Consider the following 57,671-nt stretch of genomic DNA (forward strand, 5'->3'; position numbering starts at 1 on the left):
GCGCCGCGATCGAAGGTGGACTGCAGCTTCACTGGCACGACCGGTACTGGCCACAAGTAATTCGAGTTGGCTGACCTCGCCGCTGCGCCGGCGGTTCACGGTGTCGAGGTCACTGGTCGCCCGATGCGGGCTGCTGACCCGGCATATCACAGCCAAGCCGCCGATCACGGTGATGGGCCGACCGGTTCGAGCTTGCGTTTCGGGTATCGCGTGGACAAGAGCTGTCATCGAAGCGCCTGCCAGAACGACTACGGGATCACCAGACACGGTGGGCTGTTTCCTCCTGTGGTGTCCACAGTCCCAAGACCTCGCGTCCACGACCAGGGTCCTGCGCCAGATCGAGTGCGACGAAGAGTGGGTGTGCGAGTGGCCAAGGTTCGTGGGCGCGGGTGCTGTTGTCTGCTGGGGTCACGCGGTTACTGCATATGTAACCGATGGGTGCGACTCGGAGAGTGGCCGCACGGTCGGCTCGGCCGTGAGTAACGGGGCCGAGCAGTTTCGCAGCGCGACGAAGGATTCGAGTATCGGGCACGTAGAAGTCCGGCGGGGCCTCGGCGCGAATCGCAACCGGGGCTCCATAGACAGCTGCGGCATGGGAATCGCTCAGCGCCCATCCAGATTCGGCCGTGTCAGTGCTGTTGATCTGGAGCGCATCGTCGACGGTGGCGTCGTCTACCGGTAGTCGAGATACGTCGAGCGTCTCGGGTTCCCACGCGGCTGCGAGTTCCCAGAATAGTTCAGGTGTTTGCGGCAGATTGTTCGCGTCGATCAAACCTGCGTCGCGCAGAGCGGTGATGACAGCCGAGACCGAGCTGGGAGCGCGGTTGAGTCGTTGCGCGAGCTGCCGGACCCGGACAGGAACGTGTGGCTGGATGAGCATCGTGGCGGCGACTTCGATCCCGACCTGTCCCGAAAAGGCGCGGGCTCTCCGCGGACTCCCGACCATAGGCGTGACGTCAGTGTGGATGAGCAGGCCTGGCGCAGCGAGGTGGAGCTGTCCTCGAAGATCGAGCCAGCTCACACCTGCGTCACCGAGGCCGTGCCGTGCCTCATCGGTGATGCGCGCACCGACGACTACCAGTAGAGCTGGATCCTGGCGTGCCTGCGGGTTCGCGGAGTCGATCAGTGTCCGCACATTCTGGGAGGCCACCAGGGATCTGCTTTCACCTGGATGGCGATCTGGGTTCCATCATCGATCTGTAGATATGCATCGGTGCCGGAATCCGATTCGGGGGCAGGCACGATTCGGGCGCCGAGTCCGGCTGAGGCCACCGCGTCGGCGAGTCGAGTGACCGTGTCGGATACGTTTGCCGCGCTCATGCTCTGTTTATAGCAGGTGTTCGGTGTTCGGTACATACCGAACACCGAACAGTCGGCATGTGGTGGCGATCTGGCCGACCTGCAGACCCTCGCGGACGCCGCGAAGCAGGCGCAGGAAATCCTCAACCAGGAGATCCTTCCATCGAACGGATCGGAGTCTCACAACTCGGCGGACAGAACGTCAGGACAGCTCAATCTGCATATGACGTACTCAGTGTGACATCGGGCCCCTCCGATCCGAGCCTGCCAAGGTTTCAGTATCGAGCGCTGGCCTTCGCTCGAGTCTGTGCAGCGCCGGGGGGGGGGAAGTGATCGCTGAGCTTGCGGTCCGCGGTGCGACCCTCATCAAGCAGCCCACCGATATGCCGTGGAGCAGAGGTTCGCGATCGTGTGGGACCCGGCGGACACCGCGTGGAATCTCCCACCGCCGGTACCGCGGTCGTCGAGGCTGATCCTTGCCGACCTTTGCATGGTCCTCATGCTCGAGCGGAAGTCTGGGTGGCCCCGAGCGTTCGCCTTATATATAATCATTCATATAAGAAATGAGAGGGGTCATCATGACAGTAACCAGTGTCGACCTGGATCCGCAGCTCATCGAGCGTGCGCGAGCGCTGACGGGCGAGCGATCGAACCGGGCTGTTCTCGATCTCGCGCTGCGCCGGCTCATCGCTTCGAAGCAGAAGGGCGCGATGATCGACGGTATCGCAGGACTGGCCGACCTCGATAACGAGCTCGGTTCGCCGGTGGTCTCTCCGGGCGAGTCTCGGTCCTCGTGACCGACTACCTGGTCGACAACTCGGTCTGGGCAAGACTGGCCACCGGAGATCCGAATATCACAGCACGGCTGCGGCGCATCGAGCGAGCGCCGGCCGACCTGTTCGTCACGTGCCCGCCGCAGGTGCTCGAATTCTGCCACAGTGCCCGGACGCCCGAGGAGCATGCGCACTACCGAGAGCAGATCTCCCTCGGATTCCCGCTCGAGCATGCACCCGACGAATCGCTCGTGCTCGATATCCAGGCAGCGTTGTGGAATACGGGGCTCGTCCGGGCGGCCGGCTCGCACGATATCCTCATCGCCGGCTACGCCATCGTGAACGACGCGACTGTGCTTGCCGCGGACCACGACTTCGAGCACATCGCAAGGGTGTCCGACCTGCAGTGCGAGTACATCGTGCCTTCGCTATGACGTTGCTTTGTGCCGGAACGTAGTCGATTCCGCTTCAACGTCTGAATCCTGTTCCCAGGGCTATGGAAGCGCCGCGAAGGCTTTTTTGGTGTCGCGGTACCACCCCATCGCCTTCAGTGGATGCCTCCAGCGTCCCTTCATTTCCTCGTGGGCCTGTAGATGCTCATTGTCGCCACCGCGAGTGGCCTCCCGCAGGTGCCGATCCTGTGCCTTGATGATCTCGTCGGCGGTCTCCGCACTCAGCTCGAAGTCGCACGGACCACCCAGTTGACGGCAGGTCATGGTCTTCACAGTGTTCTCCTCCTGATTGTTCTTACTCGTCGTTGCTCGGCAAGCCCTGTAGTACCGGCCGCACCCGGCCGGTGATGACCTATTCCTGCCGGGTCGAGCGTGGTTCCAGTCCCGCCGATTATCGGCACGGTTCGTGTCGATAATCGCATCTTGCGCCACCTCGGGACGCTTGTCAACGGCACGCACCGTGCCGGTACGCTCGGTTGCATGGCCGACTCGTCCACGACACCTCGGCGCCGCGGTGCCGAACGCACCAGAGAGCTGCTCACCGTCACCCTCGATCTGGCGACAGAGGTCGGTTATCGGGGACTCAGCGTCGAAGCCATCGCCGGGCGGGCCGGCGTCGGGAAACACACCATCTATCGGCGCTGGTCATCCATCGCGGAGTTGCTGCTCGACGCGCTGAGCGTCGTATGGGTCAGCGACCTCGACTACCGCACATCCGGGCCGGTCCGGGCGGATCTTCGAGAGCAGTTCGTGCGCTCCAGTCAGGCCCTCTCCACCCCGCCCATCGGCCCCGTCTACCGGGCGGTCATCGCTGAAGCCCAAGCCGACCCCGCGCTCAGAGCGACGTTGCACGAACGTTTTCTCGCCACAGTCGAACAGCGAACCCTCGATCGGATCACCAGAGCTCAGCGCGAAGGCCAGCTGGTCGCCGACGTGAATCTGGAATTTGCCGCCGAGGTACTGTGCGGAACTCTCTACTACCGCTTGCTACTCACGTCCCGACCCGTCGACGAGAAGGCAATCGATGGACTCCTCGACATGTTCATGGCCGCATATGGGGTAGGTGAAGCGCGCTCTTGAGGCCGAGATCGTCAAGTGGCCGGAGCGTTCGCCCTTCGACCGGATTGCGGTCGGCTCTAGCTGCGGAAGTTGCTCGACTGCGGAACTCGGCCGAGTTCCGATTCGATGTCTGCTGAACGGTGACGCGGCGCCGCGTTCGGTGAGTCGCAACTGGCCCGGGATCGGTTCTGCCCGAATTGCACCGGTCCGTATTTCCGGTGGGTGGACGGGACCGGCCACGCAGCGCAGGTGAGCTTCACCTGGTGCCACGACCGTTGACGCGGAGGTGTGGGGTCCCTAAGGTAAGCGCTAACCCCAACGATTACTCCCAGGTCGAACCCGGTAGGTTGGGTAAACGTTTACCTACACATTTCGACGCTGGAAGGGATCATGATGCGGGCTGGCGCGCGGGTGACGCTCAAGACGATCGCCGAATCGCTGGGGGTTTCGGTGAAGACCGTGTCGCGGGCGCTGGCGGGCAAGGATTCGGTCGGTGAAGAGCTGAGAGCACGGATCCGTGCGGAGGCCGACCGGCTCGGCTATGTACCGAACTCGATGGCCAGATCGCTGGTCTCCGGGGCAGCGATGACGGTGGGAATGGTCATCACGCATCCGGCGAACCCGTTCTACGCCTCGCTGATCAGCGCTGTCGAGGAGCGCTGCCGCGCGAACGGCTATTCGCTGCTGCTCATGGTGACCGAGGAAGACCTGGAAACGGAGCGGGAAGCGGCGGAGGCACTGCTGCGGTGGGGAGTGGACGGGGCCGTGGCGACCCCCGTGCAGCAGGGGGCAGAGCATTGGCAGCGGTTGCGCGATTCCGGCGTGCCGATCGTGCTCGTCAACCGAGGGCTGGAGGGCTTCGACTCCGATTTCGTCGGTGTCGACCACGAACGGGGCACCTACGAAGCCGTCTCCCACCTGCTCGGCACCGGCGCCACCAGCATTCATCTCCTCGAAGAGGACGTGCCGTTCTCCTCGGCGGCCGACCGGCGGGCGGGGTTCCACCGGGCGCTCACCGAACACAACATTGCGGTGCAGGACGACACCGTCACTCTGGTGCCGCCGTCGACCGACGAGCGGCGGGCGCTGCCGTGGGATCCGGCCGCTGCCTACCGGTGTGCCCAGCAGTTGGTGAGCAGGCTCGAACCGGGCGCGGCGGTAGTGACGGGCAGCGACTATTTCGCACTCGGTCTGTACCGCGCACTGGCCGAGAAGGGGATAGACGTGCCCGCGCACGTCTCGGTGATCGGGCACGGTGACCTGCCGTTCGCCGCATATCTCCAACCCACGCTGGCCAGTGTCCGCCCCCCGGCCGACGAGATCGGCGCCCGCGCCGCGGAACTGCTGCTCGAACGCATTCAGGGTTCGACCGCCCCGCCCGCGACCATCTACCTCCCGCCGGAGCTGAAGATTCGCGCCTCGGCCGGCGGCGACCGCAACGAACCGAGAGGAAAATAGCGATGCCGAACGTGGAAAAACGCCAGACGACGGTGCATGAACCGGCCCGGGAGATCCCGGTTGTGGCCGATGTCGATGTCCTCGTGGTCGGCGGTGGACCTGCCGGTGTCTGTGCCGCTGTTGCCGCCGCCCGAGCGGGAGCGAGCACCTTCCTGCTCGAGCGGCACGGCTTTCTCGGTGGGATGTGGACCGCCGGCATGGTTCTCACACTCGCCGGTTACAACTCCTGGCTGCGGCCCTACCACCGGTGCGTGGACGGTGTCCCCGCAGAGTGGCTGGCGCGCGCCGCGAAACAGGGCGGTGCGGTCGACGGTGACGGCTGGGTGTTGAACTCCGACCCGGAAGTGATGAAACGGGTCGCCGACGAAATGATCGAAACCGAGGGCATCGGCCTGCTGCTGCACACCTGGGGCGCTCGCCCGATCGTCGAGAACGGTGCTGTACGAGGGGTTTTCGTCGAGAATGTCGACGGCCGGCGCGCCATTCGCGCCGCGGTCACCGTCGACTGCACCGGTAACGGCGATATCGTGGCCGGCGCCGGTGCCGACTGGGTCAAGGGCAACACGTTGCAGCCGATGACCATGCCGTTCCGCGTCGGCGATGTGACACCGGATCCCGGACGCGAGCACGCCGCACCGGTGCGCATCCCCATCGGCCCGGAGGCGACCCTGCTGCAGGAGCCGCTGCTGGGCCGGTATGCCTCCACGCGTCGCGATATCGATCTCGATGTGACCGCCATGCGGGCGGCCCGCTCCCGGGGGGAACTGCCCCCCTTCGGCGGCCCGTGGTTCGGTGGTATGGAGAAAGATGTCGCCTGGGTGAATACCACCCGGGTCATCGGCGATGCCTCCGACGCGGCGGAACTCACCCGCGCCGAGATCACCGGCCGCAAGGACACCGTGGTCATGCTCGACGCGCTGCGCGAGCACAGCCCGGCATTCGCGAACGGGCGGCTGCTGCAAACGAGTACCCAGATCGGTGTGCGCGAGACCCGGCGCCTGCTCGGGACCTATACGCTCACCGGCGACGATATCCGCGCCGATGCCCGGTTCGACGACGGCATCGCGGTCGGCTGCTGGCCGATCGATGTGCATCCGGCCGGGGACGTCGGGGTGCACGCCATGTACGTGCCGCTCCCGTACGAGATTCCGTACCGCAGCCTGCTCCCGCGCACCACCGACGGACTGCTCGTCGCCGGCCGCTGTATCTCGGTGGACCGCGAAGCGCTCGGCTCCGCGCGGGTGGGTGCCACCTGTGCTGCGACAGGGCAGGCCGCAGGTGTGGCCGCGGCGCTCGCGGCGGCCGGCGGGAAACAGCCGCGGCAGCTGGGCGGTACGGAACTCCGGACAGCGATCCAGGAACAAGGCGGCCGCGTGACGTCGCCGGTGCAGTAGAAGATCTCAGGAGAACGCAGTGCGCAGCGACGTAGCGGCCGAAAGCCGGAAAATATCCCCGCAGGCCCGGAAGGTGCTCGTAGCGGCGGGCATCGGTCATTTCATCGAATGGTACGACGTCGGCATCTACGGGCTGCTGGCGACGTTCCTGGCCGCGAATTTCTTCGTCTCCGGAGACCCGACGACGGCGCTACTGGCTACCTTCGCCGTCTCCGCCGTCGGTTTCGTGTTGCGGCCGCTCGGCGGTCTTTTCTTCGGACCGCTCGGTGACCGCATCGGCCGGCAGCGCACGCTGGCCATCGTGGTGCTGCTGACGTCGGGTTCGACGTTCGCGATGGGTGTGCTGCCCACCTACGACAGTGTGGGCATCCTCGCGCCCGTACTGCTCGTGATCGCAAGGATGGTGCAGGGTTTCGGCGCCGGCGGGGAGACCTCCAACGCGGTGGCGCTGCTGTTCGAGTACTCGCCGCGCACCCGCCGGGGATTCATGACGAGCTGGATGGACGGGATCGGGTTCATCGCCACCGTGGCCGGGTCCGCGCTCGCGCTCGCCTTGATCACGGTGCTCGGCGACGATGCGATGACCGGCTGGGGCTGGCGGATCCCGTTCCTGATCGCGCTGCCGCTGGGTCTCGTCGGCCTGTATATCCGGATGAAACTGGAGGATTCGCCGGAGTTCCGGGAGTTGGAAGCCGCGGGCGAAGTCGCGGAATCACCCACCAAGGAGGCGTTCCGTACCGGCTACAAGGCGATGCTGGTGCTGTGCGGGGTGCTGCTGCTCAAGGCGATCGCGCACTGGGCGCTGGTGTCGTTCCTGCCGAGCTTCCTCAGCGGCGACCTCGGATTCAGCACGTCCCAGGCCTTCGCGATCACGACCGTCACCATCGGTGCCACCGCCATCGCCGTACCGATCATGGGTGCCGTCTCCGACCGTATCGGCCGTAAACCGATGCTCGTCGCGGGCAGTGCCGGGTTCGTCGTGCTCAGCTGGCCGGCGTTCTATCTGATGTCGGTGGGCAATGTCGTGCTGGCGATCGTCGCCATGCTGATTCTGGGCCTGCTGATCGCGGTGTTCGACGGTGCATTGAGTGCGATGATGGCCGAGCAGTTCCCCGCGCGGATTCGCAGTGGTGCGATGGCCATTCCGTACAACCTGGTGGTCGCGGCGTTCGGTGGCACGGTTCCCTACGTGGCCACGTGGCTGGTATCCACTACCGGAAGTAAGCTTTCGCCCGCCTTCTACGTGATGCTGCTGTCTGCTGTCACCTTGGGGGTCGCGATAACGTCGATCCGCGAAACCGCCCCGGGCCGGGCTTCGAGCGCGCCCGGCGCGGACCGTCTGCCCGCCACCGCGCACCGCGGTGCCGACACCACCTCGAACGGAATATCGTGACCATGCCTGCGCAGAACCGCCGGGTGCTCGTCCGATCCATCGACGACATCACCCTCGAAGAGGTGCCCGTACCCCGGCCGGGCGATAACGAACTCCTCATTCGCAGCACCGTCGTGGGAGTGTGCGGATCCGATACGCATGCCGCCCTGGGACACCACCCCTTCATCGACCTGCCCTACCGGCCCGGCCACGAGGTGGTCGGCGTGGTCGAGGCCGCCGGTGCGCGGGCCGGCGGCTTCGCTCCGGGCGACCGCGTGATCATCGAGCCGAACCTGTATTGCGGCCGCTGCGCCCAATGCCGTTCCGGCCGCTACAACATCTGCCGGCAGCTGGAGGTGTTCGGCTGTCAGACCCCCGGCGGGATGGCCGAGCTGTTCACGATCGCCGCCGGCCGAGTGCACCGGGTGCCCGACGAGATGTCCGACCTCCAGGCGGCACTCGTCGAACCACTCGCCACACCCGTTCACGCCGTCGCCAAAGCCGGTGATCTCACCGGCCGGACCGTTGCCGTCCTGGGCGCCGGCCCCATCGGACTACTCGTCCTGGCCGCGGCCCGGCACGCCGGTGCCGCCGGAATCGTCGCAACCGACCTGCTGGACACGAAACGAGAGCGGGCCGTGCGGCTCGGCGCCGACGAGGCGCTCCCGGCCGACGCGGCGGACCTGACCGAGCAGGCGCAGGCCGTCCTCGGCGGTCCGGCCGATGTGGTCTTCGACTGTGTGGCCCGCGAACAATCCATGGCCCAGGCCGTCGATCTCGTCGCCAAGGGCGGCCGGATCATCGTCGTCGGCGTCGGCGCCGCCGGGGCTACTCCGATCCGGCTGGATCTGGTGCAGGATCGGGAGATCCGCATCGAAGGTTCCCTCATGTATACCGTCGGCGATTACCGCGCCGCCTTCGACCTGATCACCTCGGGCATCGTCGATGCCGAGGCAATCGTCACCGCCACCTACCCGTTGGAGGAAGCGGGAGCGGCCTTTGCCGCAGCGCTGCGGCCGGAGCACGTCAAGGTGCTGGTCACCGTGGCTGCACCATGATCGTCGTCGCCGGTGAGGCATTGATCGACCTGGTGCCCCAGGTGAGCGGAGACGCCTCGGCACCGCTGTTGCCCGCCCGTGGTGGCGGGCCGTACAACACAGCCATCGGACTCGCTCGTCTCGGCTCCACCGTTTCCTTCTGCTCGCGGATCTCGACCGACGCCTTCGGTGTATCGCTCACCGACCGGCTTGCTGTGGAGCAGGTATCCCTGGACCTGGTGCAGCGCGGACCGGAGCCGACCACGCTGGCCGTCGCGTCCCTCGGCGCGGATGGCTCGGCGGCGTACACCTTCTACTGCGAGGGCACCGCCGACCGGCTGTTCACCCTCCCGGGGCCGTTACCCGCCGAGACCCGGGCGGTATCGTTCGGCACCTGTTCACTGGTGCTCGAACCTGGGGCAAGTGCCTATACGGAGCTGATGCGCCGGGAAGCGCGACTCGGGCGGTTCATCGCACTGGACCCCAACATTCGCGCCGGACTCATCGCGGATCCGGACGCCTATCGGGCCCGCTTCGGCCGGATGTTGCCGTCGGTTTCCCTGCTCAAGCTCAGCGAGGAAGACGCGCAGTGGCTCGGGTACGACCTCGCCGGCTGGCTGGCGGCCGGTCCGGGCGCCGTCGTGGTGACTCGGGGCGATGCGGGCCTGACCGTCCATACGAGAGCGGGCGAGTACTCGGTGCCAGGTGAACCCGTACGTGTCGTCGACACCATCGGTGCCGGCGATTCGGTGAACGCCGCGCTCCTGCATGCCCTTTCCGAACTGGACCTGCTGTCCGCCGGCGCGCTGGCCGGTGTACCCGAGACCACCTGGCGGCAGATACTGGATTTCGCTGCCCGTGCTGCCGCCGTCACCTGCGCGCGTGCGGGTGCCGAACCGCCCTGTGCACACGAACTCTCGGCCGTCGATCTCGGCCGGCCCTCTCGTTCGGTGCCTTGACGGCGGGCGTTGCGTGTTCTGCAGTGGCCCGTGTGCCGAGGTCGATTTCGGTCGGCCACTTGGCCGGTAGGTCGACGAAGGTTCTGCGGAGCGGGTGCGCCGGCGTCGAACTCCGGCTGACACTCGCCGTTCTCCGACCGGCTCGGGGTAGTTCGCCGGCCGCCGTTCGGTTACCGGTAGTCCCGGCCGAGCTTCCCCGTACGGCGGCGCCGCCGGTGACGAACCGCGGTGCGCCGGCTCATTTCTCCGGTACCGCGGCGTCTGCGCCGCGGACTCGGCGTGCCCCGCGCAGAGCCGCGGTCAACAGCTGCTTCGTCGTCGGGTGCTGTGGAGTGCGCAGCACCTGCATGGTGGGTCCCTGTTCGACGATTGCGCCGTCGGCCATGACGAGGACGCGATCGCAGGTGTGCGCGGCGAGCGCGAGATCGTGGGTGATGTGCAGGATCGCTGTACCGTGGTCGCGGGCGAGAGCGCCCATCAGCCGCGATACTTCGGCACGCAGGGGGGCGTCGAGCATGCCGGTCGGCTCGTCGGCGAGGATCACTGCCGGCCGTGTCACGATCGCCCGGGCGAAGGCGGCGCGCTGGCGTTCACCGCCCGACAGTTCGTGTGGGAACCGGCGGGCGTAGCGCTCAGGGGTGAGGCCGACTGCGAGCAAGGCCGACCGGGCGGCTTCCCTCCGGGTCGACCTGTCGCCGATGCGGTGGATCACAAGGGGTTCGGCGACGATATCGAGGATGCGGCGATGCGGCGGCAGGGACGCGTACGGATCCTGCATTACGAGGTGTACCGCGCGGCGGGCTGCGCGGCGGACGGACGCGGCGGCTGCGAGCAGATCGACACGATCGGATCGGTGGCCGCCGCGCGCCGGGATATCGAGCAGTGCCGACCCGGCCGCCGGGACAACGAGCCCGGCAATCGCTTTCGCGATGGTCGATTTACCCGCCCCGGAGCCGCCGACGAGGGCCACGGTCTCGCCGGCCCGGAGTTCGAGGTGCACATCGCGCACGGTGACGGTTTCGCCGTACCGCACCGTCAGCCCGGTTACGCGCAGAACCGGTGCGCGCCGGTGCGGCGGGCGATAATCGTTGCCGGCCGCCTCCGCGGTCCGGATCATTTCGGTCGTCATCGTCACCGGACCTTCTCGAATGCGCTCATATCGGGCATCGCGCCCATCAGGTCGCGGGTGTAGGGATGCTGTGGATCGGCCAGTACGGTGTCGGTATCGCCCTGCTCGACCACCCTGCTCGCGCGCATGACGGCGGCGCGGTCGGCGGTCTGCGCAACGACCGGCAGGTCGTGCGTGACGATCAGTACGGTCAGGCGTAGCCGGGTCCGCAACTCGTCCAGTAGGTCGAGGATCTCCTGCTGGACGAGTATGTCCAGGCCGCTGGTGGGCTCGTCGGCGACCAGCAGATCGGGTGAGTTCGCCAGTGCGATGGCGATAACGACCCGCTGCCGCTGCCCGCCCGAAAGTTCATGAGGGAAAGCCCGGTATCTGTCCGCCGGCAATCCCACCATCCGCAGTAGTTCGCGGGCGCGTTCCTGAGCGCGGTCGCGGGTCATGTCGGTATGGACCAGGACCGCCTCGCGGATCTGGTCGCCGATGCGGTGCACGGGATTGAGTGCCGATTGTGCTTCCTGCGGTACGAGGCCGATACGCGCGCCTAGCAGGGCGCGACGCTCGCGGTGGCCGAGGTCGAGTAGATCGACGCCGTCGAGCCGGATACGTCCCGAAACGACCCGGGCCGCCGCGGGCATGAGCCCCACGATCGCGGCCGCGACGGTCGATTTGCCCGAGCCCGATTCGCCGACCAGACCGAGAACCTGCCCACGGGGTATCACCAGATCGACCTCGGTGCACCCGCCACCCGTGGTCTCGCCTTCGCCGTAGCGCACCGTGAGTCCTTCGACCCGGAGCAGGGCGTCGTCCGCGCCGCCCTCCGGATCAGTGGTGGCCGGCGCGGGGCGGCCGGGCTTGCCGGGCCGGACGATTCGGCGGGTGACTCCGCCCGCCGTGCGCTCCACGGCGCCACCGGCGAGCGCGAAACCCAGCACGGTCAGCCCGATGAGTACCCCCGGTGGTACGACCCACCAGAGCCAGGCGTCGGTGAGGAAGGCGCTGCGGCCGTTGGCGACGCTCAGCATCATGCCCCAGCTCATGGAGGTGATATCGCCGAGACCGAGGAAGGCGAGCGACGCCTCCAGCAGTACCGCGTTCTTGACCGCGAGTACGAGCTGCGGCACGACGAGTACGCCGACAGCCGCAACGATATGCCGGACGAGGACATAGCTGTGGCGGGCGCCCATGGCGCGCAGCGCCTGGATATGGTCGCGCTCTCGTACACTGAGCACCTGGGCGCGCAGCTCGCGGGCCACCGGCGCCCAGAGTGCGATGGAGATGACGAAGATCTGCGTGACGATCCCGGGCCCGGCCAGCACGCCGATCACCAGGGTGAGTGGTACGACGGGCAGCGACAGGACCACGTCGACGATGCGCATGAGCACGGTATCGGTGACCCCGCGCAGGTAGCCGGCTGTGATGCCGACTGCCATACCGATCAGGGTCGCCGCGACGGCGGCGATGAATCCCACCAGGAGCGAGGGGCGCGCGCCGTATACGAGAATGCTGAGCAGGTCGTGGCCGACATCGTCGGCGCCGAGCAGATGCGCTGCCGACGGTGCGGCGAACGGTCGCGTAACCCGTTCACCCGGGTCGTACGGCGCGAGCCAGGGGGCGAAGATCGCGACGGCGCACAAGATGAGCACGATGCCGATACCGATACGGCTCGTGACCGACAGTGATCGCCAACCGGTGCGCAGACGCGTCATGCGGGGACCACCTGTCGTGTGTGCCGGACGCGCGGGTCGAGCAGTGGGTAGAACAGATCGGCGAGGATATTCGCCAGGACCACGCCGATCGTGGCGAGCAGGAACGCGCCCTGCAGCATCGGGTAGTCGCGCGCGGCGACCGCGTCGGCGATGACCTTCCCCAGGCCCGGGTACGAGAACACGGTTTCGACCACGACGGCGCCGGAGACGAGGGCACCGGCGGCCATCGAGGCGTTGGTCGCGATGGGCAGCAGCGCGGTACGCAGGGCATGTCCGGTGGCGACGCGGCGTTCGGGCAGGCCTTTGGCGCGGGCGAGCCGGATGAACGGCTCGCCCAGCACCGTGGTCATCGATGCGCGGGCGAGCAGGTAGTAGGTGCCGATCGAGGTGATGATCATCGTCAGCAGCGGCATGATCAGCCGGCGGCCGGATTCGACCAGCCAGGCGAAGGTTTCGTCGGGCAGCTCCGCCGAAGCGTACGACGGCAGCCAGCCGAGCTGGGCGGAGAAGACGGTGATCAGCAGCATGGCGACCCAGAACCCGGGCATCGAGTCGACGGCCAATACACCGATGAGCGTGCCTTTGTCCTTCCCAGGGCGTCCGGCTTCGCGCCGCCACGCCGACCACGCTCCGAGCAGGGATCCCACGATGATCGCCCCGATGAGACCGAGCCCGACCAGCGTCAGCGACCAGGGCAGCCGTTCCATGAGAACATCGGCCACGGGCCGGTTGTGAACGGTCGAGAGGCCGAGGTCGCCGTGCAGTAGATCGGTCCAGAACCGTCCGTATTGCACAAGAATTGGATCGTCGAGTCCGTACAGGGCGCCGAGTTCGGCGAGGACTTCCGGACTGGGATCACCTTCGCCGGTGAACATGACCAGGGCCGGGTCGCCCGGAGCCAGCCGCGGCAGTGCGAAGTTGAGGGTTACGGCCACCCACAGCACTACGGCGTACTGCCCGAGCCGCGAGAGCCAGGATCTGTCCGGCCTCTTCATCTTCGGTCCTCTCGATGAGCGCAGGCGACCGGCCGCCCTCATCGTGACCGGTCGCCTGATCGTCAGTGCCCGTGCTCTTCCGAGGCGGGGGGCTCGGTGACGTCCGTGGCCGGTGGGGTACCGGTGAGCTCGGTGATCGCCTCGACTGTGCTCGAATGAGCGGCTTCGACAACGTCTTTCGGCAGGAACGACCATTTGTGGACGATGCCGGAACCGGGGCTCTCGGCCCATCCGCCGTATGTATGCGAGACCGCCCAATGCTCTTCGGGGTAGAACAGCGGAACCGTCGTCGGTGCCGCGTTGTGGATCGTCTGTAGCTCCTGCATCACGCGGATGCGGTCCTCATGGGTGGTCTGTGCCAGCCACTCGGCGTATTTCTTGTCCCATTCGTCCCAGGCGATATCCGGCGCCCAGAGGTAGCCCGAGCGATGCGACATGATGAACTGGTCGGGATCGGCGACACCGTGCGCGCCGATGGACCCTACGAGCAGGTCGTAGGTCTTCTGGGCCGACCGTTCCTTCAGTGCCGCGGCGTCCATACCTTCGATCTCGACTCCGATGCCGACTTCGCCGAGGTCTTCGGCGACCAGTTCGGCGGCCCGGACATCCTGGGGTAGGCCCGAATCCACATACATCCGGAGGACGAGTGGTTTGCCGTCGATCTCGCGGATACCGTCACGGTCGGTATCGGTGTAGCCGAGTTCGTCGAATGCGGTGCCGGCGGCCGTGTGGTCGGTCGGCGTGGAGTTACCGGGGTTCGCGAAGGGCGCGTCGGGATGGGGATAGCCCTGGGTCGCGGTCCGCCCCTGGCCGAGCGCCACCACATCGAGCATCTGTTCCTTGTCGACCGCATCCGACAGGGCACGCCGGAACTTCGGCGTATCCAGCGGTTTCCGCAGGAAGTTCATTTTGATCTCGGGAAAGCTCAGTGCCTGCGTCGTCAGCGAGTCGAGGTTGCCCGACTGTTCGAACTGTGCGACGAGTTCGGGGCTGAGTGTGCGGGTGGTCGCATCGATCTCCCCGGACTGCAGCGCAGTGAACGTCGCCGATTGATCGGTGATCACCGGCATCTTGATGGTATCGACCGTGGGTTTTCCGGCGAAGTATTTCTCGTTCGCGGTCAGGGTGTAACCCTCGGTGGGGCTGTAGGCCGTCAACTGGTAAGGGCCGGTGCCGATCGGCAGGTCCTGCACCGTTTTCGCTTCGGCCGGGTCGATATCGGCCCAGATGTGTTTCGCCACGATGGGGAGGTCGGCGAGGGTGACGCGGGCCAGTGAGGGGCAGGCGTCGCGGCATTCGAAACGCACGGTGTCGTCGTCGACCTGCACCACGCGGTCGACGTACGGGGTGTCGTTGACGTGGTGTGTATAGCGGCCGGTGGGTGCGTTGTGCATGTACTGGAACGAGAAGACGACGTCTTGCGGCGTGAACCGCTCGCCGTCCTGCCAGGTGACGTCTGTTCGCAGGTCGGCTTCCCAGATGTCCGGGTCGAGCTGGCGCACCTCGGTGGCGAGCCACGGTTGGGGGTCGTCGACATAGGGCGACGGTGCCAGCAGCTTGTCGTAGACGAGTTCGACGAGTTGGTCGCTCGCCCCGGCAAACAGGTTGATGGGACCGGTGTCCTTGTCGAGCGCGATGGTGAGCTGCTCGGCGGTGGCGGGACCGCTCAGTTCGCCGAACGTCGCGGCTCCGGAGCCGGAGTCCGTGCTGCCGGTGCAGCCACTCAGGGCGATCGCAAGCACGACCGCGGCGCCGGCACCGGTGCGGGCACGGCTCGGACGGTTGATCATGGATCCTCAATTCGGGAGGTCAAGGACGGCCGGGGCGTCGGCGGTGGGGGCGCCGTCACTCTGGCAGTGAGTGGAGGTTAGCCTAACCTCATGTCCATTGTGAAGCTGTTGCGGTTCAGAATTTCGATACCGCCGCCGCGCAAGCGTTGTGGCCGCCCTGTGATGCTAGGTTAGCCTAACCTTGATAGCTCGTGCTGTTCCGTTACCGGTGAAGGAGTCTCGATGCCCCCGGTTCTGCAACTCGTCCAACGTCGCGCCTCACCATCGGAAGACACGACTCACACCGCCGTTCGCGATGTGTACGACCTCGACGGCATCGATCTCGACGCCTACGCCGGCATCATGGTCAGCGGTGCCTGCGATCAGCGTTTTCTCGCCGCGCGCACCGACCGGCTCTCGGCCTGGGTGCGCGCCGGTGGACGGATTCTCGTCAACGGCCATCCGCTGGAGCGGTTCGTCGAGAACATGCCCGAGTACCGCAAGCTCGACTTCCACACGACCCGCGACCTGTGGCTCACCGAGACGGGATCGCACCCGATCTGGGACGGCGTCGACCGCCGCGACACACTCTTCAACACCGGCGTGCCCGGTACGCACTCGTTCGAAGATCTCCAGCGTATCGGCGTCGCGGGGTTCTATGCCCACGCGTATTTCGTCGACCTGCCCGAAGGGGCCGTCGTGATCACCGGGATCGGTCCGGGGCGATTGCCCGTCGACGTGGCCTATCCCCTCGGAACCGGCGAAGTGATCCTGCATCTCGGCAACGACCTGACGGCGTTCTCCCGCCCCGGCACCTCCGCCGCCGATCTCGGCGAGCGCACACTCACCTACCTCGAGGGCGCTGCGGCGCTACAGGAGATGGCCCGATGACCCGCGTCGCCTTCGTCCACACCGGCAGCTTCTTCCACCTCGCGGACCTGCGCGATCCCGCCGTCCGCGCCATGGACCCGGTCGATGTCTACGCGCCGGATCTGGAACCCGGCGGACTCGACGGGTTCGACGCCGTCTACGTCGCGGCCAGACTGCATCCGGGGGTCCTGGCGCGTATCGCGCCGATCCTCGTCGGCTTCCTCGATACACCCGGCGCGCGGATGTACATCGACGGCGAGAACACCGTCGGCGACTGGCTGCCGGGCACCGCCGAAACGCGTCGCGGCACGAACTTCTGGGCCTGGCGGATCGGCGAGGACGTCGGACGCCGCTCGGTCAACCGGGAGCACCCGTTCTGGGACGGGCTCGCCGACGATGCTGTGCACTGGCATTATCACGGTGTACTCACCCACCCCGCGACGGCCGTGCCGCTCGTCCGGCTCGAAGAGCTGGACCGTGCGGAGACCGAGTCCGAAGATCCCTGGGGTACCCCGTACCGGGCCATCCCCGGGCACAGCAACACGCTGATGTACTACGACGCCGGCACTTTCACCGCAGAGGTGGTCGTCAGCACTATGGACGCCTCCTATCACCACGGCTCGGGTTTCATGCCGGGCGCTACGCAGCTGATGTACCGGATGATGCACTGGCTGCGGGGCGCGCACGCCGTACCCCGGGCGATGGTGGAGGCACGCTGAAGCCGGCTCGGTGTGGAAGACGCACAGTGGCGGCGGTTCGATCAACTGCGAGCAGAGGGGGCGGCCCGCGCAGTCCGCGGGCTGTGCCACACCGCGTGGACACCGTTCGGGCCGGCGCCGCGGTCTGTCGCGATGATCAGTGCGGCACAACCGAGACCGGACAGGACGAGGCTCGATCCGAACAGCGCCGGGTAGCCGAGGAGTTCGCCGACTGTTCCCGCCGCGAATCCGGCGACCCCCTGGACGGTGACGACCGCACACGCCAACAGGGTGTAGTCGCTGCCGGCGTGATCACGGTCCGAGGCGTCCATCATGAGGGTGAACACCGCGACGGTCGCGGCGCCGCCGAGAATATGTTCGGCCAGGCTCGCGGTGACGATCAGCCCGAAACCGCCGATGCCCAACGATGCGAGCAGATACAGGACCAGACTCGCGGTCTGGGTGATACCGCCGATCAGCAGCGCGTGGCGGCGGCCGTATCGAAAGCACAGCCAGCCGCCCAGCGCCGCGCCCGCGAGCGCGCCCGCCGACGACAGGACGCCCTTCACCAGGGCTATCTGGCCGAGGGTGAGTCCGGCGTCGGACATGAACGGGCCGACCATTGCCGAGCCCATCGAATCCCCGAATTTGAAACCGCCGATGAGCAGGATGAACGCCAGCATTCCCGGTCGCCGTAGCCGCTGCCACCAGCTGGTTGTCAGCGTGGCCGGCCGGGATGAGGATGCCTTCTGCTCGGGAGGCGTTGCGGACCTGGGTAACCACCACACCGGAATCGTGGTCAGCAGTAGCAGGATCGCCATGGCGGCGAACAGGCTGCGCCAGCCCGCGAGCGCGAACAGCCAGAGCAGCGCACCGCCGCCGACGATCATGCCGATCCGGTAGGCGCCGACCTGGATGCCGTTCCCCAGGCCGCGTTCCCGCGGGCCCAGCAGTTGTACGGCCAGTCCGTCGGTGGCGATGTCCTGGGTCGCCGATACCGCGTTCACCACGGCGATTCCGATGAGCAGCCAGCGCAATGACGAGGACAGGTCCAGACAGGCGAGCCCGAACACGATTGCGGAGCTGGTGAGTTGCAGTGACAGCAGCCATTTCCGCCGGGTGCCGTACCGGTCGACGTAGGGCGCCCACAGGAATTTCAATGCCCACGGCGCGAACAGGACTCCGGTGGCACTGATCTCGATCAGCGAGAATCCGGATTCGCGGAGCACCACCGGAAGCGCCTGCGTGAAGAAGCCGTACGGCAGGCCCTGGGCGAAGTAGAGGCCGGCCAGCAGAACCAGGGTCCCGGCGGAGATCGTGCCGGGTCGAGCGATGGTTCGCATACGGTCATCCTGGCAGACGATCACTCGTCCACAGATCCAGCTCCACCGGCGGCCGGCCGTCGCGCTGATCCTGCCCGAACTGAGCAGCGTAATCCGCCAGTTCCTCCAGCCGGGCCCGGATACGTACCTCCGCCTCCGGTCCGGACGACGCCTCCAGTTCGGTGTGGAGGGTGTGCGACGCTTCGTCACCGAACAGCTCGATGATGCGGGCCAGGCTCGGCCGCAGCTGTTCGGTGATCTCCTGTTCACGCCGGACCGCGATTTCCGAGGGGGTGGCGCCGGTCCGCGCCCTCTCGTCCACCGGAGATCCGCGCAACAGGCGCAGTACTTGCCGCAGCCAGGCTGTCGCCATCAGGTCCGTGCGCTGTGGCGCCAGCCAGATCGTTGTTGTCGGCCAGTCGACGAGGCAACGCCGGAGGTGCGGCCGCCGCCGGTCGTCCTGATCTCCCGGCGAACGCTTCTCGGCCTCATCCACTTCCCGCTCGGTGAGCAGGTGGGTACGCGCCATTGCCTCGTCGAGAATTGTGCGTACTTCCCCGGTCGGCACGTCCAACGTCTCGGCCAGCTCATCGGTGGTGTGGCCGGCGAACGCCAGTACTTCTGCCTGCCAGGCCGTACGACCGGGAAAGTTGTCCGGTCGTGGCTGTAGAGAGGGATCCGCCGTGCCTTCTCGCAGGATTCCGCGGGGAGCGCGTGGCGCTTGCGGCTCGGTGTACTCGCCGCCGGTGTCGTCCAGGCCGCGCCGGAGGGCTTCGACCACCGGAATCATTGCGTCGGGGACCTCGTCGCCGGTCTGCTCGGCAGCGGCGACGAGGTCAGCGACGATGTCCCGGAAGACCTTTTCTTTTTCCCACCGGAACCGATGCATGAGCAACTCGAGCGGTTTGGAGGGCTTCACTATGTCACGGTGCATCAACGCCTGATAGAGCCGGTCGGCCTGGGTTTCCTTATCGGCGAACTGGCGATCCACCCCGGCCTGGCCGATACCGTTGATTGCACCGGCTGCCACGTACGACATATCTCCGATAAAGGATCCGCCCTCGTTGCGGCCGGCGGCCGCCCGGTTCGCCACCGCGCTGCCTTCGGATACCGTCACATCCATTCCGTGGGAGCGAACGAGCATTTCATCGAATGGTGAACTGTGCCATTGCGCGAACCAGGCGGTGAGCAGCGGACGCAATGACTCGTGATCGGCCGGGTCGTACAGAAGGTAACTTCCGACATCGGCGTACTGGTCGGGGTTCGGTTTCAGATAGGTGCCGGCGCCGGGGATGTTCGGCAGTATCTCCACGATCTCCCGGCGCGGCGGCAGCGTACCGGAGCGAGCGGTATTCACCTGGACGACATTGCCGGTGCCGAGCCGGATCACTTCTCGGGCGTAATCATCGTCGGCCACAGCTTCTTCGATCGCCGCCAGAGCGTCGTCCACCTGTTCCCACGGTTGTCTGTCCGCGGTTGCGGCGCGGTCGGCCCAGGTGGTGGCCAGTTCGCGCAGTTGCGGGTGGTCCGGGTTCGCCTCGGCGGTTTGTTGCAGCTGTGCCGCGGTCGCGCGGATGCTGTCGTAGGTGTGGCGCAGCGATCGTTCCCAATCGTCGGTGAAAGTGCGGGCGGTAGGCGCCGGGGAATAGGCGCTCACCCGGTTGTTCAAGATGCGCTGCTCCTCCACCGCGTTGCGGATGACCCCGAGGCCGTCGTTGGTCACCGTGATCCCCGCGTTCGCGAGTTCGCGAACGGCCACCGCGGGATCGCCGGCGAACAAGGCGAGCAGGCCCGGTACGATATCGCCCCCGGCGGCACGTACCAGACCTCGTGTGACCAGGTCCCGTACCGGCATCCCGTGCATCACCCGCTCGCGGGCGAGTAGATCGTCCAGAGTGCGGCGGAGTTTCGCCTCGTCGTTCGTCGACATATGTTGCCGCCACTGCGTCGGAAGCCGGATTTCGATGAGGCGTTCCCGGTATTGTTCCCATCGAATACCCCGGTCCGGCGAAATACCGCGGTGGTAATCAGCACCTCGGAACGACACCAGCGGTACCTCGAGACCCCTGTCCGAGTTCACGGAAAATGCGGCATAAAGAACCAGCCGGCGTCCGTCTCGCAGGGTCGTATGAAGGGTGGCCAGCCGCACATCGTCGGCGCCCCCTGCTACGTCCCGCACCTCGACACCGGATAGCTCGGTCAGCGCAGTCTCGCGGAGTAGCTCGACTCGGACGTCGTCGATCGCCTCGTGTCCTTCGGCCCATTCGCGGACGACACGGCCCACGACGGTCAAGATATTCTCGTCCGAAACACCGCTGTCCGCGGACTCCGAATCCATCGGCAGTCCGAGACCTTCCAAGATCTCTTGCTGCTGCACACGCTGAGTTCTGTTCAGCTCGAGCGAGTTCCCGCCGAGGCCGGAATCCAGCCCGGTCGATGTATCGAAACCCATCCGCTTCTGCATATCGTAGAAGGTGTTCTTGCTGTGATGCAGGCTTGCCAATTCGGCCCAGACGTCGGCGGGAATCGCACCGAACTCACCGCCGGCCCGTCCCAGGATCATGGCGGCAGCCAGCGGTTCGACGCCGAGCATGCTCGCCAAACCGGCGGTGGCCGGCGCATGGAGAACGCCGTTGACGATCGCCGGCTGCTTCGCTCGTGTTCCCACTCCGGGCAGATCCGCATACGCACTGCCGACGGTGGACAGCGAACGGGAGAAATGGTCGAAGAACACCTCTGCCAACTGCGCATCGGTGGCGTAGTACAGGTTGGGCCACAGAACCATCGTGAGGTGGAACTCGTCGAGCCGGCCGGTGTTCCGGAAGTCCATGTAGGTCCTCGGAGTCTTGTCACCGACCGCGAAACTGTAGTAGGCCGTCGACTCCTTCATGAACTGATTGCCTACCAGCGGGAAGTGAAACACACCGTTGTCTTCCGGTAGCGAGGTACCGTGCAACGGCCGCAAATGAACATTCAACCACTTCTTCGCCGCCACATCCTCCGGCACCAGCAGTGGCCAGGTGCCTTCCTCCACTCCCCGCCGGAACATACGCATCAGACGCTCGGCTCGTTGTAGGAGCTCGGCGCTCTGCTGCTCCGACAGCTCCATCGCTTCCCCGGGCGCAGGGTACTGCAACGGCCTACGGCCCAGGGATTTCGCGACCACCCCGAGCATTTCGGCGGTCCGATACTGGTCGGCGACGATCTTTCGCGCGGGCGGTGCTATTCCGCCCGCTGTCGCGGCTTCGTAGAGTTCGGCCAGCACTGCCCGCTGCATCTTTCTGTTGGTGGCCGCGTATCGGGTGATCATCCCGCCGCCGTGGCGGACTGCACTGCCCACCATCATGCCGATGAGCGGCCAGGGCATAAAACCGATATCGAACCCCGCCGCCAATCCCGCGCCCGCAAGGTAGCCGGCGTTCTCCACACCGGCGGTGAGCAACTTGCCGCGCACGATATTTCCGGGCGGCGGCTGCCGTGGCACATAACCCGTGCTGATCAGCCGGCGCATATGTTTGTCGATTTCGTCCCGAATCTGTTCCCGGCCGGCCTTTTCGTCGACGACCAGAACATACTGTTCCTGATGGATCCACCGACCACGGACGATCTCACCGGCGGGTAGATCCGCGGTGCGCAACTGGACAGTGGGTCCCATCGTCCAGAAGACCCGGTTGTAGAGCCACGACCAGGCGAATACGGTGTCCTTCACCGGATGAAGTGCGCGGGCCGGGTCCGGTTCCACCAATCCATCGAGGTCGTGCCAGAGCGCGGTCACCGGTGGCAGATCGGTCCATGAAGTACGCGCCCTGGAGATGGTGCCGAAAGGTGCGGAGATACCGTCCAGGTTCGCCTCGCGCATCCAGTCGGTCGCATAGGCCATCGCCGGGTTCGGATGCTGTGCCGGATCACAGTAACCGTCGAGCCAGTTCACCCACCGTGGTGTGAACCTCGCCAGCCGGAGGTCCTGTCCCGCCCGGAGATAGCGGAGGCGTTCCTCGGCCTCACGGCCCGATACGGTGTTCAGCCGGAGACCGTGGTCCCATCCGACCACCTCACCATCGATGATCTGTCGTGCGGTGCCGCCCACCAGTCCACGGATCCGGGCCTCGGTCTCGGTCAGGTCCGACAACCACCGCTCGGCCGCTGCCGTGTTCTCGCCGCGTGCTGCCACCGGCAGCGAATCGATATGTGCCCGGAACTCTTCTGCCCACCGCAGCTTCACACCGAGCGCGGCCTCGAGTTTGCCGACCAGCCATCTGTTGCGTGCGATCCCATCCGCCAGCAACTCGAGATCCGGAAGATCCGTGGTGAGATCCGGCCATCGCTTCTTTGCGCCGAGGCCGAGAAGACCATGGATCTCGTGCAGGTACTGGTCCGGGGCCGGGCCCTCGGTGTCGTGTTGCGGGATGGGTCGAAGGCGGCCTCCGTCCGCAGTGAAGCCGACCGCGAAAACGGCCTGGATGTCGTGATGGGCCTCGGATATCTCTTGTTCCCAGAGCTCGCGGGTGCGGACTCGGGGTGTGTACTGCGCCGTATCTCGTGTGCCGGAAAGATTCTTCGGTGCGGTCTCGGGCTGTGGAAGATCGGTATCGAAGATGACGGCGACACCATCGGCGGGCGTTGTCGCCATCAAGCTGTGCGCTCGTTCACCGTTGTCGACCACGAAGACCACGGTGTCGACCTCGCTGTCCGGATCTTCGAGGAGGTCGAGTATCTGCGCGATGGCCGAGCCGTCGGCGGCAGCGGCGCCGAGCTCCGAGGCGGGAATCCTGGCGAATGGCGTATGGAAACTGTTTTCCAGTTCTGCCCAGGTGACGGCCAGGTCGTTCGGAACGGTCGCATTGTCGTAGCCGACCGCCCAGGTGGTACGGACGGTTTGTACCAGACACTTGCGTACGTGCTCGGGTACTGAGCTGGTGCTCCGCCGGGCCGGTTCGGGCAGCTTTCCGGTACCGGTTTCGGCAACGACTGGTGCGGTATCGGTATCGACGGGACCCTTCGCCGCCTGTGCTTCCTGCGCGTACGCGCGTAGTGTCTGCTGCCGTTCGGTGGCGGCTCGCACAGTCTCCGATGAGTGGGTGATATCCATGGCCAGCACTTCGCCGGGGAAAGCCTCGATCATGGCCGCCCGCTCGTTCTCGGTCAGCCGGGTATGCCACCATGCGGCGAGGTCGGTACCTGGCGGCTGCACGGCCGGTGTGGTGAGCCATTCGGGCGTCGATTCCGCACCGAGCTTCAGCATCGCCTTCGCCCAGAGCAGACGCCGGTCGATGAGATACGCCTCGACCGATATATCCGTTCCGACCAGCCGGCGGACCGCCGCCGCCAACTCGGTCTCTTCCGGACGGAAGATCAGATCCAGGATGAGCTTGCCGGTTTCGAGCGAGATTCCGTGTTGTGCGACGGCGGGGTCGATATGGCGCGCGAAAACGACCTGTGCGAGAACGTCGCTGAGCAGATACGCCCAGTACTGGCCTAAATAGGTCCCGAACTCGCCTGACTGGGCGAACAGGTGCCGGAACCATTGGGAAGGATAGGGATTCCCGAACTCGCGGAAGTTGAGACCATATTTTTCGAGCGCGTTGTTCTGGATCTGTTCCACGATGTCGGTGGCATTCGTGCCTACCGGGACTTTCGGTACCTGTTCGGGAGTAACCGTGGTCCACGCCAGATCGATGACTACACCGGAGAGTCCGACAATAGTGGGGATGCCCAGGTATGCCTTCAGCGACTCCTCCAGCTTTGCCAGTTCTTCCGTCGGCATCGGCTTGTTCGTCTCGTGATGCCTCGCATACCGGGGGAGTACATCCGGGTGCTTCCATAGCTGCTCGACCACTTTGGCCACGAACTCGAGCCAGCCGAGCACCACGTGACGATCGGCCGGTTCATAGGTGCCTTCGCTCAACAGAAAATGCAAGGCATGTCCGAACTCGTGGAACAGGGACCGCACCTCGTACGGAGACAGCAATGTGGGCTTGCCGTCCGGCGGCTTCTCGACGTTGATGTGCACAGCGATCAGTGGAAGCTGTCCACCCGGTGTGTATTTGGTCCGGAGCGGATCGGTCCATCCGCCACCGTTCTTGCCTTCCCGCCCATAGGGATCGAAATAGAAATGGTTGAGCGAGGTGCCGTGCTTGTCTGTGATCGCGAATACCCGGACATCCTCGTGCCAGACCGGTGGCTTATTCGCTGCGTCGACTTCTTCGATGGTCAGCCCGAACAGGTCTCTCGCGACACTGAACACGCCATCCACGAGTATTCGATCTAGCTCGAAATACTCACGCATGCGCTGAATATCGACTCCGACTCTTTGCTCGATCAGAGTGTTGAGGGCCCGCTGCCGGAGGTGCGGCTCGATCTCGTCTACTCCGATGGCCGCGGCGAGAATCGGAAGATCGATCCTGGCGGCGTGGGCAGCCGGCGAGGCGATATCGGCGACAACCTTCTCGATGGTGTCCACCGAATCGACGATCCCGCCCGACACAATCAAGTCGGCGTGGTGCTTGTGACCGGTCATTCGGGCACGCAGAGCAAAATTTTCGGCTTGGGCGAGTACATTCAGCGAATTGTCGTGCTCACCACCGACGGCCATCATCGCAGTCTTCTCGTAGAGCCCGCGGATCGTTTCCGGGTGTCTCAGAAGCTGCCACGGAAGCCAGATCGAGCTGATCTGGTCAGGTTTGGGTGCGGCATACCCCCCAGCGGCGCCGGCACGCGTGCGGGCGCTGTTGATCTGGTCAGCAGTCAGCCCTGTCAGCTTCCCGGGGTCGTCCACCCGGAAATCGAACTTCTCGAGCGCTTTCTCCTGATTGTCCTTGTACGTTGCCTGCAGATCCGCCACCGTGGCATTGATCGCGGCGAGAACTCTCCTGTCCTGATCGGAGGTCAGATAGGCGCCCGCGCGGGCGAAGGCCCGATACTTCCGCTCCAGATACGCGCGGTCTCGCTCGCCCAGTGGAAGATCACCGCGGTGTTCATGAAGGTAGGCGAAGATCGCGGCCAAGCCAGGAGCGGTGAGGACCCGGCTTGTATGAGCTGCCTTCAGCTCGGCGATCCGGGGCTCCAGTTGCGCGGTGGCGGCGTCCCGAGCCACCGCGGCCTTCTGACTGAACAGCCGCTTCACCTGATCCAGCGGCCGCCCCGATTCGATGAACGGCCGCAGGGCGTCCTCGGCAGGGCCGGCGGAAATGGCTTCGATGGCTTTCCACTGCAGGTCCATCGCGTATTCGAATACGGGCAGGAAGTGCTCCGCTTCCATCCGATCGAGAGCCGGGGTCGCAGTGGGGTTCAGTACCTCCGCATACACCGGATTCGTCGCGGGGTCGAGCCCCTCGATCGAGTCGGAAGCACGACCTGCGTGGCCTTGGCCGTCGCTGCTGGAACGAGCCGCGCCCCCAATCTCTCTGGGGCCGCCGCCGCCGTCCATGTGGAGGGGACCCCATGGGGTGGGGTTGCGGCGCCCAGCGTGTAGCCGGAACGGGTTGTCCAGTGCGTCGTCGGCGTTGGGGAGGGCAGTGCCGGGGCTTTGTGCGATCTGGTGTCCGGCTGGGTGTGTCGGTTTTTCTAGCGCAGCCGCGGCGCTCGGGCCCTGAATGCTCTTTCGGCTGGATGATCCTATTGCGCTCCTGTCATTGGACAGGTCCAGTGCCCGCTGTGGGGCGGGCCGGTCGACGCGGCCGAGCCGGGTGCCGGGGGAGAACATTTCTTCCCCGTCGGTGCCGGGAAGCGTTTCAGGGCGGCCACGCTCGTCGTAGATGATGGCGTGCACGATCGGGTCGAAATCTTCGGCATCCTGCAATTCGGCGAGGCGCCGGTACGCACGCTCGCCCAGGAGCTCGACTTCCTCCGACGTGCCCTCGGGCGTGGGACGCAGTTCGTGCAGCCAGAACCCGTTTTCGTTACGGCGGTCGATCAGGATGGTGAAGACGTGTCCGTCGATATGTTCGGCCCGCGCGTTGGATGGTCGAACCGCGATCAGCGCGAGAGTGGACGAATCGTCGGTATCGGCAATGCGCGTGACGAACTGATCCAGGGTCCCCTCGATCCATTGTCCGCGGGCATACTGGGCGAGTTCTTTCGGATGGAAACCGGTTCGCGCCAGAATTGCTTCGGTATCCGCGTCGGGCATTGTGACCGGAGCCAGGGGGTAAAAGTTATAGATGAACTCCAGCTCGCTGAGCCCGCCTTCCGCGGGTATCGACGAATATGTGGCCGCGGGGGATGATTCGAGGTGTGCGTTCACCTGCGCACCTACGGTTCCGACTCGAACCGCGCGGTCGAGGCCGATGCGCAGCAGTTCGTACGCGACGCCCAATCCCAGCCGGCGCATGCGCACCTCAACGTCAGGAAGTGTTCGGCGCCATTGCTGAAGGTCGGCGACTGGCACGTTGCCTAGATCGTTTACGTGTTCGTAGGCGGGTTCCGGCTCGAGTAAGGGCGTGTTCAGCCAGTCAGCGGCCAAGGCATACAGTTCGGCGGCCGCGTTCTCATCGAAAACGGTGCGCAGTACCGCGTGGAGACTCCTGCGTGCCCACGCCGAGAATTCTTCGGAGTCCGGCAGGTCGTTCATCCGGGCGCTCGGAGCTGCGGTGGGCAGTTCGGTGGTGATCGTTTCGGCGGTCGTCATCCAGTCCGTCAGCCGGCTCGCCCGCGCCGGCTTCGGCAACGCTCGGGTGCTGTCGAGAGCTTTCTCCACCGCCCGGCGTAGCTGGTCGAGGTCGCGGAATGTCGAACGCGAACCGAGTCCGCGTGGTGTGAGGTGCGCGAACTGCCGAGCCATCAGATCGGCCATATCGCCGCTGTGTCCAGGTTCGGATATCACCCATCCAGCGGTGGGGGTCCGGGCCGATTGCTCGCGGAATTCGACGGGGACGACAACCTCACCCAGCCAACCGGCGTCGATGGGGACCAGCTGCCGATCCGGAAGCGGCGTGGTAGCGAGGACTGCCGCCGCATTCGAGATTCCGGCGAACGCCAGCTCGGCAGCGATCACAAGCGGTTCCGGACGCAGGAGAGACCATCTGTCTTGCAGGATATTCGATAGCGATGAATCGAGTGGTCTCAGCCAGTCCGACAGACTCTCCCGCTCGAGAGAGGTACGCCGATTCTTGACGTAGCCGTCCAGCAAGCGCAGGCCGAGAACCTTCCGGAACGCCGTTCGGTATTCCCGTTCCACCTCCTCACGATCGAGGGGAAAGAATTGCACGCCGGACGGGCCGGTGCCGATTTCGGTGTATCGCACACGCCATCCGCTCCACAATGCGGCCGCCAGGGACTTGTCGACGGCGGTTGCAGACTCGAGTGCCCGCATATGCCCCCCGGCTGGGGCGACGACCAAAAGTTCGGGTGCTTCACCCTCTTCCGGGGTGAATCGTGCGACTTGGGGGGTGACACACTTGCCGTCCCGGCGGGCGAGCTCCTGGGTGAGCAGTAGCTCGCCGGCAGGTGCCAGGAATCGGGTCAAGGCACGTTCGTGCCGCACGATTACGGTGTCGAGCCGAGTCAAGGCGTCGACTCGTTCGCCGATTTCGGCACGCTGTGCGAGTAGCGGCTCGGCGAGGGCAATCCGGCCGGCGAGTGTATCCCGATGCAAGCGAGCCAATGACGCGTCGATGCCGAGAATCTCGGTTCTGCCGAGCCGGATGTGCGGGTGAATCACCGCACGCCACGCGGCGGGCGTGTGGTCGTGGGGCAGATCGAGGTCCAGCTGTTCCCATGCGACGGTGCGTTGGCGTGCCAGCTGTTGTATGTATGCCGGCGTCGGCTGGAGCGGCTCACCGGACTGATCGAAGAGGACTGCTTGCCAGGTGGTATCGAATCCAGCGAAGTACTGGGAGAAAGGTACGGCGGTACCGCGGTGCGGATCGACCAGGGTCGGCGTCCGGTCGCGCAGATGTACTTCGAAGTCGACCGTGGCGTGCCGCCGGTGCTCGGTCAGCCGCATCCAGCCTCCGGGCTCCAGCTGTTGCAGTGCGGTGTTCAGTGCTGCACGGTCCGGATATGTGACCGGCTCGCCTGCACGAATATCGGCGGGGCCGAGCGGCCCCGTGGTGCGGTGTTGGATGGATTGTGCAGCCACTACGGCGACGGCGACGGGTTCTCGCATCGTGTGTTCGTATGAGCGGCCGGACACCGCATCGGTGGCCTCGCAGTGAATCGTCCGGACTCCCATTTCACCGGAACTGGTGATCGTCAACTGCATCGACGTTGCCACGGCCACGTCGTCACCGACGTGATACAGCCCGGCCACGCCCGTCAGCCACTCCACTATCTGCTGCCCGGCAGGGCGCGCTGCGCCGGGGCGGTCGATCGCCTCGATGTTCTTCGTGATGAGCTCGGCGATCTTTCCGGGATCTGTACCTGTCGGCACCGCGATCGAGTGACGGATCACCGGTGCGATGGTCTCGTCATAGCTCACCTCGAATTCGCTGATCAACGTCGAAGCTTTTGCGACGAAACGAAGTTCGGGTCCGAATCCGCTGCGCGACGCGCGCCCTCCGATCTCGATCTGCCCTCGTGCATCATCGGGCTGCTTCGCGTCGTCGGCACGCTGGACTTCTGCCATGTGGAGCACCAGGTTCCGGAGCTGGCTGTAGCCCGGCAGGTCCGGAAGACCCGCGAGACCGGCGAGTAGATTGTGGAACGCTCCTGGCTCGGCTCCGCCGTCGGTATCTTCCTTGCGCCACGTCGTTGCGACGATTGCGGTGCCGTCGGCGCCCAGCTCGGCGCGCGCGGACCGGCCGGAGGCAAAGGACATGTGGAACACTCGAGGCTCGTCGGGTCTCGTCTCTTCGACGGTTATGCCGACTTCGGCCGGGGCGCCGTGTACGAGTTCGGATGCGAACCCCCGCATCGCTCTCACCGCGTCGGCCGACGGCCGTTCGTGCCCGCGGGGCACATTGTTTGCGTCGTCGCCTCTGTCGAGTGCTGTCTCGGCCTCGAAAACGTTGTCCTGGGGTGAATTCGGCTCGGTGTCCAGTGCACTGCCGGGGTCGACCCGGGCATTCCCAGCGCCTTTGTGCTGCGCTCCGGCCTCGACTACCGCATCTGGCGCCTTCTGCTGTCGTGTGTCCTCATGTCCGTGGTCTCCGGTTTCACCGATCCGGTCGCGGCCCTGACGCGCGCCGGGGTGTGAGGTCTGCTTCCAGGTATCGGTGCTCCAGGTTGTCCGATCGATCGGGTGGTGCGCGCGAACGAGGTGAGCACCGTGCGGGCCCTCGGTCAGGTAGCTGTTGGCGAAGAAGCGTTTGCCTTCCCGGTTGTGGTGCGCGAGCCGGTAATGGGCCTGTACGCCGCGGTAGAGGTCCGTGCGAGGGGTGCCGTCGTGGTCGCGGACGATGGTTCCGTCGGTGTTGCGTCGGAGTTCGTGGAGCAGGAAGCTGCCGTCGTCGTCGGTGGTAAGGGTGACGACATGTGCATCGACGGTGAAGAGGCTGTCGGTGGTGTTCCGGTTCTGGTCGGTGTAGTCGATCGTGAGAAGTACGAGTGATGTCGGGTCGTCGGGGTTTTCGATCCGGTCGGCGAGGTCGTTGACGGTCGGAATTCCGGCATCGTGGTCTCCGTGTTCGGCATATTCGACGTATGCACTGTTGGCGTACTGAGCGAATTCGCGTGGGTGGAATCCGATTTGACGGATGAGCGCGGAGGTGTCTGCGTCGGGGGCGTCGATCGGGCTGTGGGTGTCGAGGTATTCCTCGGTGGCATCGTCGATGTTCCTTCCGGGGAATTCCCGTTCGAAATGCTGTTTGGCAAAGTGTTTGCGGGCGAATTCCAATTCACTGAGTCCGCATTCGTCGATCCCCGTCGCGCCGAGAACGATATCGAGATCCGCGAGTACCGGATCGCGATCCTCGGTACGCGATAGGTCTGGTCCGGGACGAATTCTCTTGTCGGACCGGGGGCTGTCACGTCCGGTGTCCGGCGGCAGTACGGGCGCCGCCTCGCGCACGGCGTCGGCAGCGGGCGTGGTTGCGGCGGGAACCGGCGCCTCCCGCGCATAGGTGAGTCGTGTCCGCTGCCGCTCGGTGGCGGCGTGCACCGTCTCCTGGGTATGGGCGATACCCATGCCCAGCACTTCACCGGGGAAGGCCGCGACCATTGCTGTCCGCTCGTTCTCGGTCAGCTCGGTGTTCCACCACGAGGCGAGGTCGGTTTCCGGCGGGCGAAGGGCGGGTGTGGTGAGCCATTCGGGGGTGGCCTGCGGATCGAGCTTGACCAGCGCATCCGCCCAGAGCAGACCTTCGGCGATGAGGAACTGTTCGACCGAGGGATCCGATCCGACCAGTTGGCGTACCACGCCGGCCAGATCGGTCTCTTCGGGATGGAAAATCTTCTCCTGCAGTATTTTCCCGGTTTCGCGGGAGATTCCGTGCTGCGCGAGGGCAGGGTCGATGTAGCGGGCGAATACGATCTGGGCGAGTACATCGCTGAGCAGATACGCCGAGTACTGGCCGAAGTAGGTTCCGAACCCGCCCATCTGGCCGAACAGGTGGCGGAACCACTGAGACGGGTAGAGGTTGCCGATCTCGGGGAGGTGGATACCCGCCTCGATGAGCGCATCCTTTTCGAACTGTGCGACGACATCACGAGCATGCGCGCCGACCGGAACCGGCGGGATCTGTTCGGGAGAAAGCGAACTCCATGCCTTGTCGATATAGGCACCTGTCAGGCGGAAAACGGTGGTGGTACCACGGTAGGCCGAGTGCCATTCCGCGAGTTTCGCCACGTCCTCGGCCGGCATCGGTTCCCCGGTCTCGTGATGCACCGCGAACCGGGAAAGCACCTCCGGGTGTTTCCAGAGTTGCTGGAACACCTTGGCCACGAACTCGACCCAGCCGAACACCACATGCCGTTCGGCCGGCTCATAGGTGCCCTCGCCCAGCAATGTATTCAGGGCATGCCCGAACTCGTGGAACAAGGTGCTCACTTCGTGCGGAGTCAGCTTGGTCGGCGCACCGGATACCGGCTGCTCGAGGTTCAGGTGCACACCCGAGAGCGGAGGCTGGTCGTCCTGCGTGTGCTTCAACCGGATCGGATCGGTCCACTCACCACCGTTCTTGCCCTCCCGCGAGTACGGATCGAAGTAGAAGTCGGTGCGGTGGATTCCCTTTTCGTCGGTGACAGCGAACACGCGGACGTCCTCGTGCCAGACGGGGGGCTTTTCGGCCGCGCCGAACTCGGTGACGGTCAGTCCGAACAGTTCTTTCGCCAGCCGGAATACACCGTCCTCGAGAACGCGATCGAGCTCGAAGAACTCTCGCACGCGCTGGGTATCGATGCCGACCCGTTGCTGCATCAGAACCTCGAAAGCCCGCTGCCGGTTCCACGGTTGGATCGTGTCTGCCCCGATGGCCGCCGCGAGAAGTGGGAGCTCGACTCTGGCGGCGGTGGCCGCCGCAGGTGCGATCCGGCCGAGAATCTTGTCGATGGTTTCCACCGAATCGAAGATCCCGCCGGACAGTACATAGTCGGCATGGTTCTCGTGGCCGGTCATCCGGGCCCGCCGGGCCAGGTTCGCCACCTGGTCCAGAACATTCGCCGAATTGTCGTATGCACCGCCGACTGCCAAGGCCGCGACCTCGTCGTAGAGCCGCCGCCCGAGCTCGGGGTTTGTGAAATAGGCGAGATACGGATGCCAGATGGAGCTGGCCCCATTGGGTTTCGGCAGGAGATATCCGCCGGATGTACCGGCTCGCGCTCGCGCACTCTCGATCTGTTCCGGTGTCAGACCGTTCAGCTCGCCGGCGTCGGTCACGCGAAACACGAAGTCTTTTGCCGCGTTCTCCTGGTTGTCCTTGTACACGGTCCGCAGATCGGACACTTTACTGTTGATCTCGGCCAGGGCCCGCCGGTCTCCGTCGGTGGGCAGATACGCCCCCGCGTGCACGAAGGCCTGGTATTTACGCTCCAGATAGCTGCGGTCGCGTTCCTTCAGATCGAGATCGTTACGGTTTTCGTGAAGGTAGGCGAAGATCTTCGCCAGGCCTGGATCGCCGAGCACCCGGCTCTTATGGGCGGCCTTCAACTCGGCGATTGCCGGTTCCAGCCGGGCCGTCGCGGTATCGCGGTCCACCGCGGCCTTCTCGCTGAACAGTTGATTCACCGCGCCCAATAACCGCCCCGAATCGATGAACGGGTGCAGGGTATTCTTCACGGTCCACGTGGACTGATTCGCGACAATGGTGTCGATGGCCACCGACTGAACGCGCATCGCGTGTACGAACGCCGGCAGGAAGTGCTCGGCCTCGAACCGATCGAAAGCCGGCGATGTAGTGGGACTCAGTAGTGCGGCGATCACCGGATTGGTGGCAGAATCGATACTGCCGGGCGGGTGGTTATCGGGGTTGTCGCTACTGGGTTCGTACGCCATCGGGCTGCCGGAATCAGGCTCGGCGCCCGGGCGTTCGTTCTCCCGGCCCGCCGATTCCGGTCGTGGTGTCCGATCGAGTGACACCAGAGTCGTTTCGGTATCGCTCGCAGTGTCCGAAGGCCGGTCGACCGGTGCCTGACCGGCCTTGGCGCGCCACGGCGTTGCCACGGGCGCCTTCGGCTGCATGGGTGGTCCGATGGTGGAGTTCACCGCGGCCGCGAGTACCGGGTTGAAATCCGAGGGCGGGCGGCGCACCTGCGCCGCCTGTTCGTAGGCGTAGGCCATCGCCAGCAGCGAACCCTCCGAGAACGCGGTGCCGAACAGGGTCATACCGTAGGGATGATTGTTGACGGGGTCGTATCCGATCGGCACGGCGACCGCCGGGTACCCGGCTTGCGGGGCCCACGCAGCCGAATTGTGCTGGGGGGCCAGCACAGCATCCAGCTTGTGCGCGATGAGTGTGGAGTCGATCGTGGTTCGGAAGGCCGGCACCTGATGATCGTGCAGAGCCATGTACTTCGCGTATGTCGCAGGGTCACTCAGATCGGTCGCTGCTGCCTTCGTGAGCTGTGGCTGGCCGTGCGGTATCGCTCCTGCGTCCGCGTGCTCGTTGTTGAACTGGATCAGTTCGCCTAATGTCCGAATCGGCGCATCTGCCCGGTGCCGGGCGAGGAAGCTCTCCAGTAGTGACTTGAATTCGTACGTGAAAGTGGTGTCGATGCCGAGGTCGGCGACAGTGACCGGCACAAGGGTCGCGCCCTGTGCCTGCAGCACGGCCTGTGCTTCGGCGAACAGGGCGAGAGCAGTGGCGGCCGACGAGGTTCGGTAAACGCCCCCGGGCGCGGTAACCACTATCCCTATGCGCTTGCCCCGTAAGGCATCCGTGCTCAGCTGGGCCGAATAATCGATATCGGCGACGGCGGCACCGGCTTCGGTCGCCGGATCCTCGGGGTCTACGCCGGCGAGCACGGTCAGCAAGGCGGCCGCATCGGAGACCGTGCGCGCGAGCGGACCCGCGGTGTCCTGTCCGGTCGTGAAGGAAACGAGACCGGTGCGGCTCACCAAGCCAACCGTTGGCTTGACACCGACTGCGGAGTTGTGCACCGCCGGTTCGATAATGGAGCCGCCCGTCTCAGCGCCCACCGCGATCGCTGCGAGCCCCGCCGCGACCGCGACAGCCGAGCCGCTGCTCGAGCCGGATGGCTCTACGCTGGGAGCGTAGGCATTCACCACCTGCCCGCCGAGCGCGCTGTAACCGTTCGGTGGCCACTCGGCCAGGAAGTTGCCGAGTTCCGACATATTCGTCTTTCCGAGGATCACCGCCCCCGCTTCGCGTAGCCGGGACACCAGGAACGCATCCTGAACCGGATAGGAATCGCGCAGTGCCAGTGCACCTGCCGTTGTCGGCATACCTTCGACATCGGCAGTGTCTTTGAGTACAACCGGTACACCGTGCAGTGGCCCGCGCACCCGGCCCGCGGCTCGTTCAGCGTCCAACCGTGCAGCGTCGCGCAACGCGTCCGGGTTCAACGCCCGGATGGCGTTGAGCCGAGGTCCGGACCTGTCCAGGGTCTCGATTCGACGTAGGTATTCCTCGACCACGGCGACCGAACTCGTTCGCCCGTCCTCCATCGCCTGCCGCAGCGTGGCCACGTCGGTGCTCTCCAAGTCGAGAACGAACGAGCCCTGTTCGGTCGTTCGCCCGGGGACGTCCTGCCGGAAGTCCATGAGCTGCTGGGCCAGTCGCTGTAGCGCGGCGGCCGCTTCGGACGCTCGATCGCCGAATTCGCCCTGTCCGGTGTGCGCTATCACTGCTGCCCCGATGCGGGCGCGGTCGGATTCGTCGAGCGTACCCAGCGCGCGAGCCCAGTCCAGTCCGGTGGTGAGTGTCAGCGGCGCGGCTCCTGGGCCGAGGTGCTGCGCGGCCGCGGTGCCGAATTCCGCGGCCCAGTGGCCGATCGTGCCTGCTCGAATGGCACCGAGTGTTGCGGTTTTGCCATCCGCCAGGAGCTCGGATACGTGTGCACGTGCCCGGTCGAGGATCGTGGCAACGGCCTCGTCCGCCCGGTCGCCCCGGCCGAGCGCGGCTTCCACCACCGAGCGGATATCGCGCGTGAATACCTCGGGGAAAATCGCTCCCAGCAGATTGAACTCCGATATCACCGCGCCTGGAACGTATTGCGCCGCGATATCGCCCTGACGGGAAAGCTCCACCAGGTTTCTGATCTCGAGCAGCATCGCGACGGTGAGGTTGTCGATCGGGGTGGGTTCGGCGGGATCGCGGCGCAGCCCGTCCCGTAGGTAGGTGGCCGCCGGTATATCGACCGAGACGTTGGCGATGGGGCCCACCGCCGGTGCGTGCTGCTGGATCGTGGCCGCCACCCGACGGGAGTGGTGCGGCGGGGTGATGACGATCACAGGCAACCCGTCATCGGCGCCCGGAAGCGTGCTGAGCGCCTCCTGGAAGAACTCCGCGTTCTGCCGGGTGTTGCGCGCGTCGCGATCGACGATGATCCGGTCGGAGACGTTCGAGTCCTGCCACAGGCCGTGCTGCTGCGCGTACTGCTGGAAAAGGACCGGCTCTTCGAGCGCGGAGCCGGGGGCCGGCGGGCGGTGACCCGAGAAAATGATCGGCAGATCCCGGTATTCGGGGTGCTCGGCCAGCCAGTCCGCGAGGAACGCCGCGGTGCCCGAATCCGGGTCGCTGGGCACCAGGATGGCTCGGTACTGCGTGTCCGGGTCGAGCACCCACTGTTCGTCGAACCGGAGGAAATCCCATATCTTCGCCAAACCGGCCAGTACCACCGTCGACGAGTCGGCGCGGCGTTTCAGTTCGGCGAGCCAGTCCGACAGGCGCCCCGCTGCGGGGCCGGGATCGGCGGCACTCGGGCCGGAATCGGCAGTATCGTCGGGAATTCTGTCATGCAGCTGCTTCAGGTCCTGCGGTAGTCGGGGGTCGTCGCCTGCGATTCGCTGCTTTCCTGGCTCGGACGAGGGTAGCTCGTGCGTAGGTTGCTCGAATCCGAGGAACGAGACTCCCGATGCTGCGAGCCATGGCGCAACCGAGCGTGAGTGCATGGCCTCGATCGCCGCAGCCACTCGGTCCGGCTCCGGGCCGAGTTCGCGATCGGTGTAATAGGCCCTGGTGGATCCACCTTCCCGACGCAGGTGCAGTGTCGAGCGGCCCGGGGCGCCGAGAACTGGTTGCACCGCCAGGACGATCGTCAATCCATCAGCGACGACCTCGAACCGTTCAGCACTCACCGAGAAGTCGGCGGTGGCCCCGGAGAACATCCGATCGACACCGAATTCACCCGGGTCGTATTCGTTTTCGAGTGGATCAATGCCTCGCCGTTCGATCAGCTGGTCGACGGTCGGCATACCCGGCGGTTTCGTGGTTCGCCAGAGGGGGCCTTGCAGTTGGTCATCGATCTCGATGCCGGCCAGGTCGATATGCCGGGTGAGGTAGTGCAACGCCTGGGCGATGAACCTCGGGTCTCCTGAAGAGGTAATCAGGAACCCGGCGCCGAAATGGAGTGTGGTAATGCGTCCGTCACGGATGTGCCAGTGCCCGAAGGCGAAGGGGAGATGGCCTGCTTCGGGGTAGGAGCTGTACAACTCTTCGTGATATCCAGGGCCGGTGCGAATCCCGTCGTGGGTGAAGAAGAAGACATCGCCCGAGGCCATCGGCGCGTCGTCACTCGTTGAGCTGTAGGGAGCTCCGCTTTCATCACACAGCAGCCCCTCGGCATCGAAGTGGAGGTACTGAAACGGGATACCGTCGGCGCTCTCGGGCGTGTAGGGACGGTGTTCGCTGTGCGCTACGGTGTGGTACTGCGGTGCCGTATCCGCGGTCGCGCCGGTGTTGTGCTGCGCGTCCGTTCTGGCCGGCGCCGCTGATTCGGACACTACGGGGTCCTGCTGCTGCGGTCGCGGTTCGGTCGGAGCGGTGACATCGCGTTGCTGTACAGGAGCTTCGGTTGAGGTGGCCCGGGTGTCGGGTTCGCCGTTCGGGCGTGGTTCGGAGTTGTCAGGTCGGCGACGGGTGCTACCGCCGCCGTCCATGTGGAGTGGTGCCCACGGGGTGGGGTTGCGGCGTCCGGCGTGGCGCCGGAATGGTCCGTCGAGAGCGTCGTCGGCGCTGGGGACGGCCGTGCCGGAACCGAGCGCTATCGACGGCTTCCGTGCGGGTTCCTCCGGGGACGGATTGTCACGGACCGGCTGGTTCGCCTGTTGCGAGGTGGGGCGTGTGGGGCGAAGTACCAGCCATCCGGGGCTCGGACCGGGTCGGCTCAGATCCAGCCACGTCTCGCCGGTGATGAGCACGCCATTATGGCGACCCTCCAGATACTTTCGACCGTTGTGCTGGACCTCGTTCATCCGAGCCAAGGTCAGGTCGATCGCCGATCGTTCGAGCGGACTGGCGGCCAGCATCGCTTCGACGTGGGCTGGGTCAGGCCCGAGCAGCTTCCGGAGGATCCACGGATGGGGTGGTCGATTCGATGCCAGTGCCTCGGCGACAAAGGGGGTGCTGGCGAGGATCGGCCTGATTCCCGCGTCGGCTGCTTGTCGGTCGCTGTTTGTGGTGAACGACCTGTCATCGGTGCCGAATGTGCCACCATGGTCGTACGGGATGGCAAGGATTATATAGCCGTCTTCGACCAGGACTTCCTCGCCGGGGCCGGGGTAGAACGGGTGATCCCGGTCGTCGATGGCGATTTTCAGCGTTCCCAGGTTGTCGCCCCGGTCGACGTTCCCGAATATGTAGTCGAGGTAGGTGAGTATGTCCTGGTCGGTTCGTGAGTATCGGTGCACCGGACGCGGGTCGCCGAGCCCTGGCACATACGTTGTCCACGATCCCTGGCCCGCCCCTGCGTCGTACAACGACGTTGCCGGAACGATCCTGGCGAGTCCGAAAATCCGTGCCCCTTGGTAGAACACCGCTTCCCGTGGTGCCTGCCGTGACGGGGGAATGTCGATCCGCGGGTTCTCACCGGAGATCGGCTTGAAGACGAACAGCTCGGGTTCGCCTCTGAATTTCGCGAGATACACCGTGCTGTTGCGGCCCCCACCGATCGGCACCATGACAACAGGGCGTTGTGCCGGTGTTGCGGGCACGGTTGAGGTCGAAGCCTGCGCCGCCGGACTCGTTGTCGTATCGGGCCAGCCGCCGCGGGTCTGCGCGAATGCTATTGCCGCGGAGTCGCTGCCAGGGCCGACGACGTAGTAGCTGGGCTCTGATGGCCCGCCCAGCTCCGAGAGGGCCGCACGGCGGCCGCCGACCGCCGCGACATCGCGTGCCAACTGGGCGCCACGTGCTTCGCTGCGATACTGCTCGCTGGAATCGGTTCGGTCGGCCGGTGTGCCGTATTCGAGCCAGGCGATCAATGCTGTCGACCCTGCATACGTCGCCGAGATCGCTTCGAAGAGTTGCCGGGCGTTTTCCAGGCCATTTGTCAGGTCCGTCGGATCCGCCGACCGGGCCGGGACATACAAATGCAGTGATTCCGCCTTGTCGGCATCGCCGTATGCCACCATTGCCCGCCCGGCAGCGGCATCGACCGACAGGATATGCACAGGCGGTTTCGGAACCATCGAATCGGCCGCCATCTTGGCGACAGCCAGGTTGTGCCGTGCATCCCTGAGATTCGCTTGTTCTCTACGTTGTGGAGCGTCGAGCTCGGCATGCCGGGAAAAGAACTCCTGGGTGCGTTTCAGCATCGCCGCCCGGCTCGCCTCGTCGAGCACCGAAGGAGGAAGCCCGTCCGCACGTGCCAACTCGGCGGGATACTTGTGGCTGATGTGCACCCGTTGCACGGGGCTCAGCGACTCCCACCAGCGGGCATTACGTGCCGCACGTTCGCGCGCATCTCGCACCGGATCATCCGCATCCCGGTGGGGCAATAGAGCTTCGATCGATGCTCCTGGCCGGAGTAGTTCCAGAGCCTCTTGTGCAGGGTCGGTGGGGTCGAGGTCGATGGCGACCGGATCTGTGCCACGCTCCTGCTCGGGTTCCCGGCCTGCAGTCGACCGGGGGTAGCCGGCTGTTCCCATCGGTCCGCGCGGGTGGTACCAGAACCCGACCTCGTCGGCGGCCGCGCGGATCAGCCGCAGATCATCGAGTGCGGCGATACCTTTCACCGCGTCCCGGACGGTCGCCGCGGCGGCGCCCGCGGCGTCGGCGACCGCGCCCCGGCTCGGCTGCGGCCTGATCTGCGCCGGAACGAACTCGTTTCCGACCCACCGTGCCGGACGGCAACGTTGCGTGACATAGACCGGATCGATGAGGGCGGTCACATCCGCTCGACCGGGCAGTACGCCCAGGTGTTGGGCAGCGGCGAGAACTCGCTGGGTGGTCTCGCCGTGCCACAGTTGCTTCGTGCCGAACTTGCCGGTGAAGATACTGCTGATGTAATGCCTGCCGACTCCTGCCAGCAGAGCTACATCGGAACGGGTGGGTTTCTGCATCGCTTGGAACGGGGTCAGCTCGCGGTACCGTTCGGCCAAGTGCCGCAGCTGCGGAGTAACAGTGCTGTCGGCGGCCCATGCGGCGGCGAGCTCGCGGGTCACCTCATCGGGCTCGATACCCAAGGCCCGGGACAGCTGGTTGCGCATTGCGTGAATCTCTATCGCGGTCGACGTTCCGGCAGGCGGAATGCGCTGCTCGGTAGCGTCGTACAAAAGGGTCTCACTGTAGTCGGCAAGTTGTGCGAGCTCCGATGAACCCGTCAGCTCGGCGGCCCAGTGCAGCTCTGCCAGCAGCACACCGGTGGTAGCTGGACGCGGTGGGCCCAGTTCCCGTAACCGGAGTAACTGCTGAAGTTCATGGTCGAGTACTTTTCGCCGCTCGTCGAAAATTTTCTGGTGCAGAAGGTCCGGCTGGTGTCCGGGTACCGGTGGCGTGGTGGTTGCCGGGTCGAACATATCCAGGTTGGCATACGACTCTTTGCTGGTTGTAGCTCTCTCTTGATCGGCGTGCAGGCGGAGCTGTTTGCCGATCCACAGCGCGAGCCCGAATCCATCGACAGTGGACACCTTGCCGGGCGCGACGGTCTGCAGTTGCTCCACAACAAGGGAGAGACCCAGCCGTACCGACCCCGCGGTCACCGCGTTCGGCGGCAGTCCGAGCCGGTCGGCCAGCGCAGACCGCGCCTGCTCTCGGTCTCGCACCCGCTGTGCCGATTCCGGTCGGGTATCGCGACTCGTCGGATCGGGATTGTGCGGACCGAAAGCATCTACGGTCCAAGGGCGTTCGGCGCCTCTGCGTGCGGACATCGATTCGTCCACAGCTTCGGATACCGGGGCCTGACCGGCGGTAGAGAGACGTTCGGGTTCACCGCGTTGATCACCACCTGACAGCCCCGGCGCTCTGAGGACGAGTTGGTTCAACGGTGCGGTGATCCCTGCGGCCGCCAGCGGGGGCGGCGTGCGCTCCATGGGGTCGGCAGGCGCCGCATCGTCCACGTCGACGAAACCGTAACGCCGCCGGTACATTTCTTCGGCAGCGGTGTTCTCGACGACACTCAGGTAGATATCGACCTCGCCCAGATAGCTGCGGGCACGTTCCATCAACCGGCCGCCGATTCCGGTTCCGTGCCATTCGGGACTCACGTACAAGGCGTCGAGGTCACCCGCTCCGTCTGCGCGTATCCGAACCTGCGCGAAGCCGGCGACTTCGCCGTCGGGCGTTGTGGCCACAAATATTCCGGGTTCACCACCGGCCAGTGTGGCCCGCCAATCACCGAGTTTCCGCGGGCCCAGATCGTTCAGGAGAAACCGTTCCAGATTCGCCGGAGCACCCGGCAGGTTGCGGTAGGCGTGCTGGGAGGCCAGAACGTGTGCGCGAGTCACCCCGGCCGCGTCGACAGCCGAACCGACTGTGATCCGGACTGCGTGAGCCTCTTCGCGACTTCGTTGTGGGGCGGGGGACAGATAGTCGGGTGTGAACGTTCGGGGTACGCGGTGATCTGTGCTCGAGGCGGTCCCGGCCCGGCCCCGCATGCTGCCGCCGGCGGTTGCCACCGGTCCGGAATCCACCGCCACGCCGTCGGCACCGGCATCGGAATCCGATACGCGGGGACCGGCAACGGGCGCCCCGGAATCGCCGGGGGGGACCTGCTGGTCCTCGGGGTCGAGATCGATGGCAACAGTGTCCGGCCCGCGGTGGGTGCGCGGCTCGGTGTTCTCGGAAGCCTGCGATGGGTCCCTCGGCCGCTGTCCGGTGTGGATTTCGGCTTCCGGCGCTGGTGCGGTGGTGCGATTGGTAAAGGTCAATGTGTAGGTGCCGTCGGGAACGCTGTGTGGGGCAGTGAGCTCGATTACCGGTGTGCCGTCGACCATGCGGACATTGGCTGTGCCTGATACCCGGCGCCGTTCGTCCGGTGCTGTCGGCGGCGTTTCCGGGGCTTGCGGCACGCTGGGGTCGGCGAGAGTTACGTGGTAGACGCCGTCGGCGAGGACCGAAGGCGCTTCGAGTTCGATTGTCGGTGCGCCGTCGATCATGCGAACGGTGGCCGGGCCGGCAGGTGGGAGCGGTTGTGGCGGTGGCGGACGCAGTCTGAACTGTTCGGGAGTCGGGTTGTGCTTGGGCCGGCTGGCGACGTATCCGAGCGCCGCGCCGCCCACAGCCGCACCGGCGAAAATGGCAGCGCTGGTGAGACCGGTCAACTGGGAGCCGAGCGGCAGCAGTACGCTGCCGGCGACAGCGGCACCGAGCATACCGCCTCCGGTGCCGATGATGGCCAGGGTCGAGAATGCGCCGCCGGCAGCGGCCGTCGGGATCAATTTCCTGAAGTACGTATTGAAGGCTTTGTTGTTGACCGTATTCAGCGCACCGCCGATCGCGGAAGCGATCCAAATTGTCTTGGCATCCGAGGTGAACGCGTACGTCAACATCACACCTCCCAGCGACCCTGTCGCGATCGGGAGTGTCCATTCGAACTTGGCTCGCTCCATCAACCTCGCCACCGGCGGTGCAAGCCCTGCCAGCAACGTCGCTACACCTCCGGTGCTGTTCGCGGCCAAGAGCAGAGCCGTGGTTGCCCCCGAGTAATTGTTCGTGTCGATGAGGCTGGTCAGAAGCAGGTTGCCGGCCTGGATTGCGAACACCGACGGAATGCTGAACAGGGCGAAGGCGCGCATCAACGGATCACGCACAATAGCGCGCGCACCATCGAGGATTTTTGTCGGTTCGCTACTGTCATCGTCCGGGCTCTTGGAGGGCAGGTTCCGAAGCGCCGCGAGGTAGCCCACATAGGCGGTGGCGAGAGCGCCGTACGGCAGGACGACGGATATCTGCTCGAGGATCGCGCCTGTGGACTTGCCGACCGATGCGGCCAGAGAATTCTCCAGAAGCTTATAGTTCCCGGCCTTCTCACTCTCGGATTTCGTGGCCAACTTCTCCGCATAGACGAAATTGATCGGCGCGGCAAAAGTTACTGCGGCCGAAATGAGAACGGTTGAGCCCATCATGACCGGTAAAGAGCCGGGCAGATCGAGCATCACCCAACCACCTGCGGTGAGCATCGTGGCGAATCCGCCACGCGCCAACCATTTCAGCATCTCGCGCGGGTCTTTCCGGTCGGCGATGGGCGCGGCCACCATTTGGGTGAGCAGGCCGGCGCCTTGAGTCGCTGTGGCCACCATGCCGAGCGTGCCCATCGAGGCGCCGTATTCGAGCATCGCGAGGTTGGAGCCGGCCAGAAAACCCGATGCACCGATGGTGGCCGGTATGGAGCCGAGTGCTCGCAGGCTCAGGTCGCTCATCTTGGCCCGGTCTTCGGCGCGAGCCTCGTTACGGACTCGTTCGCGATCCAGCTCGCGGGCCGCGCTGCGAGCATCGCGGAACTGTGAGAGCAGCTCCGGATCTACCGGCACCGCGGGCGCGCCGGGTGTGTGCTCGCCCTCGGCTTCCTGGGCGGGTCTGTTCCGTCGCCACGGTGTGCCGTCCGAGCCGGTATTGAAAGTGATGGCCCCGCTCGGGTCGCGACCGGCCATCGGCATCGTGTAGCTGATCCGGCCGGGCCCGCTCCGGTGTCTGTCGGTGACGTCGATGGAATCGATAGCGGTGAAACTTCGATCGATACCGTGTGACCGGACCGAATCCCCGAACCGTGTCCAGGCGAGCCCGGCAGCAGCTGTGTGGCCGTCCCGGTCCAGTGCGCCGATTGTTTTCGCCGCTGCTTCGGCTTCCGAGCGTACGCCCAGCTTCGACATACTGCTGTCGAGGTGCCTGTTCACAGCGAGCAATGGGACGTGCAGTAGGGCGCTGATCTCACCCGTGGTACGACCGTTGAGCCGGTGCGCGAGTACCTCGATTTCGGCCTTCGACAGGAGGGCGGTGAGGTTCGTGACCACGTCGGTCGGCTCATCGATGAGCTCGTGGCGCAGCGCTTCCGCGACGATCAGCGCTGTGCTGCCGACGATGTCCAGCGCGGCCGCTACGCGAGAGACCTCGGCCGGGCGGAACAACTGTCCGGCAGCCATGTGCTGAAGCTGTTCGACCAGCGCGCGGATCGCTGATGCCGCTCGGGTGGTGAAGTCTTTCTCGGTCGGTGCGCCGATCTTTCGCCGCGCCTCCACAAGGTGATCGAGGACATCCGCCGCCGGTACCCCGAGGCGATCGGCGATCTCCTGGACGGTTCTGCCCACGAACTGGTGCGCGAGCACCAGCACTTCATCCTTGTGCAACACCGTCAAATCAGCGATCGGATGTTCGTCGGAAACGGCCGTGTGCTGTGGGCCGGCACTTCGGCTCGGCAGATGGGCATCGTCGAGATCGAGATCGAGGTCGATGGCGACAGTGTCCGGCCCGCGGGATGTGGGTGGCTCGGTGTCTCCGGGAGGCTTCGATGTGTCCCTGGGAGGGTTCTCCACCGGGCCGGGTGTCGTTTCGCTGTGCTCCGGCCGGGTGGTCGTCCCTGACCTGCTCGGTGGGGAATCCGGCGTATCGGTCTCGCCGGAAAGGGGTGTCGAGGGCTGGAGGTCGCTGATGTCGACGCCGAACGAGGAAATGTCGAAGTCTTCGAATCCCGGCAGGGTTTCCGTTTCGTCGGTGGCCCGATCGTCGTCGCGCCGGATCTCGAACCACTGCTCGATGGTGTTGCGGTGCAGGCCGAAGGTGATGGTCCGCCCGCAACTTTCGCTCATTGCGTGTGCGAGCCGCGTTCCGCGCCCGCCCTGGCGGTTCACGTCCTGTTGTCGGGCCGACCATTCGGGCAAGTTCTCGGCATCGCCCGGGGCGATCTCGTTGCGGAACGCAATACGGACACTGTCCTGCTGATCCTCCGTACTCACACTCCGGATATCGATCTCGGGCTCGGGGTTCAGCCCGTGCTCGGAGGCGAAGTTGTGGAGGTACCCCAAGGAGTTGGTCACCAGCTCCGAGGTGATGGTGGTGATCGCATGGTCCTGGTCGTCGGTCACCCAGGAGTTCTCGCTTCGCACGCGGGTGGCGACCGCCCGGCGCATCGGTCCGATTCCGGCTTGATAGGCGGGCCGACTCTCCGAGGAATCCGCGAGCAGCCGCGCCGCTCGGTCGTCGCCGTCTTGTCGCGGCTCCGAATCCTTCGGGAGGGGGCTCGTCCGGGGTGGCCCGTAGACACGTTCGACGGGCCGGGGTGTCGGGCCGAAATACCAGTTGACCTCGACTCGGCTGGTATCGCTGGATGCGTCGACGACCTGGACATGCAATATTGCTTCGTCGTCCATCCGCGCGGTCACGGCCAGCGTGCCGATTCCCCACAGCACCGATGCGGAGACGGCATCGGCGATCTCCCGGACATAGCCGGAATCCGGTTGGCCGGTCAGCATCGCTTCGATGCGGTGGGCCACCAGATCCGCTGTGGCGGCGTCGCCGCGCGCAATACCGGTCAGCTGGAACCCGTTCGCGGTCAGCCATTCTCTTTCGAGCAGTGAGGAGGCGAAGCGGTCTCGTTCGGCATCGTTTTCTCCGCCCGGTTGCCGCCCCGCACGGCCGGGAGTGTGCTGTTCGCTCGGATCCGGCCACGTGCGTTCGGCCCGGGGGGTGCGGCCGGGGTAGATGAGGTCCGCCGTGCGGTCCGCCGTACGCCGCATCAGCTCTGCCATCCAGCCGGAAGCCGCGGAGACCGGGCCCGCGGCTGCGCGCAGCCGCTCCTGGACCTTCTCCGGAAGGAGGCCGATACCGCCGTCGACGATGTCCTGTCCGGTGTCCAGTACCAGATCCGGGAACTCCCGCAGCACAGTACTGGCCAGGTACCGGTCGACGACCTTCATCATGAATTCCTCGGCCGCTCGACTCCCCATCCTCGACCAGATGAAGGAGGCCAGATACCGTGCCCGCAGATACTCGGGGCTCTGGGCCTCGAGCCGGCGGCACCCCGGGAAATGCAGCGCCGACCACAGATCGTCCTTCAGGAATCGGTGCCAGAACCAATATTCCATGTCTGTGAGCTCATCGCCCATCAGCTCGAGGTCGTTGTTCAGCAATGGCCTACCTGCGTAGTACTCCATTTTGCCGAACAGGATCGATACCAGCTGCGGTAACTCGTCGAGCGAGGTCGCCCGCAGGAACCTCGCCCACGGCGTGGTCCGATCCTTGATATCGCGGGTACTGGATTTCTCCGGCTCGTCCAGCGGCAGCGTGCGCAGCTTCCAGGCGGTGATGATCCGGCCGTCGCCCGTGGTCTTCTGCTGTTTGATGAACAGCGATTCCCAGCTGATTGTGCCGTTGTGAACGATCTGGTCGATCGACAAACCGGTTACGGCCAGCACACCGAGCGCCGCATACAGCGGCGCACGTCCGATGACCCGATCCAGCTCGAGGAAATCCTTATCCATGAACTCTTGCGCGAGGTCTGTCTCGCGTACCTTGTCGGTCCCCCACGAGAACAGCGAGGAAATCATCGAGCCCAGCCGGTCTGCGCTCATATTCTGGAAATCCTGGTCCGACAGTTCCAGCTCGTGCAGCTTGTCGACAACCTCCGACATCACGGCGTCGAACCATTTGCCCCTTTTACTGACCCAGTCGGCGCCGAACGGCTCCCCGGGCTCGGGCTTGGGGAGGTACTTCAGGTACCAGTACGCCTCGGGGTCGATCGCGTACAGCTCGGCGATGGCGGTATCGGTTTCGGCCCAATACCGTTCCCAGTATCCGGGGTCGGCTGTCTCGCCCTTACCCGCAGGTTCCGGAGTTTCGGGACCCGGCGGGTCGGCTTCGTCGAGATCGATGGCCACAGGATCGCTGCCGTTTCGACCTACCGGCGCCGGGTCGAGCCGGTCCGGTTGCGGTATCCACGCGGCGGCGAGGACCAGACCGTCGCGGACCCGCCAGCGGCCCTGGACCGGTTCCGCCGGAAGCCCGAACTCCTGGGCCGTCTCGGTGTCGAGCCGGGCGCGGAAAGTGTGACTGTCGAGGTCGACGGTCACGTGCAGTCGGGAGTCGGTGGGGCCGCTCGCGTCCGGGGCGGCACCGTTGCGGGCGAGCAAGGTCTCGTGGGTGGCAGCTACCGCATCTTTGATCGCGCGCAGCACCCGCAGCAGGTGAGTGTCCGACCGGATCATCTCGCTGCCACCGGCCTGCCGAGCCCAGGCGAATTCGTCTGAGGTGACGAATCCCGGCGGATGTGTGGTGGCCAGGGGGACGTTCTCCGCGAGACCGAGACCAACAGCGCGGAAGTGCTCGGCGTGGGCGGAAATCGCCGCGGCATACGTGGCGGGTTCGGACCCCACGGACGGATCGAGGGTGATGGCGCCGACCGTATCCGGTGGCCAGGGCAGCGGTTGCGGGAACGGCGGGCGATGGGTCTGTTCGAAACCCGGAGTCTGCTCCGGCGGGAGCCCGAGACGGTGCAGCGCCATTCGCGCACACAAGAATTCGGGATCGGGCGAGAGCCCGCGCAAAGTCCGCGCACCCAGCACCTCGTACACGGCGACGCCCGGCGGCAGGAGTGGAGAGACCATCGACTCGCCGAACAGGAACCAGGTGGACTTCGTGCTCTCGAGCCGGATCACGCCCGCCTCGTAATCCACGCCGGGGGCAGGCGGATTCGGCGCAGTATGCGGGTTGTTGTCGACGATCTCGACGACCAGCCCGCGTTCGCCGTACGAACCGCCGCCCACCCGGGCAACCACGCGGACTTCGCCGGTACTGGTGGCCAGCGCGCTGCGGACCTGTGTTTCGACCGCGGCCGCCGCTGTTGCGGCTCCATCGGCACTGCGCCATTCATACCGGGTTGTCAGCCACTGGCTGAACTGTTCGCGCGCCAGCGCTGCCGTGGCGATCTGCTCGGCCTCGGTCTGCGGCATCCCGCCGACCCCGCGCGGCCCCAGAGAGATATCGAAATCGTGGCCCGGTTGACCACCGCGCCGCCGGCCCGGATCCGCCGCCGTGACACCTTCGCCGGGACCCGGTTCGAAGAGACGATCCACCCAGGTGAAGTCGTCGGGCCCGACGCGCAAGGTCCAGAACGGGCTGTGCACGATCTCGGTATCGGCCAGCGCGTATCCGACGAGGCCGATGAGCTTCTCCGGATCGAATTGCAGCAGGGTCACCGCGAAACCGGGCGCGGCGCGCTGCTCGGCGCGCACGAGATCGTCCCAGAGCCGACGGGAATAATCCAGCAGCTGGCGTTCTGCGGTATCCAGTTCGGCGGAGGGACGCGCGGAAAGATCTGCCACGACCCGGCGCAATATCAGCTCGCTCGCCGCATTGGAGTGTTCGCGGGACACGACGGGCACTCTGCCGTTGCGCTGTACCGCTTCCGGCGCATCGTGGACGACCGCCCGGCGCTGCTCCGGTGACAGCCGCTGCCACCAGTTGTCGATCGCACGCCGTTTCGCCATCTCGCGATCGGGCGCGGGCGCCGGCCCGAAAATCGACTCGGCGTTCGCCCGCGCTCCCGCGGCGTGATACGCCGTTTGCGCCGATCGACGTTCGGCTTCGGCCGGTCCGGTGAACGGTTCCGGCACGGCCGGTCTGAGGGTCTGGTTGGTGGCGAAAGCAGCGTCGAGGAAACGGGATACCGCCGTGGCGAATTCGGTGACGCGCCGGTCCCCGGTTGCCGCGACGAGCCCGCGTAGCTCGTAGAGGAGATCTTCGGTCGGTTCGACACCACGGGCGACGTCGTGCTTCGGTGGCTGCACTGTTTCGGCCGGAGTTGCACTCGCCTCACGTGCCGCCGGAGCCACGGCAGACGTCCGGTTCCCCTTCGCGGAGATACTCTGCCCGTCCGAGTGGGTTTGTAGCCCGCCCAGCAGCTCGGTCAGATCACTGTCCATCCGCATTATCCGGCCGTTCAGTTCCGCTATCCGCAGGATCGGGGCGAGGTTCTCCTGCGCCTCGTGGACTTCCCAGGCGAGCGTGATCCGTTCCCGGAGCCAATCCCGCAGTACTGGTGTGCCGAGCTCGTCGGCAATCCGGCGCTGCGCTGGTCCGTCGAGTTTTTGTACAACCTGCTGGATCGGGTTGACGGCGTTCAACACTGTCGCCGCCGTGATCTTTTCGGGGGTCAGCCCCAGTTGTCCGGCAACCTCGAGAGCCTCGGGCAAGAACGTCGAAGCGGTGGGATCGGCCGGTGCTGTGTTATGCGCGGTTCCGGCGTCGAGCGCGGCTTCTTGCTCTTGTGGTGCGGCTTCGCTGCCGCGGTCCGGCCTCGCTTCGGGCGCGGAATCGGTAGCTTCGCCCGCTGGTTCGTTGTCGTCGAGGTCGATGGCGACCGGGTCGGTGGAGGTCGGGGCGATGGGGTCCTTCGTGTCTGCTGTGCGTGCGGCATTTGCCTTGTAGTCGCGGTATCCGCTGTGGACTTCCTCGGCTTCTGCCAGCAGTTTCGATTTTTCGCTGTATTCCTCGACCAGGGGTAGCGCGCGCGCCTGGCCGGCGTTCAGCTTGCCCTGCCGGCTCAGGCTCAGCAGTGCGCCCAGCAGCGTCGACACGGCTGCCGGAGTCGACAGCTCGGCACGTCCCTTGCTGAGTTCGAACAGCCGTTGCCGCAGCGAATCACACTGTTCTCGCAACCGCCGTAGCTTTGCCGGATCGGTGATCAACTCTTGAATGCTGGGTAGTGGCCTTGCTTCGTCCTCGTCGCCGAGGTCAACGGCGACGGTGTCGGGGTCGCCGACGCGATTCGGCCGGTCGGTGCGAGGGAAGTCGGCGCGGTTCGGGTCCGGCGTGCCTTCGAGCGGCGCCTCACCCGAGTCGTTGCCGTCGAAATCCATGGCGACGGGGGCGAGCATCGGTGTGGTAGACCGTGGACCCGCCGCCGAGTCTGTGTGCGGGTTGGTCGGCGCGGGGGTCTGCGAGGAAGGCTTCTGCCGTGACGCGAGGCCGGCGCGTTGGCGCTCCTCCAGCCGGACCAGTTCGTCGAGTACGAAACCGGGTTCGCTGCCCCGGTCGGGGTTGAGATACGCCACTTGTTGCTTCACATAAGCGGCGCGCTCGGTCGGCGTTTTCGAGCGCCATGCCGCGGCGACGGAAGCAGCCGGGCCCTGCGAACCGACGCTTTCTCCGGCCTCGGAGGCCGCCGGGGCCGGCCCACGATAGTTCGCCCGTGCCAGGACATTGCGCTGCTCGGCCTCCTTCAGTACCTGGGCGTAGGAGATACCCCGAAGCAGAGCTTGCAAGGCGTAGACGGGGTGCGTGGGATCGGCCGGCGCGGTCCTGCCGAAGGCGTTGTTGGCCTCGGCGAGCGCCTCTGCCGGGTTGAACACTTTGAGCGCACCCAGTCGGAGTTTCGCGGCATCCAGCCCAAGCCGCTCGGCGTCCGGGTCTCGGTAGGTGGGTGCCCTGCCGTCCTGCTGACCGTCTCGTATCCGCCGGCGTGTGTTCTCATCGAGATCGGCCAGCCACGTCTTGTATACGGTCTCCAGATCGACCCAGCCCGAGCTTTCGTCGCCTTCTGTGACGGGGCCGGAACGGCGCTGGTCACCGGGGGTTTCGCGGGAAACGCCGGTCTCGCGCAGCCATTCGTCGAAATCCGCGCGGTTCTCGAATCGGCTCAACCAGGATTCGAAGGCCTCGTACAGGCGATCCTGTTGCGCATCCTTCGGTTTCTTTCGACCGCTGCTGTACGCGTCGAGCTGCCCCAGCCAGGTGTCGAATTGCGTTTCGGGCGGTAGTGATCCGAACTTTTTCAAATCGGTGAAATGCGAGAAGAGATAGCCGAAGGCGCGTGCCTCTTTCGAATCCTGGCTGCTCTCTTCCCGGACGGGCCCGATCCGGGCATGGTCCATCGGGTGTCTGTCGTAGCGGCCCTTCCGGGCGTTCATATCTTGGAGATGGCCCATCTCATGGCTGACGGCGTCGTACGCCGGGTCGCCGGTCGGGGCCATCAGGCGGCCCGCCTGGACCGCTTTGCGCATTGTCTCCCGGAATCTATCCGGGTTACCGAAGAGGTCCTCGTTGAGGACCATGAGGGTCGGGGCGGCCTCCTCGCCGATATCAGGGCTCCAGATACAACCACCGATATTGCCGACCATGGGGGCGATGATCACGACGTCGAGCTGTATATCGTCGATACCTTTTCGCGCAGCGTAGCCGTCGGCTATCGCATTCCTGATCGACAGGGCGGTATCGACCGATATTCCCGGCTTGTCCAGTCCGAGAACCTCGATCCCATAGGTTTCGAACAACCGGCGTGCGATGGCCTGCTTGGTTGTGCGTTCGAGATCGGCTGTCGTGGGCGCGTCCGGTGGGGTTGTGCGGTCTCCGGCCCGGGACGGCCGTCGCTGGTCTGCTCGACCGGTTGCCCGTCCCGTCATCTCTCGCGTAACCCAATCGAACAACGCGACCTGCGCGCCGGTGAGGCCGTCATGGGACTGAGCGTTCAGCGCGTCGGTGACGAGTCGGCGTGCCGCGGGATTCAACAGGTTGTAGCCGTCGAGCCAGGTATCCCTCGCTTCACCGATCAACCAGCTGCCGATATCCACGCCCGGCGGGATCTGCCACCCACCGGTCTCGGCAGCGTCGAGCGTGGCACGGGCGACTGCATGCGCCAGGGCTTGGATGTGCGCCGGTGGCGTCCCGCGCTCTGTATCCCAGCCGAGTACGGCAGCGACGGCTCGGGCAGTGGCGGGGCCGAAATGCCGGTCCAGAACCTGCCCGGCGGGCCGGTCGCCGTGCTGCGCCAGCTGCACTGTCTCGGTGCGGTTGTGGGCGGACAACAGGTCGAACGGAATCGCGGTGTCCCCAGGTAGCGTGAGTACGGGCTGGGCGGTGCGCACCTGCTCGACCAATTGGGCGACAGCCGCGGCCTGTGCCGAGGGGAGAGCACGTCCTTGCTGCAATGCCGTCCCGCTCTCGACCACGAGCTGACGCTGCGCCGGATCGAGCCGGCTCAAACCGGCGTCCAGCAGATCCTGCGCGGTCCGGTGCAGGTGGTCGGCGACGTTGGTGCCGATGGGGATCCCGTGTTCCTCGACCAGCTCGAACGTCGCGTCGCGCACGGCTTGCGCTACCGGCAGCAACGGCGCGGCCGCCTGCCCACCAGGTGCGTCCAGCGATTGCAGTAGGTGGCGGAGGGTGCTGTCGCCGTGTTCGTCACGCAGGCCGAGTGCCGTGAGCAGGGTAACGGAATCGGTGTGGGACGCGAGGGCGGCAGCGAGGCCGGTGACAGTCGGCCCGGGGGCGCTGTGGTGGTCGGTGACGGGAGTGTGCGGTGTCGACGGGCCGGTCGTGTGCGGAGTCGCGGCCGTGTGCTCGGGAGGGGGGTGCTGGGGTTGCCGGGGCGCCGTGACGTGCGCGTCGGCGGGTGGAGCGTTGGCTTGCGCGGCGTTCGCGTACTTCAGGGCGAGCTGATCCTTCTCGACAGCGTCCTTCATCGCCGGAACGGCTTTTTTCCACAGGTCCGACTCGGCGTTGCGCAGTACCGCCTCCGCTGAATTCAACTTGTCTAGTGTGGCTGCGCTGTTGTAGGTCTCGTGCTCGGCCCGGGCGAGCCGGTATGCCTCGGCCGCCTTCGTGTACTGGATGATCTGTTGCGTGACACCGTGATCGGTGACCCGGCCCCGGAAGTCTTCGGGGGAGATGTAGTGCACTGTCGTACCCGGCGTACCACCGGTTTCCCGATCGTCGCCGGACCCACCGCGGGCGACACGGCCGTCGACCTGGTCGTTGACCCGGTCCGAGAACGCCGGCCCACCGCTGGTCTTGCCGAGCACACCGCCGAGCGCGATCGATTCCTTTGTCGGGCTGGGGTCGGCGCCGCGGCCACCCTCTTTGTTGATGATGAAGATATCGCCGGGCTTCCCGAACTCCTCGATCAGTTGCCGCACGAGCGCCTCCGAATGGACGTTGCTGCCACCGTGCTGGGCATAGAACTCGGCATCGACCAGGTGGAATTGCAGCTCGAAATCATTGCCGTAGCGTTCGCGGCCCAGGTTCTGGAGGTGGTCGACCAATCCGAGCCGGCCGGTGTGCGGATCGCCGCGGCCTTCGCCGTTGTCCATCAAGGTGATCCACTGGGGCCGGCCGGTCTGGGCACCGTCGACAATTCCGGCATCTGTGAGGATGTCCCCGGCCATCACTTTCAGTTTTTCTTGTGTGTTCTCGGCAAATATCGGCTTTTCGACAATCCGGTTCGATTCGTAGAAAGTCGGGAGTTCCGGCACCGGACCGACACCGTACAGATCGTAGGTGATGCCTTCGACGCCCTTCATGGTTCCCGACAGACCGGATGGGTCGAACAGCAGCTTGCTGCCGATCAATTGCTGGTCCGACATCCGCATCGAATGTTCCTGATTCGCCCGGACCGGAAGACCTTCTTTGAGATCGACGAACTGACCGACGTCCTGCCACCGCACCTCGGTCGATTTCGTCCTGTCCCACATCGCCTTGTCGTTGGTCTCGTGCGCGAGCACGCCGATCTTCGCGCCGTCACCTTCGTCCGCCCTGGTGATGTAGTGAGTGCCCTTCTCCAGGCCCCAGCGGGCGTTGGCGGCATCGGCGTAAAGCTTCAGCTCCGAGGCGGTGACCGGTGCGCCCCCCACCTTCTCGAGTTTGGCGACCGCCTCCCGGGTCGTCTCCGCGGCCCACATTCCACGGGTGTTCTCGGGCCTGTTGAAATCTGCTGCCGTCAACCCGTGTTCGCGTTCGGCGGCGGCCAGACGATCCCAGATTCCTTGCAGCTCGGCCACCACTTCGGGTGTGGCCTCCTCTGCGGCTCCGGGAGAGAGTACGCATTCGGAATTGCCGTCGAAGATCGTATCGAATTCATCGATGGTGAGCTTGCCCTGTGGGAACGGGTCGAACCGGACTTCCAGGCCGTGCTCGGCGGCGGCGGTATCCAGTCGTTCTTTGATCAGATCGATCGATGGTTTCGTATTGAGGAAATCGCGCAGTGCAGTCACCTCGTGAGGTGGCATGCCGGTGGCCGCAAGATCGTTCATCATCGAGTCCGCGACCTTCAATGCGCGGAACAGGTAGTCCTCCTTGGTGCCGACTACGATCTGCCGGCGGCCCGGCTCCGGAGTCGGCAGCGAACCGTCCTGATCCATCCGGACCACGTCGATTCGCGTATCCGATTCCGGCCGCACCACGAACGCCAGCAACTCGCCGGCCAGCTCACCGGCGAGCAGATCACTGCTGGTCCATGCGTGCGCCGTTCCGTGATCCACGGCATCGGTCACCATCTTCATCACCATGACGATGGTCTTGCCCTCGCCGGTTTTCATATCGACCGGACCGTGCTCCAGCAGGAGGAACGCCGCGGCCTGCGTCTCCCGCACCAGACGATGCCGATCGTCACCCCGGCGAATCCACTCCGTCATGGCCGCGATCCGGTCCTCCTTGGAGCCACTCACCATCATGTCGACCAATGACTTCGGCGAGGCGGTCGCCAGCGGGCTCGTACCGTCTGCCGCGCTGCCCGGATCACGCAGCGCCCCGATAGCGCGCCCCGCCTCCAAGGCCGCATGAACTCGCTCCTGAGCGACTACCTCGAATACCGCTTCCCGGTCGGTGAACACGCCCGATTCGAAGTCGTTCATCAGCGAAACGCCGGCCCTGTCCGAGAGGTCCACCAGATCGCGGGCTCTCGCGTGCGCCGCGGCGTCGTGCCCGGCCACCGCCGCCTCGTACAACTCCCGGTATTCGGCCGCCTTCGCCTGGGCTTGCCGCAGCTGTTCCTGGGCCGCCCGCGAGGCTTCGACAGCGACGCGATCCTCTGGTGTGCCCTGTCCGGACAGCTCGCGCATCCGGTCTTCGGGACCGAGACGGGTGGCCCGCTCGTGCGCCTCCGCCACGCGGACGGCCTGTTCCTGAACCTTCAGCTCGGCATGAGCGATCTGCTCACGTTCGGCCGCCGCTGCGACACGCTGACGGTGGTGTTCCCGCACCAGTTCGTTCTGCTGCCGTTCCCTCGAAATATGCTGTTCGACTTCGGCTCTGGCCTTTGCGTGTGCGGCCGCGGCGGGGTCTTCACGGCGATCGGCGGGCGGCGTATCCGGCTCGGCCTTCGCGTGTTGCCGGTTCGTACTGTCATCGCCTGACTGTCCCGGCTTCGGCTCTCCGGTTTGGGCCTGCGACTTCCCGTTGTCTGTGTCAGAGGTCGCCGGTTGCGGATTCCGGGCGTCGGGTTCCTCGAGGGTTGGGCGAGGTGTGGCACCTCCGTCGTTGTCCGCGGCGGCGGGCTTCTGCTGGGCCGCATTCTCTCCGGACTGTGCACGATCGGGTCGTGCTGATGCGACGGTGGGAGGAACCTCCGCGGCAGCCGCCTTCGGAACGGTTACGGCGGGCGGCTGTTTACTACTATCGGCCGGCGGCTTCGCATTGCGGTCGGCCGCAGCGGGGGGTGCTTCTCCGTTCGGCGGCCGCGATCCCGTCCTGTGCCCGGAACCGGCGCTTTCTCCGGCGCTGGTGGATTGGACAGGTGCGTTGCGTGCGGGGGCAGGTGTTTCGGGGCCGGTTCCCGGTATCACCGGCCCGGGGCCCTGGTCCGGCGAGCCGGGTGCCGAGCCGTCGCGCGGGCCGGACGGTTGCGGCTCGCGAACGGGGCCCGGTCCGGACTCGGACGTCGTGCGGGGCTGCTGTGGGGGATTGTTCTCGGCCTGTGCCGCCGGACGGGGTTCCGGTGGTGCACCTTGCACCACCGGACCGTCCGCCGAAGTGCCTGCACTATCGCCCCGCCCCGCCGGCGCCGGGACGGCTCCTTGCTCGCCGGAGTGCGGTGATGCCCCGACTTGTTCGTCGGCAGCGGGATTCGCTCGACCCGGACCGGTGCCGGTATCCGGACGGCCCGCAGAGGGATCCGCGGAGGCATTCGACGGCGCAGTTCGGGGGCCGGCGGGGTCGTTCCCGGCCTCGCCCGGTCTCGACGATACGGTCCGAGCGTCGGCTACAACACTGCCGGTAGGAGGCGGCTTGTTCGGCCCGGCCGCGGGTTCCGGAGGCACGGCAGCCGGCCGCGATGCGCCGGAAGACCCAGGATCTGCCGGGGTCGTCCCGGTATTCACTGGCGACTCCGGTGGCAGCGCATTCTTGAAAGCGCCCGGCGTATTCTCGGCGCCGCCCGAGAACTTTTCCGCTTTCGGCGCCACGTTCGGCGCCAGAGCAGCCGGATCAACGGTGGCGGTGGCACCGGAGGGGAACTCGAACGTGATGGGGCCGACGGACTGGAAGTCGCCGCTGTTGTTCACCAGGTCGGCCTTGACCTTGTTCCCGTGCTGGAGCGCCGAAACGAATTCGTCGGCCTGCGGGGAAGTGGGGTTGTCCGGACCCGCATCTCTGGTCGCGGGGCGGGGCGCGAACGGTGTATCGACGGGTGCAGTAGGCGAAGCGCCGGATGTGGCGGTGGGCTGTGGCGAATCTCCGGCCGGTGCGGAAACCGGCGATGCCGATCCGATATCGCGGGCAGCGTAGCCGCCCGCGAGGACGGCGCCGCCGAGGAGACCGGGCAACAAGCCCTCGGCGAAGGCCGCCGTCGTGAACGCTTCACCGGTCAGTCCGAGGGAAACTGCTGTACCTCCGACCGCGCCGCCGATTCCACCGAGACCTCCGATTCCGGCGGTGCCGACCAGCTGCACGGTGATCCGTTTGGCCTTGCCTTCGACGTTGGCCGCATACGCTCCGACCTTGGGCCCGAGCCAGCGGGCGGCGACGAGGCCGGCCATACCACCGGCGATGCCGGCCGCCGTGGCCACACCGGCTGCTTTTCCGTCGATCTTCTCGCGATTGCCCTCGTGTACCTGGATGCCTTGTGCGACAACGTTGAGACCGCCCCCTTGGAGAGCGCCCATCAGCGCGGCGTGCGTGACCAGCGCCATCCCGCCGCGTTCTGCGGCAAGCTGAGCGAGCCGCCCGGTGAGGAGCTGCAGCGCTTGTTTCCACGCCGACTCTATGGCATTTCGTGCGACCATCCGCTGGATGGCGGCTTCGATCGCGCCACCCACCGCGACCATCAGCACGCAGCGGGCCAGCGCGATTACCAGGACCAACAGGATGCCCTTCACCGTGTACTTCATCAGCTCGACGGTGTTGGCGAACTCGAACAGCCCCCTGGCCACGTTGTCGCAGTAGTCGGCCTGTTCACGGAGGCGGTCGGCCAGATTCTCGTGGTTTTCCCTGATCGCAGCCGCGTGCTTACCGCGCGAGTTGCTGGGCGAGCGAGCCTCGTCGTCGTGCTCGCGGGCCTTCTCGCGACACTTCTCGGCCAGGTCCGACCATCCTTGACCGAGCCGGCGGAGCTCGTCTTCATCGCCCAGCGGGAAGCGACCGGCCGCGCACTCCACCACGGTCGGGGGCAACCACGACGGCAACGTCGAGCTCATCAGCGCATCAATCCATCAATGGCTGTTTACCAGCGTGTTGTCGACATCAGCTCGGGGCGTCCTTGTGGTCGCCGCGGAAGAAGGCACGAATTTCATGGAGGCCGGTCGCCTCCGATACGAGGTCGGGATAGTCGGGCAGGTCGTCCAGTCCGGCGTCGACCGGGGCGGCGAGGGCTTCGGTCTGCTGTTGCGCTCGGCCCGCCGCCGCTTGCACCGCGTCGACAATCGACCGGCTCAAATGTTCCGGAGTGTGGCGCATTGCTGCGGCGGTCAAGTGGAGATCGGTGAGCACTCCGGCGGCGTCGACGGTTACCTCTACCGACTGGTCCGGCGAACTCGCCTGGACACGAGTATTTTCCGATTGGTGGTACAGATCCTGTAGGCGACCTCGCTGACGTTCGAATGCGTCGAGGATATGGTCGAGTTGATTGCGCATCCCGTTATTGGCCGCGAGCAGGCCTTCACGCTCCCATCGATCCATATCGACCCTTCTCCTCGAACTCCTCGAAATCACCGATGACACCCCAGGACGGCGCACGTTACCGCGCCATCGCCACCAGCATCCGGTGCAATACCTTCGCCGGGCCGCTTGCGGCGTTCCGCTCGGATTCGACCTCGATGAACGCTTCGGCCAGGGCATTTCCGGGTACGAAGACACCGCGGTCGAAGCAGGCGCCACCGAGTTGGGCCCGCCACCGTTTGTAGCCGCCGACCACCTGCCCCAGCGTCTGCCCCTGTGTACCGTTCAATCGCAGGTATTCGGCGATCAGTGCGCGCTGCGCCTCGCGCCGTGCGCGGAATCCACCCATGAGGTCGAACGCAGAGCCCAGGGCCCGCAGAACCGTCGTGTACATCGACCGGCCCGCGTGCCCATCCGATCCGGCCGGCAGTTGAGGGCCGGCGACAGCGTTACGCGCCAGCACGATCCACGGCTCTACCGGCGCCGCTGCCTCGCCCCTGTTCTCGACGGAAGCCGGCGAATTCGCTGCCTCGCTGATCTCGATTCCACGCAGGACCGTGCGATGCCGGATGAGCACGATATCGACCGCATCGGCGATGTCCTGAGCGGTCCGGGCATCGAGGCCCGCAGATTCGAATCCGACGATAGTCAGACCGTATCGAGCGGCCATCTCTTGGACGATCTGCATCGCCTCCGGATCGGATGGTTTTATCGCGCGCGCTGCCACCTGCGGCTTCGATCGTTTTCCGGGATTCTTCGACGGCTCCTCCGGCTTTGCGCCGGTACCACTCGGTGGCCGGATCGGTGCCTGCGGT

21 protein-coding genes (2 of these 21 cut by a window edge) are annotated in these 57,671 nt (G+C 65.7%); 10 read left to right on the forward strand and 11 right to left on the reverse strand.

From position 1 onward, the window contains the following. Positions 1 to 38 carry the 5' portion of a hypothetical protein gene (locus tag NS6_RS17680; RefSeq protein ID WP_157112812.1) on the reverse strand. 256 nt of this gene lie to the left of the window's left edge, so only the first 38 of its 294 coding nucleotides appear in the window; its start codon is at positions 36 to 38; its stop codon lies off the left edge, out of view. 218 nt (positions 39 to 256) lie between these two features. Further along, entirely contained in the window at positions 257 to 1,150 is an 894-nt protein-coding gene (locus tag NS6_RS17685) for a helix-turn-helix domain-containing protein (protein ID WP_157112813.1), read from the reverse strand. 727 nt (positions 1,151 to 1,877) lie between these two features. Here NS6_RS17685 and NS6_RS17700 point away from each other — a divergent pair. Then, a complete protein-coding gene (locus tag NS6_RS17700) occupies positions 1,878 to 2,096 on the forward strand; it encodes a type II toxin-antitoxin system VapB family antitoxin (RefSeq protein WP_068043397.1) in 219 nt (72 codons plus the stop codon). After that, positions 2,093 to 2,506 (forward strand): PIN domain-containing protein, encoded by a 414-nt coding sequence (locus NS6_RS17705; protein WP_068043223.1) that lies wholly within the window; start codon positions 2,093 to 2,095, stop codon positions 2,504 to 2,506. The genes NS6_RS17700 and NS6_RS17705 overlap by 4 nt, the downstream gene beginning before the upstream one ends. Positions 2,507 to 2,566: 60 nt before the next feature. Here the strand turns inward: NS6_RS17705 and NS6_RS17710 are convergent, their stop codons facing one another. Further along, positions 2,567 to 2,788: a DUF1059 domain-containing protein gene (locus tag NS6_RS17710; protein ID WP_210746989.1), complete on the reverse strand. Its 222-nt coding sequence runs from the start codon at positions 2,786 to 2,788 to the stop codon at positions 2,567 to 2,569. 216 nt (positions 2,789 to 3,004) lie between these two features. Between NS6_RS17710 and NS6_RS17715 the strand changes: the two genes are divergently transcribed. The 6 genes from NS6_RS17715 to NS6_RS17740 all read left to right on the forward strand — a co-directional run bounded on the left by NS6_RS17715 (position 3,005) and on the right by NS6_RS17740 (position 9,803). After that, positions 3,005 to 3,604 carry a TetR/AcrR family transcriptional regulator gene (locus NS6_RS17715; protein ID WP_068043399.1) on the forward strand — a complete coding sequence of 200 codons (600 nt, stop codon included), beginning with the start codon at positions 3,005 to 3,007 and terminating at the stop codon, positions 3,602 to 3,604. A gap of 369 nt (positions 3,605 to 3,973) precedes the next feature. Then, a complete protein-coding gene (locus tag NS6_RS17720; protein ID WP_068043228.1) occupies positions 3,974 to 5,041 on the forward strand; it encodes a LacI family DNA-binding transcriptional regulator in 1,068 nt (355 codons plus the stop codon). A 2-nt stretch (positions 5,042 to 5,043) separates the two neighbouring features. After that, entirely contained in the window at positions 5,044 to 6,435 is a 1,392-nt protein-coding gene (locus tag NS6_RS17725) for an FAD-dependent oxidoreductase (protein ID WP_068043230.1), read from the forward strand. 19 nt (positions 6,436 to 6,454) lie between these two features. Further along, positions 6,455 to 7,828, forward strand: a complete 1,374-nt coding sequence (locus NS6_RS17730; protein WP_084471153.1) for an MFS transporter — start codon at positions 6,455 to 6,457, stop codon at positions 7,826 to 7,828. A gap of 2 nt (positions 7,829 to 7,830) precedes the next feature. Then, positions 7,831 to 8,865, forward strand: a complete 1,035-nt coding sequence (locus NS6_RS17735) for a zinc-dependent alcohol dehydrogenase (protein ID WP_068043233.1) — start codon at positions 7,831 to 7,833, stop codon at positions 8,863 to 8,865. Further along, positions 8,862 to 9,803 carry a carbohydrate kinase family protein gene (locus NS6_RS17740; protein ID WP_068043236.1) on the forward strand — a complete coding sequence of 314 codons (942 nt, stop codon included), beginning with the start codon at positions 8,862 to 8,864 and terminating at the stop codon, positions 9,801 to 9,803. The genes NS6_RS17735 and NS6_RS17740 overlap by 4 nt, the downstream gene beginning before the upstream one ends. A 238-nt stretch (positions 9,804 to 10,041) precedes the next feature. On the opposite strand, the gene NS6_RS17745 is transcribed toward NS6_RS17740, so the two are convergent. The 4 genes from NS6_RS17745 to NS6_RS17760 form a co-directional block, all read right to left on the reverse strand. Next, a complete protein-coding gene (locus tag NS6_RS17745; RefSeq protein WP_084471154.1) occupies positions 10,042 to 10,932 on the reverse strand; it encodes an ABC transporter ATP-binding protein in 891 nt (296 codons plus the stop codon). A 2-nt stretch (positions 10,933 to 10,934) separates the two neighbouring features. Further along, entirely contained in the window at positions 10,935 to 12,635 is a 1,701-nt protein-coding gene (locus tag NS6_RS17750; RefSeq protein WP_245669401.1) for a dipeptide/oligopeptide/nickel ABC transporter permease/ATP-binding protein, read from the reverse strand. Continuing rightward, positions 12,632 to 13,630, reverse strand: a complete 999-nt coding sequence (locus NS6_RS17755; protein WP_068043241.1) for an ABC transporter permease — start codon at positions 13,628 to 13,630, stop codon at positions 12,632 to 12,634. Before NS6_RS17755 ends, NS6_RS17750 begins: the two co-directional genes overlap by 4 nt. Positions 13,631 to 13,692: 62 nt before the next feature. Then, positions 13,693 to 15,420 (reverse strand): ABC transporter substrate-binding protein, encoded by a 1,728-nt coding sequence (locus tag NS6_RS17760; RefSeq protein WP_068043245.1) that lies wholly within the window; start codon positions 15,418 to 15,420, stop codon positions 13,693 to 13,695. Positions 15,421 to 15,642: 222 nt separating this feature from the next. On the opposite strand from NS6_RS17760, the gene NS6_RS17765 reads away from it, so the two are divergent. Together NS6_RS17765 and NS6_RS17770 are read left to right on the forward strand one after the other, a co-directional pair. Next, positions 15,643 to 16,290, forward strand: a complete 648-nt coding sequence (locus NS6_RS17765) for a hypothetical protein (RefSeq protein ID WP_068043247.1) — start codon at positions 15,643 to 15,645, stop codon at positions 16,288 to 16,290. After that, the gene (locus NS6_RS17770; protein WP_068043249.1) at positions 16,287 to 16,988 is read left to right on the forward strand and encodes a hypothetical protein; all 702 of its coding nucleotides are present in this window, start codon (positions 16,287 to 16,289) and stop codon (positions 16,986 to 16,988) included. Before NS6_RS17765 ends, NS6_RS17770 begins: the two co-directional genes overlap by 4 nt. 41 nt (positions 16,989 to 17,029) lie before the next feature. On the opposite strand, the gene NS6_RS17775 is transcribed toward NS6_RS17770, so the two are convergent. The 4 genes in view from NS6_RS17775 to NS6_RS34820 are tightly spaced (at most 58 nt apart) and all read right to left on the reverse strand, a layout consistent with a single transcriptional unit that may run on beyond the window. Next, on the reverse strand, positions 17,030 to 18,310 hold the full coding sequence (locus tag NS6_RS17775; protein ID WP_068043407.1) for an MFS transporter: 1,281 nt from the start codon (positions 18,308 to 18,310) through the stop codon (positions 17,030 to 17,032). Positions 18,311 to 18,314: 4 nt separating this feature from the next. Beyond that, entirely contained in the window at positions 18,315 to 56,396 is a 38,082-nt protein-coding gene (locus tag NS6_RS17780) for an MFS transporter (RefSeq protein ID WP_157112814.1), read from the reverse strand. Positions 56,397 to 56,442: 46 nt separating this feature from the next. Continuing rightward, positions 56,443 to 56,877, reverse strand: coding sequence for a YbaB/EbfC family nucleoid-associated protein (locus tag NS6_RS17785; protein WP_068043258.1), 435 nt, complete (start codon positions 56,875 to 56,877; stop codon positions 56,443 to 56,445). 58 nt (positions 56,878 to 56,935) lie between these two features. Then, positions 56,936 to 57,671, reverse strand: partial view of a WXG100 family type VII secretion target gene (locus NS6_RS34820; protein ID WP_068043261.1) — the 3' end only. It continues 854 nt past the right edge of the window; only the last 736 of its 1,590 coding nucleotides appear in the window; the start codon falls outside the window, past its right edge — the gene reads right to left on this strand; the stop codon is at positions 56,936 to 56,938.

It is taken from the genome of Nocardia speluncae NBRC 108251 (assembly GCF_001613245.1).
GTDB classification, from domain to species: Bacteria; Actinomycetota; Actinomycetes; order Mycobacteriales; family Mycobacteriaceae; genus Nocardia; species Nocardia speluncae.

Coding starts and splice junctions, on each gene's coding strand:
- NS6_RS17700 (WP_068043397.1), top strand. CDS start 1,878: ATGACAGTAACCAGTGTCGACCTGGATCCGCAGCTCATCGAGCGTGCG.
- NS6_RS17710 (WP_210746989.1), bottom strand. CDS start 2,788: ATGACCTGCCGTCAACTGGGTGGTCCGTGCGACTTCGAGCTGAGTGCG.
- NS6_RS17715 (WP_068043399.1), top strand. CDS start 3,005: ATGGCCGACTCGTCCACGACACCTCGGCGCCGCGGTGCCGAACGCACC.
- NS6_RS17720 (WP_068043228.1), top strand. CDS start 3,974: ATGATGCGGGCTGGCGCGCGGGTGACGCTCAAGACGATCGCCGAATCG.
- NS6_RS17725 (WP_068043230.1), top strand. CDS start 5,044: ATGCCGAACGTGGAAAAACGCCAGACGACGGTGCATGAACCGGCCCGG.
- NS6_RS17735 (WP_068043233.1), top strand. CDS start 7,831: ATGCCTGCGCAGAACCGCCGGGTGCTCGTCCGATCCATCGACGACATC.
- NS6_RS17740 (WP_068043236.1), top strand. CDS start 8,862: ATGATCGTCGTCGCCGGTGAGGCATTGATCGACCTGGTGCCCCAGGTG.
- NS6_RS17745 (WP_084471154.1), bottom strand. CDS start 10,932: ATGACGACCGAAATGATCCGGACCGCGGAGGCGGCCGGCAACGATTAT.
- NS6_RS17750 (WP_245669401.1), bottom strand. CDS start 12,635: ATGACGCGTCTGCGCACCGGTTGGCGATCACTGTCGGTCACGAGCCGT.
- NS6_RS17755 (WP_068043241.1), bottom strand. CDS start 13,630: ATGAAGAGGCCGGACAGATCCTGGCTCTCGCGGCTCGGGCAGTACGCC.
- NS6_RS17760 (WP_068043245.1), bottom strand. CDS start 15,420: ATGATCAACCGTCCGAGCCGTGCCCGCACCGGTGCCGGCGCCGCGGTC.
- NS6_RS17765 (WP_068043247.1), top strand. CDS start 15,643: ATGCCCCCGGTTCTGCAACTCGTCCAACGTCGCGCCTCACCATCGGAA.
- NS6_RS17770 (WP_068043249.1), top strand. CDS start 16,287: ATGACCCGCGTCGCCTTCGTCCACACCGGCAGCTTCTTCCACCTCGCG.
- NS6_RS17775 (WP_068043407.1), bottom strand. CDS start 18,310: ATGCGAACCATCGCTCGACCCGGCACGATCTCCGCCGGGACCCTGGTT.
- NS6_RS17780 (WP_157112814.1), bottom strand. CDS start 56,396: ATGAGCTCGACGTTGCCGTCGTGGTTGCCCCCGACCGTGGTGGAGTGC.
- NS6_RS17785 (WP_068043258.1), bottom strand. CDS start 56,877: ATGGATCGATGGGAGCGTGAAGGCCTGCTCGCGGCCAATAACGGGATG.